Source organism: Nocardia sp. NPDC006044 (genome assembly GCF_042871115.1).
GTDB lineage: Bacteria > Actinomycetota > Actinomycetes > Mycobacteriales > Mycobacteriaceae > Nocardia.
The window spans coordinates 3541724-3596702 of the sequence record NZ_JBIAID010000001.1 but is presented as its reverse complement, the minus strand read 5'-3'; the positions used below and the strand labels follow the sequence as shown (position 1 = coordinate 3596702).

55 protein-coding genes and 1 riboswitch (2 of these 56 cut by a window edge) are annotated in these 54979 nt (G+C 68.0%); of the genes, 20 read left to right on the top strand and 35 right to left on the bottom strand.

Annotated elements, in window-relative coordinates; all coding sequences use genetic code 11:
* The 8 genes from ACFYO1_RS16390 to ACFYO1_RS16355 form a co-directional block, all read right to left on the bottom strand.
* On the bottom strand, window positions 1-1432 hold the 5' portion of the coding sequence (locus ACFYO1_RS16390; RefSeq protein ID WP_387231237.1) for an ABC transporter permease. Its footprint begins 305 nt before the window's first position; 1432 of the gene's 1737 nt are visible here — the first part of the coding sequence; the start codon lies at window positions 1430-1432; its stop codon lies beyond the left edge, outside the window.
* Entirely contained in the window at window positions 1429-2145 is a 717-nt protein-coding gene (locus tag ACFYO1_RS16385) for an MgtC/SapB family protein (protein WP_387231236.1), read from the bottom strand. Before ACFYO1_RS16385 ends, ACFYO1_RS16390 begins: the two co-directional genes overlap by 4 nt.
* A 262-nt stretch (window positions 2146-2407) precedes the next feature.
* Window positions 2408-2578: riboswitch (M-box (ykoK) riboswitch) on the bottom strand.
* A gap of 119 nt (window positions 2579-2697) precedes the next feature.
* Window positions 2698-3327 carry a TetR/AcrR family transcriptional regulator gene (locus ACFYO1_RS16380; protein WP_387231235.1) on the bottom strand — a complete coding sequence of 210 codons (630 nt, stop codon included), beginning with the start codon at window positions 3325-3327 and terminating at the stop codon, window positions 2698-2700.
* 83 nt (window positions 3328-3410) lie between these two features.
* Complete coding sequence (locus ACFYO1_RS16375) at window positions 3411-3818, bottom strand: hypothetical protein (protein WP_387231233.1); 408 nt, start codon at window positions 3816-3818, stop codon at window positions 3411-3413.
* A 109-nt stretch (window positions 3819-3927) separates the two neighbouring features.
* A complete protein-coding gene (locus tag ACFYO1_RS16370; protein WP_387231231.1) occupies window positions 3928-5253 on the bottom strand; it encodes a pyridoxal-phosphate dependent enzyme in 1326 nt (441 codons plus the stop codon).
* Window positions 5253-6719 carry an alanine racemase gene (locus ACFYO1_RS16365; protein ID WP_387231229.1) on the bottom strand — a complete coding sequence of 489 codons (1467 nt, stop codon included), beginning with the start codon at window positions 6717-6719 and terminating at the stop codon, window positions 5253-5255. The genes ACFYO1_RS16370 and ACFYO1_RS16365 overlap by 1 nt, the downstream gene beginning before the upstream one ends.
* Window positions 6716-8005 (bottom strand): heavy-metal-associated domain-containing protein, encoded by a 1290-nt coding sequence (locus ACFYO1_RS16360; protein WP_387231227.1) that lies wholly within the window; start codon window positions 8003-8005, stop codon window positions 6716-6718. The genes ACFYO1_RS16365 and ACFYO1_RS16360 overlap by 4 nt, the downstream gene beginning before the upstream one ends.
* Window positions 8002-9288: an aminotransferase class V-fold PLP-dependent enzyme gene (locus tag ACFYO1_RS16355; RefSeq protein ID WP_387231225.1), complete on the bottom strand. Its 1287-nt coding sequence runs from the start codon at window positions 9286-9288 to the stop codon at window positions 8002-8004. The genes ACFYO1_RS16360 and ACFYO1_RS16355 overlap by 4 nt, the downstream gene beginning before the upstream one ends.
* Before the next feature lie 123 nt (window positions 9289-9411).
* Here ACFYO1_RS16355 and ACFYO1_RS16350 point away from each other — a divergent pair, with 123 nt between their 5' ends.
* Window positions 9412-9834 carry a pyridoxamine 5'-phosphate oxidase family protein gene (locus tag ACFYO1_RS16350; protein WP_387231223.1) on the top strand — a complete coding sequence of 141 codons (423 nt, stop codon included), beginning with the start codon at window positions 9412-9414 and terminating at the stop codon, window positions 9832-9834.
* 19 nt (window positions 9835-9853) lie between these two features.
* Here ACFYO1_RS16350 and ACFYO1_RS16345 read toward each other — a convergent pair whose 3' ends face one another.
* The 4 genes from ACFYO1_RS16345 to ACFYO1_RS16330 form a co-directional block, all read right to left on the bottom strand.
* Entirely contained in the window at window positions 9854-10288 is a 435-nt protein-coding gene (locus ACFYO1_RS16345) for a CBS domain-containing protein (RefSeq protein WP_150401599.1), read from the bottom strand.
* 89 nt (window positions 10289-10377) lie between these two features.
* Window positions 10378-11640, bottom strand: coding sequence for a PucR family transcriptional regulator (locus ACFYO1_RS16340; protein ID WP_387231221.1), 1263 nt, complete (start codon window positions 11638-11640; stop codon window positions 10378-10380).
* A 238-nt stretch (window positions 11641-11878) separates the two neighbouring features.
* Complete coding sequence (locus ACFYO1_RS16335; RefSeq protein ID WP_378719236.1) at window positions 11879-12109, bottom strand: hypothetical protein; 231 nt, start codon at window positions 12107-12109, stop codon at window positions 11879-11881.
* A 210-nt stretch (window positions 12110-12319) separates the two neighbouring features.
* Entirely contained in the window at window positions 12320-13120 is an 801-nt protein-coding gene (locus ACFYO1_RS16330; protein WP_387231219.1) for an SAM-dependent methyltransferase, read from the bottom strand.
* Between the two features lie 322 nt (window positions 13121-13442).
* Between ACFYO1_RS16330 and ACFYO1_RS16325 the strand changes: the two genes are divergently transcribed.
* Complete coding sequence (locus ACFYO1_RS16325; RefSeq protein ID WP_387231217.1) at window positions 13443-13664, top strand: DUF397 domain-containing protein; 222 nt, start codon at window positions 13443-13445, stop codon at window positions 13662-13664.
* A gap of 89 nt (window positions 13665-13753) precedes the next feature.
* Window positions 13754-14647 carry a helix-turn-helix domain-containing protein gene (locus ACFYO1_RS16320; protein ID WP_387231215.1) on the top strand — a complete coding sequence of 298 codons (894 nt, stop codon included), beginning with the start codon at window positions 13754-13756 and terminating at the stop codon, window positions 14645-14647.
* 949 nt (window positions 14648-15596) lie between these two features.
* Here ACFYO1_RS16320 and ACFYO1_RS16315 read toward each other — a convergent pair.
* The 4 genes from ACFYO1_RS16315 to ACFYO1_RS16300 form a co-directional block, all read right to left on the bottom strand.
* Window positions 15597-15824 (bottom strand): hypothetical protein, encoded by a 228-nt coding sequence (locus tag ACFYO1_RS16315; protein WP_223884972.1) that lies wholly within the window; start codon window positions 15822-15824, stop codon window positions 15597-15599.
* 296 nt (window positions 15825-16120) lie between these two features.
* Window positions 16121-16420: a putative quinol monooxygenase gene (locus tag ACFYO1_RS16310; protein WP_150401592.1), complete on the bottom strand. Its 300-nt coding sequence runs from the start codon at window positions 16418-16420 to the stop codon at window positions 16121-16123.
* A gap of 30 nt (window positions 16421-16450) precedes the next feature.
* On the bottom strand, window positions 16451-17146 hold the full coding sequence (locus ACFYO1_RS16305) for an SDR family oxidoreductase (protein ID WP_387231213.1): 696 nt from the start codon (window positions 17144-17146) through the stop codon (window positions 16451-16453).
* Window positions 17147-17181: 35 nt separating this feature from the next.
* Window positions 17182-17694, bottom strand: a complete 513-nt coding sequence (locus ACFYO1_RS16300; protein ID WP_387231211.1) for a DUF2599 domain-containing protein — start codon at window positions 17692-17694, stop codon at window positions 17182-17184.
* 213 nt (window positions 17695-17907) lie between these two features.
* On the opposite strand from ACFYO1_RS16300, the gene ACFYO1_RS16295 reads away from it, so the two are divergent.
* Window positions 17908-19032 (top strand): lipase family protein, encoded by a 1125-nt coding sequence (locus ACFYO1_RS16295; protein WP_387231895.1) that lies wholly within the window; start codon window positions 17908-17910, stop codon window positions 19030-19032.
* 107 nt (window positions 19033-19139) lie between these two features.
* Here ACFYO1_RS16295 and ACFYO1_RS16290 read toward each other — a convergent pair whose 3' ends face one another.
* Entirely contained in the window at window positions 19140-19382 is a 243-nt protein-coding gene (locus ACFYO1_RS16290) for a hypothetical protein (RefSeq protein WP_150401590.1), read from the bottom strand.
* Window positions 19383-19661: 279 nt separating this feature from the next.
* On the opposite strand from ACFYO1_RS16290, the gene ACFYO1_RS16285 reads away from it, so the two are divergent.
* The 6 genes from ACFYO1_RS16285 to ACFYO1_RS16260 all read left to right on the top strand — a co-directional run bounded on the left by ACFYO1_RS16285 (window position 19662) and on the right by ACFYO1_RS16260 (window position 26421).
* Window positions 19662-20906 carry a lipase family protein gene (locus ACFYO1_RS16285; RefSeq protein ID WP_387231210.1) on the top strand — a complete coding sequence of 415 codons (1245 nt, stop codon included), beginning with the start codon at window positions 19662-19664 and terminating at the stop codon, window positions 20904-20906.
* Between the two features lie 224 nt (window positions 20907-21130).
* Window positions 21131-22570: a lipase family protein gene (locus ACFYO1_RS16280; protein WP_387231208.1), complete on the top strand. Its 1440-nt coding sequence runs from the start codon at window positions 21131-21133 to the stop codon at window positions 22568-22570.
* A 213-nt stretch (window positions 22571-22783) separates the two neighbouring features.
* The gene (locus tag ACFYO1_RS16275) at window positions 22784-23851 is read left to right on the top strand and encodes a fused (3R)-hydroxyacyl-ACP dehydratase subunits HadA/HadB (protein WP_387231206.1); all 1068 of its coding nucleotides are present in this window, start codon (window positions 22784-22786) and stop codon (window positions 23849-23851) included.
* A 226-nt stretch (window positions 23852-24077) separates the two neighbouring features.
* Complete coding sequence (locus ACFYO1_RS16270; protein ID WP_387231204.1) at window positions 24078-25025, top strand: helix-turn-helix domain-containing protein; 948 nt, start codon at window positions 24078-24080, stop codon at window positions 25023-25025.
* 170 nt (window positions 25026-25195) lie between these two features.
* The gene (locus ACFYO1_RS16265; protein WP_387231202.1) at window positions 25196-25840 is read left to right on the top strand and encodes a TetR/AcrR family transcriptional regulator; all 645 of its coding nucleotides are present in this window, start codon (window positions 25196-25198) and stop codon (window positions 25838-25840) included.
* Window positions 25837-26421, top strand: coding sequence for a hypothetical protein (locus ACFYO1_RS16260; RefSeq protein ID WP_387231200.1), 585 nt, complete (start codon window positions 25837-25839; stop codon window positions 26419-26421). Before ACFYO1_RS16265 ends, ACFYO1_RS16260 begins: the two co-directional genes overlap by 4 nt.
* A 206-nt stretch (window positions 26422-26627) precedes the next feature.
* Here ACFYO1_RS16260 and ACFYO1_RS16255 read toward each other — a convergent pair whose 3' ends face one another.
* The gene (locus ACFYO1_RS16255) at window positions 26628-28175 is read right to left on the bottom strand and encodes an acyl-CoA carboxylase subunit beta (protein WP_387231198.1); all 1548 of its coding nucleotides are present in this window, start codon (window positions 28173-28175) and stop codon (window positions 26628-26630) included.
* Window positions 28176-28711: 536 nt separating this feature from the next.
* Between ACFYO1_RS16255 and ACFYO1_RS16250 the strand changes: the two genes are divergently transcribed.
* Genes ACFYO1_RS16250 through ACFYO1_RS16235 form a run of 4 tightly spaced genes read left to right on the top strand, consistent with a single transcriptional unit; the run spans window position 28712 to window position 32793 of the window.
* Window positions 28712-29683: a transcriptional regulator gene (locus ACFYO1_RS16250; protein WP_387231196.1), complete on the top strand. Its 972-nt coding sequence runs from the start codon at window positions 28712-28714 to the stop codon at window positions 29681-29683.
* Window positions 29684-29742: 59 nt separating this feature from the next.
* Window positions 29743-30693: an acyl-ACP desaturase gene (locus ACFYO1_RS16245; protein WP_387231195.1), complete on the top strand. Its 951-nt coding sequence runs from the start codon at window positions 29743-29745 to the stop codon at window positions 30691-30693.
* Window positions 30690-31724 (top strand): alpha/beta hydrolase, encoded by a 1035-nt coding sequence (locus tag ACFYO1_RS16240; RefSeq protein WP_387231193.1) that lies wholly within the window; start codon window positions 30690-30692, stop codon window positions 31722-31724. The genes ACFYO1_RS16245 and ACFYO1_RS16240 overlap by 4 nt, the downstream gene beginning before the upstream one ends.
* 49 nt (window positions 31725-31773) lie before the next feature.
* Window positions 31774-32793 carry an LLM class flavin-dependent oxidoreductase gene (locus tag ACFYO1_RS16235; RefSeq protein WP_387231192.1) on the top strand — a complete coding sequence of 340 codons (1020 nt, stop codon included), beginning with the start codon at window positions 31774-31776 and terminating at the stop codon, window positions 32791-32793.
* Here ACFYO1_RS16235 and ACFYO1_RS16230 read toward each other — a convergent pair whose 3' ends face one another.
* Both ACFYO1_RS16230 and ACFYO1_RS16225 read right to left on the bottom strand, forming a co-directional pair.
* Window positions 32794-33825 (bottom strand): fused (3R)-hydroxyacyl-ACP dehydratase subunits HadA/HadB, encoded by a 1032-nt coding sequence (locus tag ACFYO1_RS16230; protein WP_387231190.1) that lies wholly within the window; start codon window positions 33823-33825, stop codon window positions 32794-32796.
* Window positions 33826-33837: 12 nt separating this feature from the next.
* Window positions 33838-34482 (bottom strand): YdcF family protein, encoded by a 645-nt coding sequence (locus ACFYO1_RS16225; protein WP_387231188.1) that lies wholly within the window; start codon window positions 34480-34482, stop codon window positions 33838-33840.
* Between the two features lie 397 nt (window positions 34483-34879).
* On the opposite strand from ACFYO1_RS16225, the gene ACFYO1_RS16220 reads away from it, so the two are divergent.
* A complete protein-coding gene (locus ACFYO1_RS16220) occupies window positions 34880-36085 on the top strand; it encodes an esterase/lipase family protein (RefSeq protein ID WP_387231186.1) in 1206 nt (401 codons plus the stop codon).
* 315 nt (window positions 36086-36400) lie between these two features.
* A complete protein-coding gene (locus ACFYO1_RS16215; protein ID WP_387231184.1) occupies window positions 36401-37522 on the top strand; it encodes an esterase/lipase family protein in 1122 nt (373 codons plus the stop codon).
* Here ACFYO1_RS16215 and ACFYO1_RS16210 read toward each other — a convergent pair.
* The 5 genes from ACFYO1_RS16210 to ACFYO1_RS16190 all read right to left on the bottom strand — a co-directional run bounded on the left by ACFYO1_RS16210 (window position 37415) and on the right by ACFYO1_RS16190 (window position 41600).
* A complete protein-coding gene (locus ACFYO1_RS16210) occupies window positions 37415-37963 on the bottom strand; it encodes a hypothetical protein (RefSeq protein WP_387231183.1) in 549 nt (182 codons plus the stop codon). The two genes, ACFYO1_RS16215 and ACFYO1_RS16210, sit on opposite strands and share 108 nt — an antisense overlap.
* Before the next feature lie 271 nt (window positions 37964-38234).
* Window positions 38235-38516, bottom strand: coding sequence for a LuxR C-terminal-related transcriptional regulator (locus ACFYO1_RS16205; protein ID WP_387231181.1), 282 nt, complete (start codon window positions 38514-38516; stop codon window positions 38235-38237).
* A 125-nt stretch (window positions 38517-38641) separates the two neighbouring features.
* A complete protein-coding gene (locus ACFYO1_RS16200; protein ID WP_387231893.1) occupies window positions 38642-39721 on the bottom strand; it encodes a hypothetical protein in 1080 nt (359 codons plus the stop codon).
* Window positions 39721-40908: an ATP-binding protein gene (locus ACFYO1_RS16195; RefSeq protein WP_387231179.1), complete on the bottom strand. Its 1188-nt coding sequence runs from the start codon at window positions 40906-40908 to the stop codon at window positions 39721-39723. The genes ACFYO1_RS16200 and ACFYO1_RS16195 overlap by 1 nt, the downstream gene beginning before the upstream one ends.
* On the bottom strand, window positions 40905-41600 hold the full coding sequence (locus ACFYO1_RS16190) for a response regulator transcription factor (RefSeq protein WP_387231891.1): 696 nt from the start codon (window positions 41598-41600) through the stop codon (window positions 40905-40907). Before ACFYO1_RS16190 ends, ACFYO1_RS16195 begins: the two co-directional genes overlap by 4 nt.
* Window positions 41601-42107: 507 nt before the next feature.
* Between ACFYO1_RS16190 and ACFYO1_RS16185 the strand changes: the two genes are divergently transcribed.
* The gene (locus tag ACFYO1_RS16185; RefSeq protein ID WP_387231177.1) at window positions 42108-42734 is read left to right on the top strand and encodes a 4Fe-4S cluster-binding domain-containing protein; all 627 of its coding nucleotides are present in this window, start codon (window positions 42108-42110) and stop codon (window positions 42732-42734) included.
* On the opposite strand, the gene ACFYO1_RS16180 is transcribed toward ACFYO1_RS16185, so the two are convergent.
* A complete protein-coding gene (locus ACFYO1_RS16180) occupies window positions 42652-43872 on the bottom strand; it encodes a PucR family transcriptional regulator (RefSeq protein ID WP_387231175.1) in 1221 nt (406 codons plus the stop codon). The genes ACFYO1_RS16185 and ACFYO1_RS16180 overlap by 83 nt on opposite strands.
* A 339-nt stretch (window positions 43873-44211) precedes the next feature.
* On the opposite strand from ACFYO1_RS16180, the gene ACFYO1_RS16175 reads away from it, so the two are divergent.
* Window positions 44212-44688, top strand: a complete 477-nt coding sequence (locus ACFYO1_RS16175; RefSeq protein WP_387231173.1) for an HAD-IIIC family phosphatase — start codon at window positions 44212-44214, stop codon at window positions 44686-44688.
* Window positions 44689-44734: 46 nt separating this feature from the next.
* On the opposite strand, the gene ACFYO1_RS16170 is transcribed toward ACFYO1_RS16175, so the two are convergent.
* Window positions 44735-45610 (bottom strand): sigma-70 family RNA polymerase sigma factor, encoded by an 876-nt coding sequence (locus ACFYO1_RS16170; RefSeq protein WP_387231171.1) that lies wholly within the window; start codon window positions 45608-45610, stop codon window positions 44735-44737.
* A gap of 106 nt (window positions 45611-45716) precedes the next feature.
* Here ACFYO1_RS16170 and ACFYO1_RS16165 point away from each other — a divergent pair, with 106 nt between their 5' ends.
* Window positions 45717-46064, top strand: a complete 348-nt coding sequence (locus ACFYO1_RS16165; RefSeq protein ID WP_387231169.1) for a DoxX family protein — start codon at window positions 45717-45719, stop codon at window positions 46062-46064.
* Window position 46065: 1 nt separating this feature from the next.
* Here the strand turns inward: ACFYO1_RS16165 and ACFYO1_RS16160 are convergent, their stop codons facing one another.
* Window positions 46066-47652, bottom strand: a complete 1587-nt coding sequence (locus tag ACFYO1_RS16160; protein WP_387231168.1) for a GMC family oxidoreductase — start codon at window positions 47650-47652, stop codon at window positions 46066-46068.
* Between the two features lie 216 nt (window positions 47653-47868).
* Here ACFYO1_RS16160 and ACFYO1_RS16155 point away from each other — a divergent pair, with 216 nt between their 5' ends.
* Window positions 47869-48312, top strand: a complete 444-nt coding sequence (locus ACFYO1_RS16155; protein WP_387231166.1) for a nuclear transport factor 2 family protein — start codon at window positions 47869-47871, stop codon at window positions 48310-48312.
* Here ACFYO1_RS16155 and ACFYO1_RS16150 read toward each other — a convergent pair.
* From ACFYO1_RS16150 to ACFYO1_RS16120, 7 genes are all read right to left on the bottom strand, one after another.
* On the bottom strand, window positions 48261-49277 hold the full coding sequence (locus tag ACFYO1_RS16150; protein WP_387231164.1) for a GlxA family transcriptional regulator: 1017 nt from the start codon (window positions 49275-49277) through the stop codon (window positions 48261-48263). The genes ACFYO1_RS16155 and ACFYO1_RS16150 overlap by 52 nt on opposite strands.
* Before the next feature lie 195 nt (window positions 49278-49472).
* Complete coding sequence (locus ACFYO1_RS16145; protein ID WP_387231162.1) at window positions 49473-50051, bottom strand: TetR/AcrR family transcriptional regulator; 579 nt, start codon at window positions 50049-50051, stop codon at window positions 49473-49475.
* Between the two features lie 28 nt (window positions 50052-50079).
* Window positions 50080-51549, bottom strand: a complete 1470-nt coding sequence (locus ACFYO1_RS16140) for an FAD-dependent oxidoreductase (RefSeq protein ID WP_387231160.1) — start codon at window positions 51547-51549, stop codon at window positions 50080-50082.
* 12 nt (window positions 51550-51561) lie between these two features.
* Complete coding sequence (locus ACFYO1_RS16135; RefSeq protein ID WP_387231159.1) at window positions 51562-51966, bottom strand: carboxymuconolactone decarboxylase family protein; 405 nt, start codon at window positions 51964-51966, stop codon at window positions 51562-51564.
* A complete protein-coding gene (locus ACFYO1_RS16130) occupies window positions 51963-52832 on the bottom strand; it encodes an NAD(P)-dependent oxidoreductase (protein WP_387231158.1) in 870 nt (289 codons plus the stop codon). Before ACFYO1_RS16130 ends, ACFYO1_RS16135 begins: the two co-directional genes overlap by 4 nt.
* Window positions 52829-53578, bottom strand: a complete 750-nt coding sequence (locus tag ACFYO1_RS16125; RefSeq protein ID WP_387231156.1) for an SDR family oxidoreductase — start codon at window positions 53576-53578, stop codon at window positions 52829-52831. Before ACFYO1_RS16125 ends, ACFYO1_RS16130 begins: the two co-directional genes overlap by 4 nt.
* 14 nt (window positions 53579-53592) lie before the next feature.
* Window positions 53593-54979, bottom strand: the 3' portion of a protein-coding gene (locus ACFYO1_RS16120) for an aldehyde dehydrogenase (RefSeq protein ID WP_387231155.1). The gene runs 83 nt beyond the window's last position; 1387 of the gene's 1470 nt are visible here — the last part of the coding sequence; its start codon lies beyond the right edge, outside the window; it ends in the stop codon at window positions 53593-53595.

Here is a 54979-nt window from a genome sequence, read left to right as displayed (position 1 = left end):
GCAGGTTGGCGGCGGCCTCGCGCAGATCGGTGGGCACCGCGCTCGCGCCGGCGATGACGTTGAACAGGATGTACCACTGCGCGCCGAGCGCCATCAGGATGGTGCCCGCCCAGTTCAAACTGGCTCCGCTCCATACCAGTACGGCGGTGATGAACGGGAACAGGAAGTTCGCCGGGAAGCTGGCCAGCACCTGCACCACCGGCTGCGCGAGCCGGGACACCTTAGGGTTCAACCCGATCCACACGCCGATGGGCACCCACACGAGGGTGGCGAACACCAGCAACACCACCACGCGCAGCAGGGTCAGGAACCCGAGCCCGAACGCGTGCCCGACTTCGCCGAAGCCCGCGGTGGATTCGATGTAGCCGACCACCCGATACGCGCCGTAGGCGACCGCCGCCGCGACCACCGCGGCGAACACCAGATCGCCCGCGCGACGCCGGACCGGCGACGCATGCAGCGGATACTCAGCCAGTCCGAATACGCTCATCACCCGATCCAGCGGCGACACGAACGGACCGAACACCTTGCCGAGCAGCAGCGGAATGTGCGAGCGCCGCAACAGATTCAGCACCACACTGCGCGGCGCGTCGGCCGCCCCGGTGTCCTCCACCCGGAACCGCTCCGCCCACGCGGTGAGCGGCCGCCAGAACAGGAAGTTCACCCCGACGACCATGACGACCATTACGCCGATCGCGATGAACACCTTGCCGAGATCGCCGTCCCCGGTGGCGGTCGCGACATAGGAGCCGATGCCCGGCAGCGCGTATTCGTGGTTGTTCACGCTGATCGCCTCGGACGCGACCAGGAAGAACCATCCACCGCCGAAGCTCATCATCCCGTTCCAGACCAGCGGGATCATGCCGCTCGGCACGTCGACGCGCCAAAACCGTTGCCAGCGCGACAGTCTCAGGTTGCGCGCGGCCTCGTCCAGTTCGCGCGGCTGCGCGGCCAGGCTGTGGTAGAAGGCGAACGCCATGTTCCACGCCTGCGAGGTGAAAATCGCGAAGACGGAGGCACTTTCGAGCCCGAGCTGCGAGCCGGGGAACAGTGCGATGAACCCGGCGACGGTGATCGACAGGAAGCCGAGGATCGGCACCGATTGCAGGATGTCGAGCAGCGGCAGCAACACGGTGCGGGCCCGCCGCAGCCGCGCCGCCGCGGTCGCGTAGACGAAGGTGAACAGGATGGACAATCCGAGCGCGGCGAACATCCGCAGCAGCGAACGGGCCGCGTAGTAGGGCAGCTGATCCGGGTCGGTCGACACCGTGGCCGGCGCGCCGGCCTGATCGAACGGCACGTTCGCGCTCGCCGAGACGCGCACGACCAGCCAGATCAGCACCGCCGCGCCGACGAACACGACGACGTCGGCGAATCGATTGCGCGGCCGATCGAGCGCGCTGCCGACGGGGTAGGAACGAAGCAGTGTCATGCCTGCGGGCCCTTCACATCCGAGGTGGCGATGTGCCAGCCGACGCTGGTCACCGACGGTTCCAGGCTGAGCCGGCTCACCGCCGACTCCATCTGGCGATCGTCGCGCTGGTCGCCGAACAGTTCGGCGCGCACCTCGACCCGGCCCGGCGTGCCGGTGTTCGCGCTGGAGATGGAGACCAGCTGAAAGTCCGTGCGGGTCAAGGCTTGTACGAGCAGGGCGCGCACGTGCGCCTCGTTGTCGTCGTTGGTCACGGCGGCGAACGAGTAGGACGCGGGCTGCTCGTGCCCGGCTTCGGGCTGTTTGTCCACGGCCCGTCCGGCGGCGCGCAGCGCGACGTTGACGCCGACCACCGCGACCGTGCCCGCCGCCGCGGTGCTGAACATTCCGGCGCCGGCCAGCGCCCCGACCGCTGCCGCGCACCACAGGGTGGCCGCGGTGTTGAGGCCGCGCACGTTGAGGCCGTCGCGGATGATCACGCCCGCGCCGAGGAAGCCGATGCCGGAGACGATCTGCGCGGCGACCCGGGTCGGGTCGGCGTCGCCGCCGGAGAAGCCGTGGGCCGACAGCAGCACGAACAGGGTCGCCCCGGCGGCGACGAGCGCGTTGGTGCGCAGGCCCGCCATCCGGGCCCGGTATTGCCGCTCGAAGCCGATGGCCGCGCCGAAGCCGACTCCGGCGAGCAGCCGCAGGATCATTTCCACTGTCGTCATGACCGCACTCCCTGAACAATCGTCAGCGCACCGTCGAAAACAGCAGGTTACGGGGTAAATCCCGAAATGAGATCGGCTGTTGAGGTGTCGCCGGGTGAATACTTGGCAAACTGGGGATACGGATAATTACCGCCGGGCATCCGGCTCACCTCCTCGGTCCATCGGCGCACGGCAAATACCGCACGGTACGTCTGTGATCGTTGCAGAGCGCAGCAGTGGAATCCGGCGCTGGGTCTTCTCTGTCGAAAGAAAACGCCGGTAAAGCACTTCTCCTCGTAAGACCTTTGGCACTTCACGGCGTAAACCCGGGGAGCCGGGAGCCAATCGGGATCACCCCTTAAGCCGGGGAGATCTGTCCTGACCCGGGGCGTCTCTCGACGTTCGGGGTCGCTGGCCTGTTTCCGTGAAGGAGCCTCAGCGAACGATCGGCACCTTGCGCTGGCAAGTAAACACCCGAACGGAAGCATTGGCAACCCGGATGTGATCGCGGTCGCATCCGGCACCGAATTCCGTTGTGTCCGAGCCCGGTTGGAGCGCCCTGCGCGCGGCGGGTCAGGACTTGTACAGCGAGCGGTACGCGGTGATCACCGCGACGCAGTGGTCGATGATCTCGTCGCGGGTGGCGCGCAGCGAGCCGTTGAGCCACGCGGAGAACATGCCCGCGTTGCCGCTGGCCATGGTGACCGCGGCCAGCCTGCGCTTGACCGGATCGTCGATGTGGGAGAACAGGTGATCCTGCATGAGCCGGGTGAACACCGGCATCACCGAGATGGTGGTCTGGCCGAGGCCGGTGCTGGAGTACGGCTCGACCAGGAACAGCCGGGATTTGCGCGGATCGTCCAGCACCTTGTCCACCAGGATGCGGGCCAGTTCGCGGTCGCGGGTCGGCTCGTCGGTCGCGGCGAAGGCGGTCATCGGTTGCAGGAACTCCTCGGCGACCTGCCGGTAGAGCACGTCCAGTAGCTCGTCGCGGCTGGTGAAGCTCTCGTAGAAGTACCGGTCGGTGAGGTTGGCCCGGCGGCAGACCGCGCGCATGGTGACCCCGCTGGCGCCCGCCTCGCCGATCAGATCCAGCGCGGCCTCGAGTAGCGCGGTGCGGCGGGCCTCCCTGCGCTCGGTGAGGGTCGTGCCGCCCCAGATCCGTGGGCCCGCGTCGTCGTCTGCTTCCTGGCCTGATTGCACCGCACCAGACTAGTGCCTGGTCGGCGACGAGCCCGGCGACCTGCTGATCGCCGGGCTCGGTGCGCGTCGCGGTTGGTTGCCGCTCAGGGCAATACGAGGCAGATGGGTCCGAGCGGGACCCCGTTGCCGACGGTCGCGGTGGTCGAGACGTGCGCGCCGGAATTGTGCACGGCGAAAACGGTGTGATTGCCGACGGCCAGCGGCGTCCACTTCGCGGTGACGGTGCCGGAGGCCGGGACGGTGATCCAGCCGCCGGGGTCGAAGACGCCGGTGGCGTCGAAGAAGCCGACGACGTCGCCGGGGGTGGCGGTGGCCGTCGCGATGTAGGAGCAGGACGTGCCGAACGCGGTGGAACTGCCGAAGCTGAGGCCTGGCGCCACTCCGACGGCGGTGACCGCGGCCGGTGCGGCGGGTGCGGTGAGCACCAGCGCCCCGGTGATGGCACCGAAGGAGGTCAGTGTGGCAGCGACGGTTTTCTTCGACCGGTACATGATGAATCATCTCTCTCGGGCGTGGACAGCGCTGGGTTGCGCGCTTGCCGAGTAGTCTCCGCGCGACGCGAAAGTGACACGCGCGGAATTGGCGGATGGCCCGCGCGCGTCACCCGCCACTTTCCAGCGGCAGCCCGGCATCCCGCCAGGCAACGATGCCGCCGGCCAGGCTGCTCGCGTCGTAACCGGCCTGTTTGGCCCGGGTGGCGAAGCGCAGCGACAGCTCGCCCACCGGGCAGACGAACACCAGCGGTCGCGAGCGCGGGAACGGGACGCCGTGCGCGAACATGTCGTCGAGTTGGTCGTCGCGGATGTTGAGCGCACCGGGCACGTGCCCGATCCGGTAGGCCATCGAGCCGCGGGTGTCCACGATGGTCGGCTTGCCGGTGCGGTCGAGCTCGGCCAGCTCGGCGGGGGAAAGGGCCGGGGTGGCGGCCTGTTCCGTGGCGGTCGGCGACGGGCGGTGCGCTGCGCGATCGAAAAGTTCAGGCCTGCGCTTCTTGATGTAGGACAGATAGGGTTCCAGCCGGTCGCAGACGATGAAGACGGCGACGATCGGCCCGTCCGTACGATCCGGAATCTCTGCTGCGGCAAGGGTTTCCAGCGCCGCCGCGTAGCTGGCTCCGCTGGTCGGCCCGGCCAGGATGCCGTAACCGGTGGCCAGGCGCAGCGTCGCGTCCACCGCGGTGCCCGCCTCGACGGTCACGATGTCGTCGTAGAAGTCCGCTTGGAACAGGCCGACGTCCCACATCTCGCTCTCCGAGCGGATCCCGGGGATGAAGTCGGCCCGGTCGGAAACCACGGCGACGGTGCGCAATTCGGGATTGTGCTTGCGCAGATAGGTAGCGGTGCCCCTGGTCGAACCGGTGGTGCCGAGCCCGCCGATCAAGTAGTCGACCCGGTTGATGCCGTCGGCGGCCAGGTCCTCGTGGATCTCCCGGCCGGTGCCGTGATGGTGCGCCTCGATGTTCTTCTCGTTGGTGTATTGCGACGCGTGATAGTAGGCGTCCGGTTGCTGCGCCATGGTCGCCTCGATCACCGAGTAGACGTCGTTCGGCGTGGTCGGGTCGGGGCATTCGGACAGCCCGGGCAGCTCGACGATCTCGGTGCCGAGCAGCTGCAGGAGATCTCGCACCTCGGTGACCTTGATCCGGTTGGTCACCGCGCGTAGTCCGATGCCGTGCAGCGCGCCGAGTATGCGCAACGCCTTCGCGGTGTTGCCACTGGACGCCTCGATGAACGTCTGCCCGCCGGCCGCGATGGCGTCGAGTTCGTCGCGGATCATGCCCCACGCCACCCGGTCCTTCACAGAGCCGAACGGGTTGCAGGACTCCAGCTTCGCGTACAGCTCGACGTTCGGCAGACCGTGCACCGCGGGGTCGAGTCGGAGCAGGGGAGTGTTGCCGATGAGTTCGGTGATGTGGTCGTAGCGCATCAGGACGCCCCGGTGGGTATGCGCCGCGGTGCGGCGTGGTGCTGGATCGACAGGTCCGGTGCGTACTCGGCGTCCGGGCACACCTGGAAGCCGTTGCCGCGCTGCGCGACCGCGAGTTTGATCGGCGGCGGCCGCATGGAGGCCGTCGCCGCGGACAGATCCATGTGGTAGGCGGCCGTGTTCGGGAACACCACCAGATCGCCGGGGCTCGGCCGATTCGGCAGCCACACTTTGTGATTGGTGATCAGGTCACGCTCCAGGCAGAGTCGTCCGGCGAAATACACACCGGCAAAGTGAGTTCCGGTCGTGTCCCGCCGTGGCAGCACGATCGGATCGACCATCACCTCCTGATCGGCCGGCGTCACCGAGTCGCGGCTCAGGTCGAGGTTGACCAGCACGGTGCCGTCGGCGAGCTCCTTGACGAAGTCGACCGTCGCCACCGTCACCCCCGCGTGATCGACCAGCGCCTTACCTGGTTCCAGCCACAGCTCGAGCAGGTTGTCCGAGATCACCTCGGCGACGGTCCGCCCGCCGTGCCGCTCCAGCGGCGCGGTGCACAGGTCCTCGAGCATCCTGGTCGGCGCGATCGTGTTGGCGTACTTGTGGAATATCGGGATCCCGTGCACCGCACCGCCGGCGACGTGATAGCCGAAGGTATTGCTGCCCCAGCTCATCGGCTCGCCCCGGCCGAGCAGCGATTCACGCAGCGCGTGCACGTAGGCGTCGAACCGATCGGCGTCGGCGGTGAACACCTGGCGATACCCGCCGCCGATATCCAGCACCGACGGCGTCAGCCCGTGACCGTAGGCCCGCTCGACCAGTGCCAGGCACGCGTCGATCGCGCGAATCCGTTCCCCCGTGTCGCCGGAGTCGAGGTGAAACGCGAACCCGAGGAACGTGATTCGGTCGCGATGCGCCCGCAGTAGCTCGAAGGCACGCTCGATGTGACCGAGCGGGACGCCGAATCGGCTCACCTGCGCCGCATCGAATCCCGAAACACGCAGCAGCACCGGGACTTCGGTGCGATCGCCGGCCAACTCCGGAATGCGCGCCAACTCCCACAGGTTGTCGACGTTGATCGTGACCCCGCGCTCGATCAGATCCCGAAGGAACGCCTCACCTTTCGGCCCGGTCACCTCGATCCGCGCGGTCCCGAACCCGGCGGCGACCGCGCTCGCCACCTCTTGGGGCGAGGCGGCGTCGAGGGCGATCCCGGCCCGCGCGGCGGTCCGCACGAACGCCAGGGACTGATTCGCCTTGTGCGCGTAGCAGATTCGATACCGGCTCAGCAACCGATCGAGCACCGATCGGAACTGCGCGAGGTTCTCCGCGTACACCTGCGGGAACACCAGGTGCACCGGCGAACCGAACCGGTCCAGCGCCGCCGCCACGGCGCCCGGCGAATCGAGGAAGGCGCGCACCAGCGGATCGAGCTTCGCGGGCAGCGCCGGAATCGCTGCCGTCATACCGCGGTTTCCGACGGCTGGGCGGCCGGCGCGTCCTCCGTGGCGATCTCCGGCCGCTCGGCGACCGGGTTGTAACCGCCGTCCCGGATGGCCTCGAAGGCCCTGGCCCGGTTGCGCGGACTGCGGAACTCGGCGACCACCCGCTTGCTGAGCAGGTCGATCTCGACCACCCGGATGTCCATCGACTCCAGCACCCCGCCGATCGTGCGGACACAGTGCTTGCAGGTCATATCCGGCACGTAGAACACCTGATCCTCGGCGGTGGCCGCCCGATCGGCGGTGGCGTCGTCCAGTTCGGCACTCACTTCCACGAGGTCGCAGCGCCCGGCGACCTGGGTGAACACCGCGACGAACTGGTCGACCACCACCGGCAGGATGCTGTAATGCCCGCCGCCGAGGTGATGCGGCATCGCGGCCAGGCAGGCGGGCCTGGTCCCGGCCGGCAGCAGCGCGTACTGGCGGGAGATGAGGTCGAGGTCGTCGTGATACTTGGCCAGCGCCTCCGCGATGCTGAGCCCCTCGACATGGGTCGCCCGGCGCATCACCGTGTGCGCGTCGGAAATCGTGGCGTCCTTCATCGCGCGCAGTGTCGCCACCGTCTCGGCGGAGTAGCGCACCGTGCCGTCGGGCTGCGCGATGAGCGTCACCGGAATCATCCCGCGCCGGTAGGTCGACGCCTGCAATTCCCAGTACCAGCGTGTGGCGACGGCCGAGAAGAGGCCGGATTCACGCATGCCCAAGGCGAATTCGGCCGCGCCGCGATACGGGGTCTGCCGGGCCAGCAGTGCGTGCTGGGCCAGCGCCCGGCCGGCCGCCTCGATGCCGACGCGGAAGATGTCCATCGGCTCGTGATCGGTGGTGGTGCCGTCCAGCATCGCGTGCTCGCGCGGACCCAACGCGGAAATGCGTTCGGCGAACGCGGTATTCGCGCTGAGCGCATGCCACAGCGCGAGCACGGTCTCGCGCATGGCGATCGGGATCAGCGGGCCGAGGCCGTCGGCGCGATAGTGACCGGTGTTGGGGATGCCGTCGCTGTCGGTCCAGGTGATCCGGTGCGTGGCGCTGGTGACCTGATAGGGCCGGCAGGGCCGCATGAACCGTTCCAGGTAGAGCCGCTGCGAGTAGGTGAGGTGACTGTTCGGCTCGGTATGCAGTGCGGTGCAGGTGAATTCGAACCTGCGCCGGTCGGGGACGGGCACCGGCGCCGCGAACAGACCCGGCTGCGCCAGCCCGGCGAGCACCCGGGACGCGGCCCGCCGGTCGTAGCGCGGGGTGTCCATGGTCATCTGACCTCCTCGGCAATCGTCGTGACGCACTGGGTGAATCGGTCGATCTCGTCGGCGGTGTTGTAGATGTGCGTGCTGACCCGCACCGAGTCCTCGGCCTCGGCGAGCCGTCCGCCGACCGCGCCGTCCTGGATCGCGACCGTGCAGTGCAGGCCGGTGCGAACCAGGAAACCCAGTTCGCTCAACACGAATCCGAGGTCGGTGGCGGAGATGCCGTCGAGGGTGAAGGAGGTGATGCCGTAGCCGACCGCGCTCGGCGCGTACGCGGGCCCGGGCAGGAAGTCGAGTCCGCGGATCGGGCGCAGGCCGTCGATGAGGCGCAGGGTCAGCTCGCGATTGTGCTCCTCGATGGCGCCGATATCGAAGGACTCCAGCACTTCCAGCGCGCTGCCGAGCGCGAGGATGCCGGGAATATTGTGCGTGCCGCCCTCGAGCAGCGCGGGCATCGCCCCCGGAATCAGTCCGGCCTCGCTCACCAGCACCCCCGAGTTGCCGCCGGGCAGGAATGGCACCAGACTAGCGTGGACTCGCCTGTGGCAGTACAGGATTCCGGTTCCCGGCGCGCCGAACATCTTGTGCGCGGCGAAGATCGCGAAGTCCGCGCCGAGTTCGGTCACGTCGACCGGCACGTGCCCGCCGCTCTGGCTACAGTCGAAGCACAGCAGGATCGCCGGGTCGAGCCGGCCGCGCAGGGGCGCGAGGGTGGTCAGGCCGCCGTAGACGTGATGCAGATGGCTGGCGGTGATCAAGCGGGTGCGCGGGGTGACCTTGGCGAGGATGTCGGCGGTGTCCGCCTCGCCGTCGCCGGTCACCCGGTAGGGGACCAGCTCGATCCGGCGCCCGAACCGGGCCAGCAGGCCGCGCAGGTGATGCCAGGGGTGCACGTTGGACGCGTGATCGGCTGGGCTGTACAGGATTTCGTCGCCGTCCGCCAGCGCGGCCAGGCCCCAGGACAGGGTGACGGCATTGAGCGCCGCGGTCGCACCACCGGTGAAGACCACCTCGTCCGGGTGCTGCGCGCCGATGAACGCCGCGGTGCGCTCGCGGATCCGGTTCAGCCGGGTGGTGAGGCCGGTGGCCCACGGGTAGGTGCCGCGTCCGGCATTGGCGGTTCGTGAGCTGTGATAACGATGGATGGTCTCGATGACCGGCAGCGGCTTCTGCGTGGTCGCGGCGCTGTCCAGATAGATTTCGGTGGATTCGGCGAGTGCGGGGAAGAGTTTTCGAATGTCCGCCGGGGCCTGCGTGCGCGAAAAATCCGCCCTCGAGGCATGGGATCGCAACGTGACGCTCCCTCCGCAAAACCCGTTCACAAGGTGCGTTGGACGCCACCCACGATACGCACTTTTACCGGCCTCTTCGAAGGTTATCGAGGGCAACGGCTTTCACCCACTAGGGTGGAGGCCATGGCATTGACCTTGAAAGAGCGTCAAGAGTTCCTCGCGCAGCCGCACGTCGCGGCGTTGTCCGTGGCCGGTGGCACCGGCCGGGGGCCACTATCGGTGCCCATCTGGTACCAGTACGAGCCAGGATCCGAGCCGTGGGTGACGACCGGGGCCGAATCGCGGAAACTGCGATTGATCAAGGAGTCCGGGCGTTTCACTTTGCTGGTGCAGCGCACCGAACCGACCACTCGGTACGTATCGGTCGAGGGCCCGGTATCGAGGATCGTCCCACTGACCGACGAACTGCATATGGAAATGGTCAAGCGTTATCTGACCGGGGATGCCGTCGACAATTACCTGAAGCAGGCAGCCGGATTCGGCGACCAGGTCGCGGTGTACCTGCGACCCGAGCACTGGCTGTCGGCAGACCTCGGCAGCGCCTAGCGCCACCTGGCCGCCGAGCTCAGTACTTGCCCTGTAGGTACTCGACGAGGTGCTGACGCTCGGTGGCCAGCTCGGAGATCGCGCTCTTCACCACATCGCCGATGCTGACGATGCCGATCAACCGACCCTGATCGACCACCGGCAGGTGCCGAATCCGGTGCTCGGTCATCGTGTTTCGCAGTCCGTCGACCCGGTCGTCGGGCGCGCAGGTGCGCACGTCGGTGGTCATGATCTCCGAAACCGGGGTGTCGAGCAGCTCCGCTCCGCGCGCGTGCAGGTTGCGCACGACGTCGCGTTCGGAGATTATGCCGACGATCCCTTCCCCGTCACGTGACACGACAACCGCGCCGATATTGTGTTCGGCCAGTGTGGCCAGCAAGCTTCGAATTGTCGTGTCGGGCGCGATCGTGGCGACGTCGCTACCTTTTCTGCGCAATATCTCGGCTATTCGCATACTTTCACCATCCAGTGTCCGCGGCAGTTTCAGGATCCCAAGGTTGTGCCCTGGTGACCAGCACGAATCCGTTACGGGTCACGCGACGGTCACAGCCGGCGGGTGACGCTGTTATCCAGATCGCGGGCGAGCAGGGCGATGGCGGCCTGCGAGATCCCGGCCGAGGTGGCCAGGTCGATGGTGGTGAGCTGGGCGATGCGGCGCAGCCGATAGTCGACGGTATTCGGGTGAACGTACAGCTGACGCGCGGTGAGCTGGCGATTCATGTCGTTGCCGAGGTAGGCGCGCATGGTCTCGAACAGTTCCGCGTGGGCCTCGAGCGGATCGAGGATGGTGGCGATCCGCCGGGTGGCCGGCCCGCCACGGGTCAGCTGATACTCCACGGCCAAATCGGCCATTTCGTAGAGGCCAGGGGGCTTGCCACCGACGCGCACCAGATTGAGCAATTCGTGTGCCTGGTCGGCGGATTCGGGCACCTCGTCGGTGTCGCTCGCGACCAGCGTCGCGGTGAGCGGCACCTCGGCGGCCTCGGCCAGCTGGGCCAGGGTCTCGGCGGTCATGGCGGCCTCCCCGCTGTCGCCGACCGGGATCAGCATCGTGCCGCCCTTGGTGCTGAGCAGCGCCAGCGCGCGGGAGGCGAACACGGTGGCGAGCGCGGATTGCAGTCGGCGTAGCTTGCGGCGGGCCGCGACGTTCGCGTCGACCCGGGAATCGCGTTCGTCCGGATGTTCCGAAAGCGACAGTGCGACTACCTGATACGCGTCCGCGATCGGGATGCCTGCCTGCCGGGCGAGGGCGGAACTGCCGCGGCCGCTCAGCAGCGCCGAGGCGAGGGTTTGGGCGGCGGTCTGGTGTTCCTTGGCGACGAGATGCTGTTCGTCGACGTAGGCGTCGGCCACGGCGGCGGTGACGGCTTCCAGCAGTTCCAGCATCAGATCGGTGGCGACCAGCAGTTGGTCCACATCGCCGGCCCTGGCGGGCGCGGTGACCAGGCCGAACGCGATGCGCACCCCTTCGTGGTAACCACGCAGAATTGTGCTGAGCGGCACGCCTTCTCGGGCCCACTGGGCGGCGGCCTCCCGGACCTCGCCGAATTGTTCATCGCCGGGAACGGTGCGCCGGTCGAACATTTCGGCGACCAAACCCAGGCAGCTGCGGGTGAGTTTGGTGACGTCCCCGCGCAATTGTTCGCCGGGCAGGGTGCGGCATGGCGCCATGCAGGTGGCGAAATAACCCACCATCCGGGAGGCCACCCGGTCGGTGTTCTGCAACGGCACCGAAGCCGGCTGGCCACCGATTTCGAGTGCCGTGTCGGAGGAATCAGCGGGAAGATGCAGCGCGGAGAAGGTCATTCGGGTCGCTCCATTGCCACGTCGGGCGTAATAGAACGGTGCCCGAATCGTTCGGCTCACTATACGAAAGGGTTCTGCGCCGGGGGAGTTATCGGCGAGATCGATGGGAGCCTACGGCATTATCGGGTGACCTATTCGTGACATCGCAGGGTACCGGGACGGCGCCGCGACTCCGCGTTATGCTGCATGGAATGTTCGGCAGGTGCGAACATCGATGCGAGCCAACGGATTCGAGCGACTACTCGTCGTCGAGACCGGCGGAGAGGTAGGCGGCCGCGGCCAGCCACTGCCTGCACTGCGGGCCGTGGACCTCGTGGGCGGACAGGATGTCACGCGCCTGCCGATAGGTGAGGCCGGGTGGTTCGACAGAGCAGTCGGATACCGGGACCGGAGCGGGACATTGCCGCAAAGTCTCGACGCCGGTGCCGATGACGGCAACCCGGCGGGGAGTCCGGAATGGCTGGCTCATTCGACCGCCCCTCGCGTGTGGCGTGTGGGGAGTTGCTGTGTAGGCGCCGCCGGCTCGAATCTCCCTGCGTACCTCCCCGATATGGGTCCGAGTCTATGCTGCCGTCGCTTACAGATGCAAGTACATTTGCACTCACGGCGCGGATGAACTCGGGCCGAAATCGAGCGGAACAGCGGTCGTCACCGACCGCCGCCGCACTCCGCGGCCGGGCTATGGCTTGCGAGCTACTCCGCAGTAGGCCGAGATCGGCCTGGTCAGGGCCTTCTCGTCGGAATCGTTGCGCCACTGCGTGAGTGAAACGAACCCTGGTGCGACGAGTTCCAGCTCGTCGAAGACGCCGCGGATCTCGTCCTTGGATCGCGGGGTGTACGGCGCGCCGCCGGTGTCGGAGTAGTTCTGGCAGAGCTTCACGTAGTCGGCGCTGTCGTCGGTGCCGTCCCACATGGCGAGGTAGCTGCCCGATGGCACGGCGGCCATGATCGTTCGCACGACACGCAGCAGGTCCGCATACGACGCGGCGTGTCCGAGTACTCCCATGAACATCACGCCGGTCGGCCGGTCGAAGTTCAAGACGTTCTGCGCGTCGGCGACGATGAGCTCGGGATCGTTGTAGTCGGCCTCTATATAGGTGGTCACACCTTCGCGAGACGTGTTGGTCAACAGGGCCCTTGACTGAACGAGCACCATCGGGTCGTGGTCGACATAGACGACCTTCGTCTCCGGCGCGATCGCCTGGGCGACCTCGTGGGTGTTCTGCATGGTCGGCAGTCCGGTGCCGATGTCGAGGAACTGGCGCAGGCCGGCCTCGCCGGCGAGGTAGCGGACCGCGCGGATCAGGAACTGCCGCGACTGCCCGGCCATGGTGACGATCTCGGGATCGATCTCGATGCCCGCGTCACCCGCGATCCGGTCGATCTCGTAGTAATCGTTACCGCCCATCCAGTAGTTCCAGATGCGCGCCGAGTGCGGAATGTCGGTCCGGATCACGGGGCTGTTGTCCGCTTCGGGCATGGGGGAGGCTCCTCTGGAACGCCGATGCGGGCCTGCGTCGGCGGTGCGCACCGGGGGTTGTCGCGAATGACTGATTCATCCGATCTGCCTTGGGACAGTACAAGATTCAACGCTCCAGGATGGTCGTGATCACCTGCTGACCAGTCGGTTCGTTGGGCGAAACGCTCGCGCCTCACATCGCGGACCAGATGGTCCGAATTAGTAGGCGCGCGGTGGCGAACTTCGTGCTATCGTCCAAACTGTTGGTGCAAATGCAAGAACGTTTGAGCGTGCATCTGCACGAACTGATTGGCACAGTTGGCACAACCGAGGAGTGGGGAACATGTCGGAAACATCCACCAACAAGGTCACCGGCGCATGGCGCAAGAGCACGTTCAGCAACCCGAGCGGGAACTGCGTCGAGGTCGCCGAGGCGACCAACGGCCAGGTCGCCATGCGGAACTCGCGCGATCCCGAGGGCGGGGTGCTCTTCTACACCCGGCCGGAAATCGATGCGTTCGTGCGCGGCGCGAAGGCCGGGGAGTTCGACTATCTGACGAGTTGAGCGGTAACATAAGCGATCGGTGCGGTGTGTTTCGCGACAGGTGGTTGTGACACACTGTGGGCAACCCCCGAGTATCGGAGACGAACTCAATGATCGCTGAACCCGACGACGCTGGTCAGGTGCATCCCGTTGTCGCGGAACGTGGTCCGACAGTGCTTCGTATCGCACTGGGTGGCCAGTTGCGCAGGCTGCGGGAGGCCAGAGGCATCACTCGAGAGGCGGCAGGCGACGCCATTCGTGGGTCGCACGCCAAGATCAGTCGTCTCGAGTTGGGCCGCACCGGTTTCAAGGAACGCGATATCCGGGACTTGCTGTCGCTATACGGTGTCGACGACGTCGAAGAGCGGGAGCGGTTCCTCGATCTGGCCAGGCAGGCAAACGAACCCGGGTGGTGGCATCGCTACAGCGATCTGCTGCCACAGTGGTTCGGCACCTACCTCGGTCTCGAACAGGCGGCGAGCAAGATTCGCACCTATGAGGCGCATCTTGTTCCCGGACTACTGCAAACACCCGAATACGCCAGGGCGGTAGTGGCACTCGGGTACGAGGATGCCGACACCGATCGGCGGGTCCAGGTCCGACAGCGCAGGCAAGAAATCCTGCATCGATCGGATCCGCCGATTGTGTGGGCCGTGATCGATGAAGCCGCGCTGCATCGGCCGGTCGGCGGGCCTCGGGTGCATCGCGAGCAGATGGAGCACCTGATCAAGCTCGCCGAAATGCCCAACGTCACCGTTCAGGTGTTGCCGTATTCGGCGGGTGAGCACGCCGCCGCGGGCAGCTCGTTCAGCATTCTCCGGTTCGCCGAGTCCGAACTGCCGGACATCGTGTACCTCGAACATCTCACCAGCGCACTATATTTGGATCGGCGGCAAGACCTCGCGCTGTACCTGTCGGTGATGGATCGATTGAGCGTGCAGGCCGAGCGGCCGGAGAAGTCGATCGAGATCCTCGGGAAGTACGCCGAGGGTTACGGCTACTGATCGCCCGCGGGGGATCATGCAGGAATCAGGGACCGCGCGTGAGCCGGCAAGCGTCACGAAGCCGGTGGTGGTCTGGGCCGAGTGCTGTTCCGCGCCGGGAGGTTCGAGGAATCCCGGCCGCTGTACGCGAATCTGCGCAGCCAAATCCCTCTACCGACGCGTCACGTGACGCGTCACGTGCTGGGTGATATCTCCTGGGCGATCGGCCACCGAGAATGCGCCCCCCACGTTCACGGTGCACCGGGCGGCAGGGCACATGCGATGTAGACCGATTCGGCGGGGAGGCCACTGTGACGCCACACGATCATCTCGCCTCGATCTCGTGGAGCGCTCCATCGCCGGCGGCATGGCAGGTGATGCGGATGGCTGAGCGCCGGGATCCGGCAGGGGATAGGCGATCGGCGCGTCGGATCAATCCGCGACGGGCAACGCGTCGGACCATTTCGCTACGGGCGCAGTGTGATTCGCTACGCGCGCAGGGCGCTTTGCGAACGGCGCAGGGCAACTCGGCATCGGCGTTGATCGGCTTGACACGCGCGCAAGAGAATTCGGCACCAGCGCGGTCTGATCCGACGTGGACCCGGTTTAATTCTCCGGCGGCGCTGTGTGATTCGATCCGCAGTGATTCGATCCGCAGCGTTTCGACCCGCGGTGTTTCGACCCGCGGTGTTTCGACCCGCGGTGTTTCGACCCGCGGTGTTTCGACTCGCGCGCCGCGCGCATCGACGCCGGTGCAGCCGGATTCGCTGCGGGCGCAGTGCAATTCAACGCGGGGACGTCACCAGGTATCACGTGCGCCGACGGGCGGCCCGATCCGGTTCCATGCCTCAATGCCTTGTGCCGCAAACCCCGCGCCTGAGGGTAGATCATCGCCAGTGGAGCTGATTGGCTCAGCGCTTGCGGCACAAGGCAATTCGGCCTTCATCGGACATCGGGATGCCCGGAAGTCTCACTGCCTGATGAAGCTGGAGGCTATCCGCCAGAACGTCGACGGCTGCATGGTATGGAAGTCCCAGTCGTCGACCACGTCGTGCGCCGTGGTCACGATCCGATCGATATCGAAATCGTGCCGGGTCGCCGCACCCTTGGACTCGACGGCATCGATGACGAACGCGACGGCGGTTTCCCGCGAGTACGCGGTGTTCCTTTGGCCGCTACGGGCCGACGGTGTGCTCATTTTTGTACCGTTCGCTGGTTTGTCGACCAGTGTGGCGGCGGCTATTCCGAGCCGAGCGCCGGAAAGTGGTTGGTTCATTCGAACGCCCCTGACGTTTGGCGGCGGCGGACCCACGGCGACTGCGGCCTTCGGCTCGACCATCCGGCCTCCCCTGGTTGTCCCCTGTAAAGCGTTGCGCGACTGAGTTTAGGTCGCTGCACCTTTCATATGCAAGTACATCTGCACGATCGATTTGCAAGCGCACGTGCGGGATTCGGCGTCTGTATGTTTGCTGACACCGTGTACCAATAAGACGATCAGTTCACAAAAAGAACGTCTGTGCTGTAGTGAATCTGGGTACCCGGTTCGACATATCGGTCGGCGGCCGCCCGCATCGCCAGGAAATGGTCGGTGAACCGATGCGCCTCGGCCGCTTCGTCATCGGTATATAGCTGGTAGAGGAAGAATCGATGCGGGTCGAGGCGGTCGGCGCAGACATCGAAACGCAGACAACCCGGCTCGTCCCGCAGTGCGGACACGGCGCTGCGCGAGATGGCGTCGAGGAAGTCGGCACGCGATCCCTCCCGGATCTTCATGGACACGATGCGGCTGAACAAGGTTGCTCACTCCTAACGAGAAGGTGAACGTCAATCGGCAAGGGGGGCGGCATCGGCCGAAGTTGCCCGGTCGGCAAGTGTCGCGACGGCGTGGTCGATCGACGTGTCGCCGGCGACGAGCTCGAGTGTCGTGCGCGCGGTGTGCGCCGCGGGCAGAAGCTCGGCGATGACGGCGGCGACGTCGGCCCTGGCGATATCGCCGCGCCCGACCGGCGGTGCGGCGAGCGTGACCAGGCCGGTACCCGCGGTATCGACCAGCCGGCCGGGCCGCAGGATCGTCCACTCCAGCGCGCGCTTGCGCAGATCGTCCTCCGCCTGCGTCTTGGCATCTATATAGGCGGCCCAGATGTCGTCGCTCCCGGGTGCGGGAGGTTGACCGGCGCCCATCGTGGAGATCTGCACGAAACGCCGCACGCCAGCCCGTTCGGCGGTGTCGGCCAATCGGACGGAGCCGTCCCGGTCGACAGTGTACTTCCGTTCGGCAGTGCTGCCCGGCCCGGCGCCCGCCGCGAAAACCGCTGCGTCCGAACCGGCTACGGCGGCGAGCAACTCGTCCGCGCCGGACCGTTCCAGGTCGAGGATGGCAGGTTCGGCGCCGGTCGCGGTCACATCAGCGGCGTGGTCCGGGTTGCGGATGAGCGACACCACCTGGTCGCCGCGCCGGGTGAGCGCCTCGGCGAGCAGCAGGGCGATCTTGCCGTGTCCGCCTGCGATGACAATGCGCATGGGGTCGTCCTTTCGATCGGGGATGGGTCGGATATTCAGCGTTCGGGGCCGCCCGGGTTGCAGCGCGCGTCGACGGTGGCCTGATAGCCGACCGCCGGGCGCCAGGGCTCGAGATTCCAGCTCGGCTTGTCCGGTTCTACCAGCCGGGCCCATACCCAGTGGCAGATGAACTGATCACGCATACCGGGTGTGTCCGCGTCGGGCGCTTGCCCGAGCACCTCCTGCCAGGCGCGCTCGTCGGTGCCGGGGGTCGTGGTGCGGCGACCGGCCGTGGTGGGGTAGACGAGCAGTCGCGTGCCGTCGATGGCCTCGGTCCAGTCGGTGTGATCGATGAGCGGCAGTCCCGCATAGGGATCCACGGTGGGCGTGCTGGTCGGCTTCGGCGGTGGCGTCGCGGAAACCGTTGTCGTGACCGGGGATACGGCGGTGGCGTGGTCGGACGCGCAGCCCGTCGGCACCACCACGGCGCACAGCAGGATGGCCGTTCGGGCGTGGAATACGACGTCGGCCCGCCGCGGTAGGCGAAACGGCCGGTTCTGGTGCCGCACTCCGGCTCCTTTCAGGTCATGCGCGGGTCGTGGACAACCCGGCCCTGCCCTTCGAGCCTAGCGACCGGCCGGTACCGTCGACAGTTCCCCGGCCCGGTCTCGTGCTCGGGCAACCCCGCGGTAACGACCCGGCGAACAGCGTGCGGCCCCCGCATAGGCCACCGATTGTGGTGGCTTGCCCGGCGGTGCCGGGGTGGGGATAGTCGTTCGATGATGTGTACACGGATCATGGCGGGGGTCGCCGGGGTCGTGATCTCGGTGGGCGTCGCGCTGGCGCCGCAGGCGATGGCGAGTGCGGGTGAGGCGCCGGGAACGGTGACCGATCAGGTAGAACTGACCGGTCGGTTCCGAGTCGAGGGTGCGGAGACCGCGCAGCGGCTGACCTATTGGTCGCGCGGACCACGCGGACCCATGCAGAGCACCGGCGTTGTCTACGTGCCGCCGGGTCCGCCACCGCCGGGCGGCTGGCCGATCGTCGCCTACGCGCATGGCACCACCGGCATCGCCGATCAATGCGCGTTCACCTTGGAACCCCGCGTCTACTACTTGGATTCGCTGTACCCGGAGCTGTTGCGCGCCGGCTACGCGGTGGTGATCTCGGACTATGTCGGGCTCGGCACACCCGGCACGCATCCCTATCTCGACGGGCCCTCGCAGGCCCGCAGCGTGATCGACGGCGTCCGGGCGGCACGGGCGATCGCACCGGCGCTGGGCACCGAGTGGGTGGTGCTCGGGCAATCGCAAGGCGCGCAAGCGGCCTTGTTCACCGCGTACCTCGGCCCGGCCGACGCGCCGGAACTCCAGCTGCGCGGCGCGGCCGCCACCGGCCCGCCGTCGAACCTCGAGCTGCTGATTCCGCTTGCCGGACCGTGGATTCCGCGCCTGCCGCTGGAGAAGACCCCCGCCTACGTCGCCATGCTGCTGGCCGGATTGCGGGCCAGCGCACCGGAACTCGACGTGGACAGCTACCTGACCCCGATCGGCCAGGAGGCGCTTCGCGTAGTCGAGACCGAGTGCATCACCGAGGCCAATGCCCGCCTGGCCGATGTGGCGATCGGCGCGATGCTGGCCAAGCCGCTCGATGATCCGGCGCTGTGGTCGGCGGCCAGGACGATGATGCGCATTCCGACCGCCGGCTATACGATTCCGCTGTTCGTCGGTCAGGGTCTGACGGATATGGAAGTGCCGCCGCCGCTGACCGCGAAACTGCTTGCCGAGCTGAGCCTGTCGGGCGCCGATCTCGAAACCCATCTCTACCCCGGCGATCACCTCGGCGCCGCACGAGCGGCGCTGCCGGATGCCGTGGCGTTCCTGCATCGAGTCCTGGCGCCCGCCTAGGCGAGCAGGTCTGCCGGAATTGCGTTCGGTGCCAACCGGCATGGTCTGCCAATGTGCGGGAGGTGCCGGTAATCGGCCACTTTCGGGGTGCGCCTGCCGAAATCCGCTCAGTGCCAGAGCGATCGGCAGGGGAGGCGGCGCAATCCCGGGCGCAGCCTGCCGTCCACCGTGACGGTGAGCCCGGCGTGCACCGCGGCGGAGGTGAACTCCCACGCCTCCGTGCTGCTGGCCGCGTACTCGAGGATCATCGCGTCGTCGGGGGTCGGGCCGTCGAAGTAGACGGTGACGCGCCGCGTCGGAATCTCATCGATGTCTTCGCGGTACGCGAGTTTGCGCGCAGTGCCATCCATGCCACCGTCTCCTTCCGGACCGGGCGCGGCAACCGCGCCGGTATGGGTGAAAGGTAGAGCCGCGGCATGGACCAGAACATGTTCCGTCTCGTTGGCTGGACATGTCACAGGACGGCGTGGCGGCGGTCGGGCTGTGTCACGAGCGAATGCGCATAACCGTCACAGACTGGTCGCTCCACACTTGTGAGATCTCAACACGATCCCCGCGCTATCTGCCGCTCGCTGCCGAAATTGTCGAGGATGACTCACAACGTTGGACCATTCGAGAGGCACCTATCGATGAGTCAGGCCCTACGTTCGATGGGCAGGGGAGCGACCCGCACACGATTGACCCGCGCGTTCGGCGCGATGGCGGCCGGGCTGGCGCTCGTCGCCGCGCTGGCCGGACCGGGCCACGGCGCGCCCCTCTATCCCGCACCGGACCCCGATCCCTTCTACGCGACACCGGCGGACATCGCGGACAAGCAACCCGGCGATGTGCTGGCGACCCGCGTGATGGCGCCGCTGCCGATCTTCCCGGACACCACGGTCACCGTCGTCCGCTTCCGCTCCACCAGTTCGGAGAACAAGCCGATCGCGGCGACCACCACGGTGCTCACCCCGCGGTCGCACGCCAAAGACGGCCCGCTGCTGTCGTTTCAGCACATCATCAACGGACTGGGCGCCGAGTGCTCGGTGTCCAAGGTCCTCTACACCGCCGACCCCAACCTGATCGTGCGTGAGGCGCCGGGCTGGAATGTGCTGCTGCAACGCGGCTGGACGGTCGCGCTGCCCGATCACCTCGGACCGAACTTCGCCTACGGCGCTGCGAAACTGGGCGGCCAGATCACCCTGGACGGCATCCGTGCGGTGCAGCGAGTGGCCGAATTGCAGGTGCGGCAGAGTCCGGTGGCGATGGTCGGCTATTCCGGCGGCGGCATGGCCACCGCGTGGGCGGCCGCGCTCGCGCCGAAGTACGCGCCCGAACTGAACATCGCGGGCGCGGCCATGGGCGGCGTGCCGATGAACCTGGTGAAGATGCTGGAGTCGCTCGGCCTCAGCTCACACCCGGTGTTCGGGCTCGCGCTGGCCGCCGGCCTCGGCCTAGAACGCGAGTATCCCGACCGTTTTCCGCTCAGCGAGCAGCTCAACGATCGCGGTCTCGCGGCGCGGGCGCAGATGGCCAACAGCTGCACCAACGACATCCTCTCCGCGGGCGCCGGGCACGGCGCGCTCGATTTCGCGAAGACCACGTCGATGATCAACGACAACACCGCGCGCGGCGTGGTGGAGGAGAACAGCCTCGAGCTCTACGACGGCGTACCGAAAACGCCGGTCTTCGAATGGCATTCGCCGATCGACGGGCTGATCCCGGTGGACGCCGTGGTGAACACCGACAAGCGCTGGTGTGCAGCGGGTGCAAAGGTGCAGACCGAGCAGATTCCGGTTCCCGATCACCTGACCGCGGCGGTGCTCGGCATCCCGGACGCGCTGAACTGGCTCGACGGTCGCTTCAGAGGAGATCCGGCACCCAGTAACTGCTGAACCGCGGAACCAACCGAGCCGAACTGATTCGCGACCAGCGACATTCGGCTCGGTTGTTGCGGTTCGGCCACGTGTCACACACAACTCGGTCGTTTCAGCGCGGTGTTGCGGGCACGGCGGGTTAGCCTGACTGTCTGGTACAACCAGGGGGCATTCTCGGGGACGGAAGCCGCATTTCCCTGGCCGCCAGGCGAACCCGACATCCGCACCCGAAGGCGTGTGCCATGAGATGCTTGCCTGCCATTGCCGTGGCACTGCTGATCGTCTGCCCGACAGTGACCGGGCAGGCGGCCGCCGAGCCGTTGCCCGCGCCACCCGGCCTGCCGGCCCTCCCGGATTTGCCCCCGCTGCCACAGTTTCCGAGCCTGTTCCCGCCGCCGGACGGCGGCTCGCTGCTGCCCGGCGTACAGAATCTCATCGATCAGGTCATTCCGCCGCCGCCGCTCGCGTCGGCGCCGGAACCGGGACCGCCGGTGTGGGAGGCGACCAGTCTGTCGCCGCCGCTGGTCGCGCTGCGCGATGCGTCGTTGCCGGGCAACGTCGGTGATCCGATCTTCGATGCCTGGCCATTCGATCTGGCGGGGTACGCCGAGGGGCAGGTCATCGAGTCACGTGACGTCACCGCGACCACCGCTCCGCTCATGCTGCTGCCGATTCAACGCGCGCAACTGCTGAAATATCGCACCACCGACGCGCACGGCGCTCCCTCCTTCGCCACCGCCACCCTGGTGGTTCCGGCCGCGGCCTGGCCGGGTCCGGGTCCGCGCCCGGTCGTGGTCAACAATCTGCCGATCGATGCGCTGGGCCGTAGCTGCACGCCGGGATATACGCTGTCGCACGGCCTCAACCCCGACACCAGCGCCACCGATTTCGTCCCGCCCACCACCTATGTCGCCGCGCTGCGCGGATACGCGGTGCTCATCCCGGACCATGAGGGCCCGTGGATGGCCTACGCCGAACCGGTCGTCGCGGGGCACGCGGTGCTCGACTCGATCCGCGCGGTGCGCGGCCTGCTGCCGGAGGAGTTCGGCGCGAGCAAATTCGGCATGGCCGGATATTCCGGAGGCGCGATCGCCACGCACGGCGCGGTGAAGCTGATCGATGGTTACGCACCGGAATTGGCGGAGGTCATCGTCGGTGCCGCGCTGGGCGGCGTACCCGCGGACTACGAGATCTTGTCCCGCAGCATGAACGGCAACCTCGCCTCGGCGGTCTTCATGGCGGCGGTGTTCGGCATCGGCCGGGAGCGACCCGAGATCCTGGCCAGGATGAACAACCTGGCGCAGTGGGTGGTCACCTCGCCCGCGAAGAACTTCTGCGGCAGCACCTACGGATTGATCGGCGTGCTCATGCTGCCGATCGACATCGCCGCGAACATTCCCGATCCGCTGCATTCCGGGATCGCCGACGATATCTATCGGGTGACCAAGATGGCGGATATGAAATCCGGCACGCCGCTGTATATCTACAACGGCGAGCAGGAATTCTGGATTCCGGCCGAAGGCGCCCGCAATCTTTATCTCGAGCAGTGCAGACTCGGCGTGTCTGCGGTCTATCGCAGTGTGCCGGGGGAGCACGTCATCGCGGCCGCGCTTGGATATCCAGAAGCAATGCTCTGGTTGGATCAACGCATCCAGGGTGTGTCCGCACCGAATGAATGCTGACGATTTGCCATCGCTCGGGTGCGTCGTCAAGGCCGCTGCGGAATAGGTGTTAGCGTTTCCCGCGTTTGCCGCGATCTACCACGGACGAACCCCTGTACCCGATGTCGGCTGGGCCGGGTCCGGACCGACTGCCCCCGCGATGCGACCTCGTCGTGTTTCGGTATTGTGGGCCGGTCCGGGCGAGCTCGACGCCAGGATTCGCGAAAGAGGCACATGAACGACATCACGACCACCGCGTCCGAACAAGCACTGGCACTGGTGGGACGGCATTACCGGATGACCGAGCACTACGAGGTAGGGCGCGAGAAGATCCGCGAGTTCGCCCGCGCGGTGCACGACAGACATCCGGCGCACTGGCACGAGGACGCCGCTGCCGAGTTGGGCTACGACGGTCTGATCGCGCCGCTGACCTTCACCTCGATCGTGCTGATGCTGATGCAGCGCAACATGTTCGAGTCGGTGCTCACCGCCTACGACATCGGTCAGGTGTTGCAGACCGAACAGTCGATCCAGGTGCATCGGCCGGTGCTGGCCGGGGATCAGCTGCACTGCGTCTCCTACATCGAGTCGTTCCGGCAGTTCGGCGACAAAGACTTCATGGTGACCAAGAACGTGCTCACCAACCAGCACAAGGAACTGTTGCAGACCGCGACCTCCACCGCGGTCGCGCAGACCGGCGTGGAAATCGCCAAGGAGCTGGTGACCGCGGTCGACGGCGTGATCATGACCGGCCAGTCCGGCGCCGACCGCAACGACGCGGCGGCCCAGCGCGCGGCCGCCGGCGCGGCGGCGGGGGTGGTCGAGTGCTTCGACGAGCCCGCGCAGGCCGACCCGCTCGACCGGCAGCGCGCCCCGCAAACCGTCATGAGCTTCGACGATCTTTCGGTCGGCCTGGAACTTCCGGTGCGCTCGATGCCGCTGTCCCGCGGCGATCTGGTGAATTACGCCGGGGTGTCCGGTGATTCGAACCCGATCCACTTCAGCGATGTGGTCGCGCGCAGCGCCGGGCTGCCCGACGTCGTCGCGCACGGGCTGCTCACCATGGGCCTCGGCGCCGGCTACCTGACCTCGTGGCTGGGCGATCCGGTGGCCGTCACCAACTACGGCGTGCGGTTCGCCGGGTTCGCGCCGGTCGCGGCCACCAGGGCCAGCGAGATCGAGTTCCGCGGCAAGGTTAAGTCGCTGGATCCCGAGCGGCGCACGGCCACGGTGTCGCTCACGGCGACGTGTGACGGCCGGAAGTTGTTCGGGCGCGCGACGGCGGATATCGCGCTGCGCTGAGTCGATGCGCTGAGCCACTGCGCTGAGTCGCCGCGGTGTCGAATCGCCTCGCCGCGCCGAGCGGTTGCGCGGAGAAGTTGCGCCGATCTCGGTCCGCGTGCCGTTCTCGACTGGCGTCGCGGCCCGGGAATCCGCGTTCTGGGCGGCCGGTGGACTCGCGGTCCGGCACCGGCACAGGGTCTTTCGTCAGTAGAAACAAGTAACCCCGGCATGGCAGACTCGGGGAATGCGTCCTTCGGAGGTGCGAAAGCCGGCTGATTCCCCGCCGTTCGGCGGGGTGAGACCGGCGGGCGGGCCGACCGTGCTCCGGATGATGCTCGGCAGCAGGCTGCGCAAGCTCCGCGAGGGCTGCGGGCTGACCCGCGAGGACGCGGGCGAGGCGATTCGCGGCTCGGAATCCAAGATCAGCAGGCTGGAGCTCGGCCGCACCGGGTTCCGGGTGCGCGACCTGGTCGATCTGCTCGACCTCTACCAGGTCACCGATCCGACCGAACGCGAGGAATACCTGGAACTGGCCCGGCAGGGCAATGCCTCGGGCTGGTGGCATCGCGACAACGACTGGCTGCCCAAGTGGTACGACACGTACCTCGGCCTGGAACAGGCGGCGACGCTGGTCCGCGCCTACGAGCCGAGGGCCGTGCCGGAGTTGCTGCAAACCCCGGAATACGCCCGCGCCCTGCTGTCGCTGGCGCATTCGGGCGAGCCGCAGCAGGCCATCGAACGGCGGGTCGCGCTGCGGGTGCGGCGCCAGGAGATCCTCGACCGCCCGAATCCGCCGCAGCTGTGGGTGGTCGTCGAGGAAGCGGCGCTGTCGCGGCCGATCGGCGGCTCCGCGGTGTGGAACGACCAGATCGACCACCTGTTGCGGGTCGTCGCCAAGAACAACGTCATCGTCCAGGTGCTGGCCGATCACGTGGGCGGGCCCGCGCTGGCCGACGGCGCGTTCACCATTCTGCGCTTCGCCGAGGCCGACCTGCCCGACATCGTCTACCTACAGCAGCTCACCAGCGCGCTGTACCTGGACAAGCAGGGCGACCTGGACGCGTATCGGGCTGTGGCGAACCAGCTTTCGGTGCACGCCGCGCCGCCGGAGTACACCGTCTCGCTGTTGCAGGCGCTGCGCCGCCGCCAGCCGCGGATCCTCGATCAGCCGTCGAGCATCCGCCGCGCCTGAACCCGCGGCCACCTTCATGATTCGGCTCGGCCGAATTGGGCATCTGATAACCAGGCAAACGTTGTAGCGCGCTCGGCGGGAAGCCGGCCCACTCCGTCGAGACCCCGAAACGCGCCGACCCGGGCCCGAAGTATTGTCCCATTGGGACAATAAGGTGGTAGAGTGACGCTATGAGCGACGATGGTGTCGATCTCGATGGCCGTCGGCTGCGGACCAGGCGCAGCCGGGAAGCGTTGTCGCGCGCGGCCTTCGACCTGCTCACCGAGCGGGGGCTCGGGGCGGTCGCCGTCGAGGACATCGCGGTGCGGGCCGGCGTCACCCGGCGCACCTTCAGTCGCCACTTCACCTCCATCGCCGAGGCCATCCTCGGCGACGTCGATCAAGACGTGCACCTGTTCAACGAGGCTCTCTGCCGCCGTCCGCCGCACGAATCGCCGCTGCTCGCCTATCGCAACGCCGTGCACGACTGGTTCGCCGTCGAATACGGCGGCGAGCGCGCCGCGCTGCTGGCCCGGCGGTGGACGCTGTTCCAGCTCTTCGAAGACGAACCCGATCTGTTCGCCGGATATCAGCGCATCCGCATCGAAGGTCAGCGAGAATCGGTGCGGATCATCGCCGCCCGGCTCGGCGTCGACCCGGAGCGGGACGTGCGCCCGGCCACCGCGGTGGCCGCCGGGGCGGGCCTGCTCATCTCGGCGTTGCAGACCTGGGCCGCCGGCGACGATCCGAGCGCCCTGCCCGAGCTCATCGAGGAATACTTCGCCACACTCGTCGCACTCACCACCGAATTCCGGACCGAGGAGTCACCGTCATGACCACAGGGTCGGTGAATATGTATCGCAGGACGTGCCGCCGCGTCGGGCTGGACCGAAACCCGATGCGCCGCAAGGAAGATCGCGTGCAGACCATGGTCGCCGCGACGCTGGCGCTGGTGTTCCTGATAATCGTCCCGGTGCTGGTGCTGACCGTCGGCGTCAGCGTGTATCACACGGAAACCGCTGTGGTGCAGGCCAAGACGGCGCAGCTGCACCAGGTCGAGGCGACGGTGACCGAGACCGGCAAGGCGCCGTTGTACGCGCCGATCATGCCGGCCAAGGTGCAGTGGAAAGACGCCGACGGCGTGGTGCACACCGAGGACTACCAATCGACCGCCCTCGTGCAACCGGGCCAATCCGTGACTATCTGGCTGAACGGCGCGAACAAGATTGTCGAACCGCCCTCGGGCAGCCAGGCGCTCAGCAAGGCCGTCCTGCTCACCGGCGGCGCGCTGCTCGGCGCGATGATCGTGGTGGCGGGCAGCTATCTGGTCCTGCGCCGCAGCCTGGACCGGCGGCGCCTGCGGATGTGGGAAATGGAATGGGCCACAGCGGATTTGCGCTGGGGCAGCCGCAGCTGACCGAGAGTGCGGCGTGCCCGCCGGACGAGGGTAGGGTACAGGCTCGGCGGGCACGTCGCGTGTCCGAGTCGTGGCGAACGACGGCCGGGCACGCTCTAGAACCTATGCCACCGCGCCCGAAGCCGTTCGGCGCGAACGCGATCACCGTAAACCCCACGACCCGATGCCCGGTTGCGTTGTGACCCAACACAACCGGGTGTGCGCGTTCAGACCGGCAGCAGGCTGTGCTTGCGCGGATTCGGCTTGGCCGTGTCCTTCTCGCGCAGCAACCGCAGCGCCTTGCGGATCTCCAGCCGGGTCTGCGACGGCTCGATGACCGCGTCGATGTAGCCGCGCTCGGCGGCGATCCACGGGGTGGCCATGGTGGCGTTGTAGAAGTCGATCATCTGCTGCCGCACCGCGGCCCGCTGGTCGACCGGGGCGGCCTCGAGCTGCCTGCGGCCGACGATGCCGACCATGCTCTCCGCGCCCATCACCGCGATCCGCGCGGTCGGCCAGGCCAGGCTGATGTCGGCGCCGAGCTGTTTGCAGCCCATCACCGCGTAGCCACCGCCATAGGCCTTGCGGGTCACGACCGTCACGATCGGCACGGTGGCCTCGATCACCGCGCGGAAGAAGCGCCCGCCGCGCTTGATCACGCCGTTGCGCTCCTCCTCGATGCCCGGCAGCACGCCCGGCGTGTCGACCACGAAGACGATCGGCAGCCCGTACGCGTCGCAGAGCCGGATGAAGTGGGTCGCCTTATCCGAGGCCTGCGCGTCGAGCGCGCCGCCGAGCGCCTGCGGCTGGTTGGCGACCACGCCGACGCTGCGGCCGTCGACCCGGGCGAAACCGGTGATCAGGTTCTGCGCGGTGCCGGCGCCCAGCTCGTGGAAGTCACCGTCGTCGAAGATCCGGAGCAGGATCTGGTGCATGTCGTAGCCGACCTTGTCCGAATCCGGGATGATCGAATTCAGTTCGAGGTCATGGCTGGTCACCTCCGGCTCCAGGCCGGGATTCACCACCGGGGGCTGTTCCAGGCAGCTGGACGGCAGGTAGCTCAGGTAGTTGCGCACCCAGTCGAACGCGGCCTGCTCGTCGGGCGCGACGTGGTGCACCGTGCCGTTGCGGGTCAGCGCCGCGGCGCCGCCGAGGTCCTCCGCGCTCACGTCGGCGCCGGTCACCTCCTTGGTGACCTCCGGCCCGGTGACGAACATGTACGACTTCTCGGTGGCGACCAGGACGTCCATGTTCACCGGCCCGTATACCGAACCGGCCGCGCACTTGCCGAGCATGACGGCCACCTGGGGCACATACCCGGACATGTCGCCCTGGCGCCGGCACATCAGCGCATACCAGGCCAGCGAGGTGACCGCGTCCTGGATGCGGGCGCCGCCGGAGTCGTTGATCGCGATCACCGGGCAGGCGTTCTCGTAGGCGAACTCCATGGCGGCGGCGACCTTGCGACCGAACATCTCGCCGACCGAGCCGCCGTGCACGGTCTGGTCGTGCGCGATCACCACGACGGGCCGGTTGTCGATGCGGCCGCGGCCGGTGACCACGCCGTCGCCGTACATCGCGCCCGGCTGCGCGGACTGGCGCATCAGCGCGCCGATCTCGACGAAGCTGCCCGGATCGAGCAGCGCGCGCACCCGTTGCCGAGCGCTCGGTATCCCCTTGGCTTTGCGCTTCGCGATGCCGGTTTCGCCGGCGGGTTCCTCAGCAAGCTCCAGGATCCCCCGTAGCTCTTCCAGCTTGTCTCGCGTACCGCTCATGTGTGGTGTTATGCCCTTCGAAAACTGTGCAGCGTCGCCGTACGGGGGCGCAGCGCTCGATGTTATCTCTGGTGAGAGTTACTGCACAGTTGTTCGTCACATCCGATGGGAGAGCTCACAGGTTCGACTCGGGTGCCGATGGCCCTGCGACACCCGGCACGGCCTGCGCAGGGCGTGATGTTTGTGCGACTTACCAGTCGGTGCGTGGCGCGCCGATGACCGTTCCCGAGGATCGCCGAGATGTCTGTCCGGCGGCCGGAGCATGGCGTTAGGGTGACCACGACGCAGCGCCGGAATGCGCGGTCGGCGCTGCGTCACACATTATTCGGGGGCGTCGTTGGCGGCGCAGCGGGAAAACGCCGTGCGCGATGAACGGAACGGCTGCCGGAATTCTTGGCGTCCAGCACAGTTGACATGGCGAAAATCACTCCGGTGCTTGTGATTTCGCCCAATGCGGCAACGGATGGCTGATGACTTACCTGATTTCGGGAACGTATCCCGATTCGATCACGATCCGCCGTTAACCTTCGATAGTCATGACGGCTATGCGGGTTGGTTCGAGTTCCGAGAGTCTGGCGTCGAAACTGCTCGACTACCTGACGCCCCGAGCGGGCGGTGAGCTGTCCGGCGAGGTCGCGACGACCACGCGGGATTGCATGGCGGCGGCCGTCGAATCGCTCGCGCCGCGCGCCGGGCGCCGGGTAGCCGAGCCGACCGAAATCGCCGGTGCCGCAATGCGCTGGGCACGCGAGGGGATCGCCCTGGAAACCGTGCTCGCCGCCTATCACGACGAACTCCGCTCCGGCCTGGAATTCGTTGCGGCACATACCGAAGACGATGACGGCGTGGCCGCCGCTCAGCTGATTCTGCGGGTGCTGGAAATGGTGACGGTGACCGCCTCCACCGCCTATGTCGACGAACATCGTTTGGTCGCAAGGGAACACCAGACCGCGGCGCAGACGATGGTGTCCGCGCTGCTCGGCGGGCACGCGGTCGGTGACCTGGTACAGCAGACCGGGATCGCCGTCGCGCCCGCGTATCAGGTGGTGGCGCTGAGCATTCCGGCCCATCCCGACGAACGAAGACCCGGCGCCGGCCCCGCGGCCGCCCGGCGCAAGTTGCGCAGAGTGCAAGCCGCACTGGCCGATCCGCTCGGTTCGCGGGCATTGTCGCTGCTGTCCGCGGCGGGTGGGACGGTGCTGGTACCGGCCGATATCCGGCCCGCCAGGGTGGGCGCGCCGTCGATGACCGCCGACGTCCTGACCGTGCTGACCGAGGCCGCGCAGGTGCCGCTGACCGCGGTGGTGGCCACCGGCCCCACCGCGCGCATCCCAGAGCTCGCCGCCCGCACCCACGACCTGCTCGACCGCATCCGCGCCGCGGGCCGGGCACCCGGCCTGTACCGGGTGGCCGAACCGCAGGAGGCGACCGATTGTGATCCGGCCCAGCAAGTCCGGATACCGGTCGTCACCTCGACCAATGATCACGAAATCGGGCGTTCCGCTTGATCTTTCCGGCCTAGTGTCGAATTTCGCCGCGCTGCCCGCGCCGAGCATAAGGAGCACGAGTGACGACCGCGTTGACCGATACCGATATTCTCCGCGAACTGGAACCCGTCGCCGAACGATTGCTCAACGAGCATCTGCGCAAAGCCAAAGCGTGGAACCCGCACGACTATGTGCCCTGGGACGACGGCCGCAATTTCGCCGCGCTGGGCGGAATAGATTGGGAGCCCGGTCAATCGAAACTCACCGAGGTGGCCCGGACCGCGATGGTGACCAACCTGCTCACCGAGGACAACCTGCCGTCCTATCACCGCGAGATCTCGGAATCGTTCTCCCTGGACGGCGTCTGGGGTACCTGGGTGGGGCGCTGGACCGCCGAGGAGAACCGGCACGCCATCGTCATGCGCGACTATCTGGTGGTCACCCGCGCGGTCGATCCGGTGCTGCTGGAACAGGCCAGGATGGCGCATATGACCACCGGAATCGCGAAACCGGTGAAGGGGCCCCAATTTCTGCGCTCGGTCGCCTATGTGACATTGCAGGAATTGGCCACCAGAATCAGTCATCGGAACACCGGAACCGCCTGCGCCGAACCCATCGCCGAGCGTATGCTCCAACGGATCGCCGCCGACGAGAACCTGCACATGATCTTTTATCGCAACATCAGCGCCGCCGCTCTCGACCTGATGCCGAACGAGACGCTTCGTGCCATCACCGACATCGTCACGCGCTTCCAGATGCCCGGCCTCACGCAGCCGAACTTCCGCCGCAACGCGGTGGTACTGGCCAAGCACGGCATCTACGACCTACGCCAGCACCTGGACGTCGTGGTGCGCCCGGTGCTGCGGGCGTGGAACGTGTTCGAACGCACCGACCTGTCCGGCGAGGGCGAACGGGCCCGCGACGAACTCGGCGCCTACCTCGACGAATTGGCCGTGAAGGCAACCCGATTCGAGGAACAGCGAGATCGAGTGGCGGCCCGGCAGGCGGAACGGACCGCCGCCGCGCGATGAGATACCGAGGGACGTTCAGCACGGCGGCGATGGCGGTCATCGCCGCGACGGTCGCGGTGCCCGCGGTCGCGGACACCCCCGGCGTGCCGAGCGCGCCACCGCCCGCCGTCGACCCGGCCATGACCCGGACCGGGCTTATCTCGGTCGACAGCGCCGGCCCGCACCGCGACCACCTGAAGATCGCGTCGGCGGCCATGCGCCGGGTCATCGAGGTCGACGTGCTGCGCGGCACCGGCACCGGCCCGCGCCCGACGCTGTATTTGCTCGACGGGGTCGACGGCGAAACCACCTCGGGCTGGCTGAGCAAGGGCGGCGCCGCGGAGTTCTTCGCGGACAAGCCCGTCGACGTGGTGCTGACCAGCGGCGGCACCGGCAGCATGTACAGCGACTGGGACCGCCACGACGCCGCCCTCGGCCTCAACCGCTGGGAAACCTTTCTCACCGAGGAACTTCCGCCGATCGTGGAGTCGCTGCTGAAGTCCAGCGGCCGCCGCGCCATCGCCGGCGTCTCGATGGGCGCGCAGGCGGCGATGATGCTGGCGCAGCGACACCCGGGGCGCTACCGGGCGGTGGCCGGTCTGAGCGGCTGCTACTCCACCGCGGACCCGCTCGGCCACGCGGTCACCACGATCACCGTCGCCTCCCGCGGCGGCAACGTCGAGAACCTCTGGGGCCCACCGACTTCCCCGGAGTGGGCCGAACACGACAGCCTGCTCGGCGCGGCGGAACTGCGCGGCACCGCGATCTACCTCTCCGCCGCGACCGGCGTGCCGACCGGCGCCGACCTGGTCGCCATCGCGCAGTCGCCGACCATCGTCGAGGCCCTGCGCGTGGCCGGCGGCGGCGCGGCGCTGGAGGCCGGCGCGCGCTCGTGCACCGAGCGGTTCGCCGGACGGCTGCGCGAGCTGAACATCCCCGCCACCGTGGAATACGACGCCGCGGGCATGCACACCTGGCCCGACTTCGAGGCGGAACTGCCCCGCGCCTGGGACGTGCTGTCGAAGGTGCTGGAACTGCCGTCGCCGAAGTGACCGTCGGCGCAGCGCGGAATCACCGGCCGCTCGTCGCGTTGACACAGATATGACCTCGGCACTTCCCTCCGTCCGGTTCTCCATCCTGGACCGCTCCCGCGTCCGGCGCGGCCAGAGCCATCCCGCGGCGTTGCGCGACACCGTCGAGTTCGCGCGCCTGGCCGAGGAGTGGGGTTATCACCGGTTCTGGGTGTCCGAGCACCACAGCGTGCCCGGTGTGGCCGGTTCCGCGCCGACCGTGCTCGCCGCGGCCGCCGCGGCGGCGACCGACCGCATCCGGATCGGCACCGGCGGGGTCATGCTGCCCAACCATCAGCCGCTGATCGTCGCCGAACAATTCGGCGTGCTGGAATCGCTGTATCCGGGCCGGATCGACATGGGCCTCGGCCGATCCGTCGGATTCACCGACGGCGTGCGCCGCGCACTTGGGCACGACAAACGCGACGCCGAGGACTTCGACGCCCAGCTGACCGAGTTGCTCGACTACTTCGCCCACGGCCGCGACGGCGTGCACGGCTGGCCCGCCGAGGGGCTGCGGATCCCGGCGTTCCTGCTGGCCACCGACTCGGGCGCGGAGCGGGCCGCCCGATTCGGGCTCCCGTTGGTGATCGCCGCGGTAGGCGGGCCGGATCGGATGGTGGCGGCGATCGAGCGCTACCGGGCCGAGTTCCAGGCCACCCCGTGGGGCGCCGAGCCCTACGTCATGGTGTCGGGCTCGGTCGTCATCGCCGATACCACCGCGCAGGCGCACCGCCTCCTGCTGCCGGAGGCGTGGTCGAACGCCTACTCGCGCACCCGCGGCGAATTCCCGGCCCTGATACCGCCCGCCGAGATCGAGGCGCTGATTATGACCGATCGGGAGCGCCGGATCTTCGAGGAAGCATTGCGCGGTCACGTGCACGGCACCGAGGACGAGGTCGCCGAGCAACTGGAGCGACTGATCACCCAGACCGGCGCCGACGAAATCCTGGTGCACACCAGCACTTACGATCGCGCGGCCCGGTTGGAGTCCCATCGCCGGCTGGCGCGGCTGGTGGGCCTGCTCAGCTCCGAGGGCGCCGCGGTCTAGTCAATCGTCAAGGGGGAAGCGGACTTCCGCCGCGGCATAGCCGAAGAGCCTGCGCCCGTCGGAGCGCGCGTCGATCGCGATGGTGGCACGCCGGCGGCGCGGGTCGATCGAGGTCACCCGGCCGGTGAACTCGATCGCGCTCGTCGCGAACGGCGGAATCCGCAGATAGTGCGTGTAATGCGCGAACTGGGCGCGAAACCTGGTGACCGCGGCCGGATCGCCCAGCCAGGAACTCAGGAACGACGCCGCCATGCCGAGTTTCAGCATGCCGGGCGCGACCGCCGACGGCAGTCCGCTCGCGGTCGCGTCATCGCAGCCGACCGGATCGAGGTCGCCGACCACGGCCGCGTAATTCGCCAGGTCACCGCGGGAGAGCCGCACGGTCCGGGAGGGCAGTTCCGTGCCTACCGTCAGCTCATCGAAACCGGCTGTGGTGCAGGGTATTCGGTAGTTGTCCGGCGGCACGATCCGATCCGCGCTCGCCACCGTCAGCTGCCCGGACCCGGCGGGGGAGTAGCCCCGCATGGCGATCTCGCGCACGGTCTCGGCCAATCGCGGATCGGCGAGCCCGGTCCGGGCGAGCAGGGCGGTCGAGCCGGTCTGCACCGGCTCGCCGTGCTGATCGACCAGCACGCTCTTGATCGACAGCACGTCGTAGTCCGCGAAATGCCGGAATGATTCGAAATAGATATCGCAGGTCAGCCGGTCGCCCGCGACCAGAGGACGGCCGAGGTCGAGAACTTGGTCGGCATGCAGAATTCGCGACGATCGATAGCCGGTGAGTACCGTATCCAGTATTTCCCGCTGCACCCGGCTCAGGATGATGGCGGAAAAGGTGGCGGGCGCGACCAAGCCGGGGAAACCGAGATCGGCCGCGGCGTCCGCGCTCCAATGCGCCGGGTGATAATCCTGCACGGCGCGGGCGAATTCCCGGATCTTGCTCCGGCTCACGTCGTACGGAGTCGTCGAACGATAACGGCGATCGACCAATGCCTGAACCTGCCCGGCGGCATTCATTGAGATATCGCGCATGATTTGCTCCTTTTACGAACCTGGGCCGAATTGCCACGTGAGGCGCGGCACCTGATCGGGCGTGACCGCGCCGACCACCTGGACGCCGGCCGCGGTGAAGGTGCCGACGGCGCGGTCGATATGGTCGGCCGAGGTGACCACCACGGCGTCGCGCGCGCCGATCGCGCGCATGATCCGCGCGGAGCGGACGGCGTTCTGCACGGTCGAGTCCGCGTCCGGCTCCAGGTGGATTCGCTCGGGTGGAATACCGTGCTGGACAAACCAATCCGCCATCGCCCCGGCCTCGGTGATCCCGTTGTGCGGATTGCCGCCGGTGACGATGATCGGCGACGCGGGCGCGAGCAGGGCCTGCACGAATCCGGCGTGCAGGCGCTCGACCAACTCCGGGCGCATGCTGCCGTCGGGCAGCAGGCCGTAGCCGAGCACCACGATCGCGGTCGCCGGACCGTGCAGTGCGGGAAGGGGTTGCGGCGCCGGCGGAACCAGGCTGCGCAGGACATCCGGCAACGCGAGGTCGGCCGAGCCGGTGCTGTCGGCGACGGCGGTGGGCAGGTGCACCAGGGCGGCCGCGACGGCGACGGCGCCGAACAGGGTGCGGGCGGTGCGTCGTACCGTGCACGCGGTGCCGCGGTAGTTCGAGCGGACGGAGGCGAACATGGCGGTCTCCCAGGGTTTGCCACCGGCTTCGCGCCGACGGCTGGAAAAGATTCACCCATGGTCGGTCGCCGCGCCTATTCGCTCCATGATTCCGGCACTTATCTGGATACCTCACCGTCCCGCCCGGCCGCCGCTTAGAGAAAGGCACGTGCCCTTGTGTGCTGCGGTAAGCAGCCCATCGATTGCACTGTGACTATTCCTCACCGAAGTGTTTTCCGGGGGCGGACTGTGCCGTTTAACTAACCGCGACAGCGGGTTTGGTGAGCTGTCCAGGAACCGCGACGTCCGGTGGGTTGCCGGTCGGTTCGGTTTTAGCGTTGGCGCAGTTTCGGTGTCGTCGACCGGCATACCTCGGCGCCGCTACTCGAATTCTGTGCTCGACGTAGGAAGGCATGCAATGAAACGAAGTACCTTCGGCCGTTCATCGCTGACGGCGGCGGTGATCACGGGTGTCTCGGTGCTGGTCATGGGGATCGCCGGGGTCGGTGCGAGTGCCGAGCCCGCCGCGCAATCGACGGAGCAGGAACTCGCCGACTACATCGCGGCGGGCCGCCCGGCGGCGCCGGTCGCGGACTCCGGCAGTGCGTCCGGCTCCGCGTGCACCTCCGGCAGCGGCGCCGGCTCGGGCAACGGCTCGGGCAACTGCTTCGGCGGCTCCGGCAGCAGCTCCGGGCTGTCCGGTGGATATGCCAGCGACACAGTCGGTTACGGCCCGCCCGCCACCGCGTTCCTGGCCGCGTTCGGGTACAGCCTGTTCAATCCCGACGCCGCGCCGCCGGGCACCAACGACTGGAACTGCAAGCCGACCGCCGAGCATCCGCGGCCGGTGGTGCTGGTGCACGGCACCTGGAGCAACGCCTACGACGCGTTCGCGTTCATGAGCCAGCCGATCAAGGACGCCGGGTTCTGCACGTTCACCTTCAACTACGGCCGCTCGAATCTGGTCCAGGGCGGCGGTCTCGGTTCGGTGCTGCCCGGGGTGAACGGCACCGGCTACATCCAGGACTCGTCCAAGCAACTGGCCACCTTCGTCGACCGGGTGCTGGCCGCCACCGGCACCGGTGAGGTGGACATCGTCGCGCACTCCCAGGGCGGCTCGATGTCCAACTGGTACACCAAGTTCGACGGCGGCGCGGCCAAGGTGAAGAACCTGATCACCCTCGGCGCCACCCACCACGGCACGTCGTTGGACGGCATCGGCGCGCTCGGCCGGGCGATCAACAACTTCGGCATCGACATCCTCGGCTTCATCGAGATCTTCGTCGGCCACGCGGGCATTCAGCAGACCATCGGATCGGATTTCGTCAACCAGCTCAATGCCAACGGCGACACCATCTCCGGTGTCGACTACACGGTCATCGGCACCAGGTACGACGAGGTCACCAACCCTTATGACCTGACCTTCCTGAAGCAGGGGCCCGGCGCGACCGTGCAGAACATCACCCTCCAGGAGGGCTGTGAGCAGGACGTTTCCGATCACCTCACGATGATGTACTCGCCGCGCGCCCTGTCCATCGCGCTGCGCGCGCTGGACCCGGTGGGCCATCCGAACCTGGCCTGCACCTTCAATCCCTGGGTGATCGGCGGGGGCGGCGGACTGTAACCTCCCGAAGAACGTGCATCGCGCCGGAGCTGGTGGAACCCTAACCCGCACAGCCTGTTCCGTCGCGATGCGCTACCGTCACGGCGCTCGCGGGCACGGACCGGGACCTCAACCCCGCCCCCGGTCCGGTACCCCTTGTCCGTGACGACAGTGCCCATCGGACGGCGACCGCACGCGCCGACCGGTGGGCACTGTGCTGTTCCGGCCAGCGACTTTTCACCGAGGCTGGAAGAGGTTTACCGCAGCTGGACGAGATTTACGCGGCATTGGCGCCGTGGTTATATCCGCTCCATGACTCGCTGTTTGCCTGTATCGATGCAACGACAGACCTCCAGCCGATCACCGATCCTGGCCGTCCTGCTGGCCGTCACGGCACTCGTGCTCGGCGGCGCGGGCCCGGCCGCGCACGCCGCACCGCGGGACGCGACGATCGAACAGCGCATCGCCGACCGCATCGACCCGCGCGGCCGGGGCACGGCCATCACCGACTACGGCTTCAGCGCCGGCCTGTCCGGCGGATTCGCCAGCGACACAGTGGGTTCAGGTCCCGCGCAGCCGTCCTGGCTGTCCGCGTTCGGCTACGGGCTGGTGAACCCGGACGCCGCGCCACCGGGCGCCAACGATTGGAACTGCAGGCCGAACGCCGCGCATCCACGCCCCGTGGTGCTGCTGCACGGCACCTGGATGAACGCCTACAACAGCTTCGCGTTCATGAGCCGGCCGATCCAGGACGCGGGTTTCTGCACCTTCGCCTTCAACTACGGCCGCGCCGACCCGGCGCAAGGCGGTGGGCTCCCGCCGCTGCTGCCCGGCGTGATGGGCACCGGCAACATCGAGGACTCGGCCGCGCAGCTGTCCACCTTCGTCGACCGGGTACTGGCGGCCACCGGTGCGCCGGCCGTGGACATCATCGGCTACTCGCAGGGCGGCGCAATGGCCAACTGGTACACCAAGTTCGACGGCGGTGCGGACAAGGTACGCAACCTGATCACGTTCGGCGCAACGCATCACGGCACCACCATCGACGGCATCGCCGCATTGGGCCGCGCCATCAACACCATCGGCATCGACGCGGTCGGCACCAGCTCGATCGTGGTCGGTCACGCGGTCGCCGAGCAGACCGTCGGCTCGGACTTCGTCAATCGGCTCAATGCCGGCGGCGACACCATCCCCGGCATCGACTACACGATCGTCGGCACCCGCTACGACGAGATCATGACCCCCTACAACCTGACCTTCCTGCGGCCCGCCGGAGGCGCGTCGGTGCAGAACATCACCCTCCAGGACGGCTGCGAACTCGACCTCTCCGATCACCAGACGCTGATGTACTCACCGCGCGCTCTCTCCATCGCCCTGCGCGCCCTCGATCCGGCCGGCCACCCCGACCTCGCCTGCACCTTCAATCCGTGGCTGATCGGCGGCGGCGGGCACCTGTAGCCCGGCCTCGGCGGCGCACACGTATCCGGCCGACAGGCTGGTGGTGATGCCGGTCGCGATGAGCGCCGCCGACGTCTTGGTCGACAGATACTCCGCCCAGGTCCGTTCCTGCGCCAGGGTGATCTCGGATTGAGTTGTCGCGCAGTGGAACTGCGCGCAGGCGACGTCGTCGTCCAGGGTGAAGATCACGTCCACCGCGACGGTCCGGTGCAGCGCGGCGGTGATCGCCGCGACCGGTCTGCGCGCGACGACGTGCTTGGCGCGCACCGTCGCCAGGGGCAGATCGCGCACCCGCGGCGTGCTGATGCCGACAACGTTGCCGTGCCGCCAGCGGCGCGCCGAAGGTCCCCCCGACTGTCCGGCCGCCTCGTGCACCGCCAGGATGAGCGCCGCTAGCTCCGCGGCCGAAACAGTCACCTCATACGTTTGCCGTCGATTCACGATCCGTCCCCACACCTTCCGCATGCGGTCTTCTAGCCCGAGAAGATCGTGGGCGCAACAGATCTGCACGTCGACGCGGTGCCGGCCGTCGTCGTGGTCGTTTTCGTCCGCGAACCCTGACGATGTCACGATTCGGCATCGTTGTCTGTCGGTCAATCGTCCGACAGCACAACCGGTGGCAGCGGATCGCGCTCGACGCGCATCGGTCGTTCGAATGATGTCGGCGTGACTATCGCGGTGTTAGCGTCGGAGCTGGAGAAGAGCAGCGCGGCTACAACTCGTCCAGCTCGACCACGCCGTCCTGCAGCGCCCGCGCCACCAGCGCGGCCTTGGTGTTGGCCGCCCGGCCGACGGCGGCGTACTTCCCGCGAATGCGGGTGATATGCGTGTTGACCGTGCCGATCGAGAGGTAGAGCTGTTTTCCCACTTGGGTTTTCGAGTCGCACTTGACCCAGGCGACCAGGACTTCGAGTTCCCGCGTCGACAAGTGCGGGTCGCGCCACACCCCGATCCGGTTCGGGTGTGATCGGGGATCCGGAACGATGGAGGTCATCAGTTTTCCCGCTTCATGCAGTGTCCGTCGGTTCCGGTGCCGCACCTCCCCGAAGGTTGCAGACCAATAACCGATGTGCCCACTGAATATATGATCCGTTTTCGCTTCTGGGAATTCCCCAGCTCTCAGCCCGCAGGTCTGGGGTCTTGCTTCGCTTCGCGAACTAGTTGCCGGTCGTCCAGGTCCGACCGGACCGCCCCGGTCGACTCGACCTCGACCCGCAGTTCACCGTTGTCCCGCAACAGAATCGACGCCAGGGTACTGCGTCCGGGCGGCAGTATTCGAGCGGTGACGGTGCCGCCGTCGGCGTAGTCGAGCGCGTCGCGCAGCACGGTGCGGACCTGTTGCCGAAGCTCCGGGTCGACCTCGTCGAGGCCGCCGCCGTCGTCCAGCACGACGGTGACTCCGCGTTGCCGCGCACACCGTGCCGCGGCGCCGACCGAGTCGTCGATCATCACACCGCCCAGGATCTCGTCGCGCAACTCGGCCTCGACGAGCCGGCATTCCGCCTGCTCCTGCGCGGTGAGCGCGCGGCCGGACGCGATGATCTCCAGCAGCGGCCGCGCGGCGCTGTCCAGCCGGGCGACCCGCTCGTCGCGCTCCTGCTGGGCGGCCTGCGCGGCGGCCTCGGCGGCGGCCCGCTCGGTGTCCTGCTGGCGCAGCGCGAGTATCGAATGCGCCATCGGGCGAACGACTCTGGCGAAGAAGGTGGCCATGAGCAGCGGGGTCAGGTTGATGAAGGAGAAGCCGACGCCGGTGAGCCAGCCCTGACCGGTGTGCAGGGTCCACGCCGCGCAGACGACGATCTGCCCGAGCACGCCGGTCCACGCCCAGACCGGAGCGCCGCGCACGCACAGGAAGTTCAGGAACGCCGACGCCGCGCCGAGGAACCAGATCTGCGTCGAGTTGGCCATCGGCACCGGCAGTTGCCAGATGGCCAGCGCGGCGGCGAGCGGGGCCGCCGCGGCGGCCGGCACGGCGAACCGGGCGGGCAGCGGATCGCCCGGCGCGCGCAGCACGGCGGTGCCCGCGGCCAGGATGAGGACCACCGCGACCGCGGTGAACCGGATGTCGCGGATGCCGTCGTCGGCGGCGAACGCCTCCGAGGTGATGGCGACGGCGAACAACGCGCACAGCAGCCACGCCGCCGTGGTTCGCATGCCGAGGATGTCGCGGACGTCGTCGCGCACGGCGCGGTTGGCCATCACGACGCCATCCACCCGGTGCTGACCCGGCAGCCGCGACCCGGCGCGGCGTCGATGGCCGACCAGCCGCCCGGCAGCTCGGCAAGCCGGTCGATGATGCTGGCGCGCAAGCCGATCCGGTCCGGCGGGACCAGCGCGGGATCGAAGCCGACCCCGTCGTCGACGACATCGACCCGCACCGATTCGGCGTCGGCGGTCACCAGGACCGCGCAGGCCGCCGCCCGCGCGGGTGAACCGGCGTGCCGCTGCCAGTTGCGCAGCGCCTCGCCGACCGCGGCGGCCAGCGCGTTCGCCACATCGCTCGGCACCGTGAGCGCGACGCCGGCCACCTGGTCGGTGTGCAGCTGGACCGAGTCGTCGACCTCGGCCGCGGTCGCGCGGATGCTCGCGACCACCTGATCGAGATCGAGGTTGTCCTGGGCCGGGCGTCCGGCGCGCAGCCGCTCGAGGTCGCGCAGGGTGATGTCGGCATGATGGGTCAGCACAGCGGAGTTGGGTGCGCGCGAGGCCTCGAGCAGCGTCGCGATCACCCAGTCGTGCGCGAGGGCGTCGAAGCGTTTGCGTTCGAAACGGCGCGCCTCGGCGGCGGCGGCCGCGGTGGCCTTCGCGCGCACCATGTGCGAGGTCTGATCGAGCGTGCGCCCGACCTGGACGAGCACCACGCACGCCGCGCAGGGCAGCGCCGAATAGGCTACGGCGAACAGGAAATCCGGCACGATCGGGTTGTGCGCGTCCGGCCCGCGGGCGTGCGCGGCAGCGATCTGGTCGAGCGCCGCGGCGAGGACGAGATAGCCGAACGGAACGCGCCGCCAGAAGAGCGCGAGCGCCACCGCGGGCAGCCCGGGAATCCAGGTGATCCACAACGATTGCTCCGGCGGCACCACGGCGTCGACCCGCACGATCAGCCAGCTGATCGCGGCGAACAGGTAGCCGAACGCGAAAACCACTACCGCGCAACGCATCAGGTCGAAGCGCCAGCCCAGCGCCGCGACCGCGATGAACGCGGCGGGCAGGTAGATCACGATGATCGCCGACGGCGTCCACCAGGACGCGGCCAGTGACGACTGGGTCAGCGCGGTCGGCACGGTCAGGGCGGCGTAGAACAGGCCACCCGATCCGACGAAAAGGCCTGCGCCACGGACGAGGCGGGCTTCGGCACTGCGCCGGGGCGCCGCCGATTCGATCATCGGGGCCGTGGGTCGCCGCCGATGAAGCCGTCCCGCTTGGCCTCGCGGTAGAGGTCCACCCGGGACCGGACCGGTCGTCCCGCCTCGGCGTAGCGCCGCCGGATCCGGCTGAGGTAGTCGTTGACCGTGTGCTCGGACAGGCCGAGCTTGTGCGCCACCGAGGCGGCGGTCTCGCCGTTCGCGTAGTGCTCCAGCACATCTCGCTGCCGCGGGGGCAGGTCGATGTTGGTCAGCGCCGGATCGCTGTCGATGGCCGAGGCCCAGGCCATGGTCGCGACCTGCCGGCCGGAGGCGGCCGCGCGGATCATCGCGGTGGTGCGCTCGGCCGGGTCGCTCTTCAACGCGACGCCGAGTACGCCGGCCCGGGCGGCGGACCGGATCAGGTCGCGCCAGTCGCCGGTGGTGTAGACGAGGACGGGGATGTCCAGGTCGTGCAGCATCTCGACGTTCGCCCGCGGACTGGAGCCGTCGGGCAGGCGCAGGTCGAGCACGGCGAGGTCGAGATCGGTTGCCTGCTTGAGCAGTTCGGGCACCGTGGGCGCGATCGCGACGACGGTCAGGTCCGGCTGGTCGGACAGGATCGCGGCCAGGCCGACCGCGACCGCCTGGTGGTCTTCGACGATGCCGATCCGGCGCACCGTGCCCGGCGTCGCGTACGGGCCGGGCAGGTCGGTGACGGCCACCCCCGCCATAGTGAGCAGTCTCCGGATCACCATGAATGGAATTAAATCACTCGGTCCCTGAGGTGCCAAGTCGGGTGGTTCACTTATTCGCTTTGCGCACCGTTGCTGCCTCGATCGAATGGTGATCGAATGGCGGGCGAGTATCGGAATTCGTACGGCGTAAGCTGATATCGACCGGTCGGTTCCATGACTGGAGGCCCGAATCCGCTTGTGCCAGTGGTGATCAGCGACCGGCTCCGGTGCCGCAACGCCACCGTTCGTACTGTTCGAAACTTCACGGCGGCCAATTATGCATTGTCCCGCGAAATATGGTATCCACTGACCTGGTCGTTATTTCACAGAATTTCTGCCAATTACCCATTTTGACTTCGCCTACGCGGGAATGGTTCTCGCCGAAATCCTCGATCATGGAGTGATGTCGAGTGTTCGGCGGACAGACAGCAGGCATCGGCACCACGAGGCTCACCAGGTGAGGACGCGGGGCGCTCCGCTGACCCGCGGCAAGACTCAGGAGAGATGAACGTGCACTCCAGTCGGCATCCGGACCGGGCAACGATGCTGTTGTCGCACCTGCGTTTTCCGGTCGGGAACATCGGATACGGAATTCGGGCGGGCATTTGGCTGCCGGGCTGCCGGGTCTTCTGTCGCGCCTGCCTCGCCGGAAACACCTGGGTGTTCGACGAATCCACCCGGTGCGGCGTCGAGGCGATACTCGACTGGCTGCGGGAGTTGCCCGCCGACCAGCTCGACGGCGTGACGATCTCGGGCAGCGAACCGACGGGCCACCCGCTGGCGCTGCGGGCGTTGCTCGACGGAATCAACTGCTGGCGTGCGGACTTGACCCGTCCCGCCGACATCCTGCTGTACACCGGCCGCCCGGCAGCCGTGCTGGTCGAGCAGTTCCCGTGGCTCGGGGGGTCGGTGGACGCGCTGGTCGCCGAGCATCCGCTCGCGTCCGAGGGCAGCTGCCCCACGCTGCGCGGGGTGGCGAACCGGGAGGTGGTCACCAGCTCGCCGCTCGGCGCGCGCCGCTACGCCACAGTGGGATTCGAGCGCGACCTCATGTCGTCCGATAGCTGCGTGCGACCAGCGCCGATCGCAGATACCACAGCCCCGACGGTTGGGACGGGTCGAAGCCGGTGAGCTGACCGATCCGTTTGAGCCGGTAGTCCACGGTGTTGGTGTGCACGTGCAGGACCCGCGCGGTGCGCTGGCGATTGAGGTTGTTGGCGATGTGGCGCTGCAGCGTCTCCAGGAGTTCCGGGTGCTCGTCGAGCGGGTCGAGCAGCTGTCCGAGGTACTCGCGGCCGGGGCCGGGGCGGGTGAGCTGGTATTCGAGCGCGAGTTCGTCGAAGCGGTACAGGCCGGGCACCGCCTCCAGCCGCTGCACCATGTCGAGCAGCTCGTGGGCCTGGTCGGCGGCGTTGGGGATCTGCTCGGGGGTGCCGTCGATCATGGTCGCGGTGATGCCGACCTGCGCGGCGTGCGACAGCTGGATGACCAGGGCGTCGTAGCCCGCGTTGTCGAAGGTGCCCGCGGGGATGAGGATGGTGCCGCCGTCGACGCTCAGCAGCGACAACGCGCTGTCGCCGCAGCGGGTGGCGAGTTCGGCCTGCACCCGTCTGAGCTTGCGGCGCGCGACGACCTGACTGTCCAGCATCGGATTGTGCTCCTCCCGATGCGGCGGAATCGCCACGGCGAGCACGGCATAGGAGGTCGCGATGGCGATCCCGCATTCGCGCGCCATGGTGGAGGTGCTGTGCCCGCCGAGTAGCGCCGAGGTCAGCGTGTGCACGGCGGTGTGGTGCTCGCTGACCACCGCGCGCAGTTCCCGGATGTAGGCGACCGAGACCGCGGAGCTGATCATGTCCAGCATCTCCAGCACCATCTTGGCGCCGTCGACCAGGCTGTCGTAATCCTTGATCGAGGCGTCCGAGATCACCAGGTCCAGGCCCATTTTGAAGCCCTCGTGGATGGAGTGGTGGATGGTGTCGATCGGCACGCCCTCGCGCGCCCAGCCCGACGCCGCGTCCTGGAGGCGCTGCAACTTCTCCGGAATGTCCTGGCCGTCCAGCATGCTGACCGCGAACTCGAGGCAGACCCTGGTGATGGTGGTGACGTCGCCGGAGATCGCGTCGGCGGGCAGCGTGCCGCAGGGGATGACGTTTTCGACGAAGTGCCCGACCATCTGCCGCGATAGCGCGCGAACGTCCTTGAGCGGGGACGACATCGGCCGGCCCGCGAGAGTCAGGCTCTGGCGCGCTGAGTTGTCGATCGACATTGACGACTTCCTTCCGCCCCCGGAAATAGCTGTGCGGCGCATTCACACTAAACGGTCGATACCGGCTGCGGATCGATTCGGCGGGTTCTCTGACGGCCATCAGAGACTGGTCGGTTGGTGGTTGTGTTGCGTCACAGCATGTGTGCGCTGAATCCGGTACCGCCGGTTCTGTCGGTTGCCGGGAGTGTGGCGAGCCCGTTGGGTAGGATCGCTGCGCCGGGCTTGTCCCAGGAACCAGGGGCTTGCCGGGCGTGTGCCGCGCCGGAGAAGGTGGGCTGTACCCATCTGCCGCGCGCACGCCAGGGAAGGCAGAGACGACGCGATAGGGGGCTAGGACACATGAGACCGGCTCTGAGATGTCTTGTCTGGGAACTGGACAACACATTGTGGGACGGCGCGGTGAGCGACCGCACCAGCGGCGCGCCGCGGCCCACCGCGCTGCGCACGCTACGACTGCTCAGTGAGCGGGGCATCTGGCATGCCGTCGCCAGTCGCGGTGATCGCGAGTGGACGCTGGACAAGCTCTACCGGCACGGCGTGTACGAGATGTTCTCCGCCCTCGAAATCGGCTGGGGGCCGAAGTCTTCGGCGATCAGCCGGATCGGGCTCACGCTCGGCCTGACCCTGGACACCATCGGCTTCATCGACGACGAACCGGTCGAGCGCGCCGAGGTGCTGCGCGCGCTGCCCAAGGTCCGCTGCTATGCGGCGCGCAATGTGGACGTGCTGCCCGCGATGCCCGACTTCCGCCCGGTCCTGCGCACCGGCCCCAACCCGACGCCGCCGGTCGGGTTCGCTCGGGTGCCCGCGCTGTAGCGTCCGCGTGGTGCGGTGTCGCCCAACGCTATCGGGGCTGGCGCTGTCAAGGCAGTACCGCCAGATCCAGCTCGCGCAGGCGGGCCGGATCGGCGATCACCTCGTAGCCCGCGACCTTACCGTCGCGCACCGTAACCGCAAGGGCCAGCAGCAGTGTGCCGCGCGGAGCGACGACGATGCCGACCGCGCCGTCGACCAGCGCCAGTGCCGCCACCCGCGAACGACGTTGCAGGAGCACGGTTTCCTTCGCCACCTCGGCGGCGCCCCGCACCACCGCCGCCAGGCCCGCCGGCAGCGCGGCGGGGTCGGCGACCCGGATCACGTCGGGAGCCAGCACGGCGAGCAAAGCGGTGAGATCGCCGCCCCGAGCCGCGGTCAGGAACGCCGCCACCACCCGCCGTTGCTCGGCGAGTTCGGTTGCCGTCGCGGTTGATTCGCCCCGCACCCGCCGGCGCGCGCGGCTGGCCAGCTTCTTCGTGGTCGGCGTGGTCCGCCCGACGATCGGCGCGATCTGCTCGAACGGCAGCGCGAACAGATCGTGCAGCACGAACGCCACCCGCTCGTCCGGGCCGAGCGTGCCGAGCACCACCAGCAGGGCCCGGCCGACCGAATCGATCAGCACCGCCTCGTGTTCGGGGTCGCTGTCGTAGGCGGTGTCACCGAGTTCGGCGAGCAGGTCGAGGGGGTCCTCGCGGCGGGCGGCGCGCGAGCGCAGCATGTCCAGGCAGATCCGGGACACGACCGTGGTCAGCCAGCCGGCCAGATTGTCCAGCTCGTCGACGTTCTGCCGGGCCAGCCGGAACCAGGCCTCCTGCACGGCATCGTCGGCCTCGCCGGCCGACCCCAGCATCCGGTACGCGACCCCGCGCAGGTGGGTCCGATGCGCTTCGAAACGCCGCGCCAGCAGGTCCTGAGCGGGCATCGGTCACCTTTCCGTTCGGTCATCCGTCACACGGTCGACCGAGCAGGCGCCGGTCTGCCCTCACGATCGCAGACCGGTTGCCGCACACAACAGGAGGGTGCTACCCATGTCCATCGCTTACGTCATCGTCACTATCGCCGCGGCGGCTGCCACGCTGATCGCGTCCGGCATCGACGTGTTTCGCGCGCCCTGGGTGCGCGACAACATGCGCGGCTACGGCCTCCCGGACTGGACGCTGTATCCGCTGGCGGTGATCAAGGCGGTCGGCGCCGCCGGCCTGCTCGTCGGACTCGCCGTCCCGCCACTGGGATTGGCCGCCGCGATCTGCCTGGTCCTCTACTTCGTCGGCGCGATTCTCACCATCCTCCGCGCCCATGGGTACGGCGACCTGGCCTATCCCATGCCCTACCTGGCCTTGGCCGCCGCGTCGCTGGTGTTGTTCGTCGCGTCCTGACCTATCCGTTCTGGATGAACTTGGCCGCCTGCTCGCCGATGAACACGGCGGGCGCGTGGGTGTGGCCGCGGATGAGCAGCGGCATCACCGACGCGTCGGCTACTCGAAGACCCTGCACCCCACGCACTTCCAGGTGCGGTGTGACCACGCTGGCCACGTCGGTGCCCATCCGGCAGGTGCCGACCGGGTGATACAGCGTGTGCGAGTAACCGTTCAGGGTGAGTTCGAGGGTGGCTTCCAGGTCAGCCGGGGCCTGTGGCGGGTAGATGATCGGTCCCAGTACGGCTTTCATCGCCGGGGCGGCGGCGATGTCGGTGCAGGTGCGCAGGCCGGACATGAGCGCGGCGCGGTCGAGGCCCGCGCTGTCGGACAGGTAGCGCGGGTCGATCAGCGGCTTGGCGGCTGGATCGGCGGAGGCCAGGGTGATCCGGCCGCGGCTGTGCGGGCGCAGCAGCACGGTGGCCAGGATGACGCCGTGCTCGGTCGGATCGACCAGCCCCTCGTAGTAGAAAGGCGCTGGGGCGAAGATCATTTCGAGGTCGGGCAGGTCCAGATCGGGGTGGCTGCGCACGAATCCGTATGCCTCGCCGACGTTCGAGGTGAGCATGCCGCGATGCCGGAGCAGATAGTCGAGCAGCTGGCGCGGCTTCTCGGCGGCGAACAACGAGTCCCCGGCCACGCCGTAGCCGACGCCGGTGACCAGATGGTCCTGGAGGTTCGCGCCCACCTCGGGCGCGTGCCGCAGCGCGCGAATTCCCTGACGCGCCAGCTCGTCCCGGTCGCCGATGCCCGACAGCATCAGCAGCTGCGGGCTGTTGATGGCGCCGCCGCACAGCACCACCTCGCGGCGCGCGGTGACCGTGTGCGGACCGCCGCCCTGGTGGTATTCGACGCCGACCGCGCGGGTGCCGTCGAACAGCACGCGGGTGGCCGGCGCCTCGCTGCGGATGGTCAGGTTCGGCCGGCGCAGCGCGGGGCGCAGGTAGCCGTCCGCGGTGCTCCAGCGCTTGCCACCGTGCTGGGTGACCATGGTTTCGCTGAAGCCCTCGGGCTCCGGGCGATTCGGCGGTTCGACCTCGAACCCCGCCTCCCGCACCGCGGTCAGGTACGCGGCGGTCAGCGACCGGGGACTGCGTTGGCGGGAAATATGCAAAGGCCCGTTGGCGCCCTCGTCCGGATACTGTGCGTCCTCGACGTTTTCGATCCGCCGGAACTGCTCCACCGCGGCCGCGAAACCCCATTCGTCCCCGGCCAGCAACGCCCACTCGTCGTAGTCGGCGCGGAAGCCGCGTACCCACATCATCGCGTTCATCGACGACGAGCCGCCGAACATCTTGCCCCGCGGCCAATAGATCTGCCGGTTCTTCAGTTCCGGCTGCGGTTCGGTCAGATAGTCCCAATCCACTTCGGAGCGAAAGAGTTTCGCGAATCCGGCGGGAATGTGGGCGAATTTGTTCTTGTCCGCCGGCCCGGCCTCCAGCAACACGACCGAGGTATTCGGATCGGCACTGAGCCGATTGGCCAGCACCGCGCCCGCGGATCCGGCGCCGACGATCACGTAGTCCGCGATAAGCCCACCTGGTTGCACTATCCACTCCGATCTGCGCTGCCTACGGCAAAGATACGAGCAAGGGGTGGGCCGGGGTTCGATTTCGGCGCATCGGGAGAGAAGTCACCGAGTGTGGCGGTAGGGGAGCAGATAGAGTAGTGAGGTGCGTGAGGACAGTCACAAAACGATCGATCGGTCGTATTGATTGATAGTCTCAGTAGAGACCATGCGGTTCCCTTTGATCGAGAGGCTGTGATGGACAGGTACGACGACGAGCGCGAACGCAAGATCGGGATGATCGAGCGGTTCTACGAATTCGTCTCGACGGCGCAGTATGAGAAGATGTACGAGTTGTGCACCGACGATGTGCGGATGTCGATTCCGTACCAGCTGCCGGGCTTCCCGAATCAGGGCGAGGGCAAGGACAATCTGCGGCAATTGAACGGGGCGATGGACAATTACTCGTCCACCGCGCAAACCGTGGTGAACGTCGAACCCATGCTGAACCCCGACAGTTTCCTGGTCGAGGTCAAGGGCGACATGGTCGTCCGGGAAACCGGCAGGCCGTACCGCAACGACTATCTCAATGTCTTCCGCTTCCGCGACGGCAAGATCTGCGAATGGGTCAGTTACCACGACCCGGTGCGTCAGCTGGTCGCCTTCGGCTTCACCGAATTGCCGATTCCCGCCGAATCCTGATCGTCGCTCGCCGCGTACGCCACCCGGAAACGCGACGGCGACGTGCCGTAGCGATCGACGAACGCCTGCCGCAGCGTTTCGGCCGAACCGAATCCGCACCGGGCGGCGATCCCGGCGATCGGCAGCCGCGTGCCGGCCAGCAGCTGAGCCGCGGCCTCGGTGCGGGATCGGCGGACGAAGCGACCCGGTGTCTGTCCGAGTTCGGCGGCGAACAACCGGGTGAGATGCCGTTCGCTGACCCCGATTTCGGCCGCCAGGACGCCGGCCGACAGTTCCTGGTCGAGGTGGCTGTTGATGTAGGCGACCGCGCGCCGGACCAGGTCGTGGTCGGCGGGCGGCGGCGCGACGAACATGCTCATCTGCGCCTGATTGCCCGGGCGATGCAGATAGGTGACCTGTGCCCGCGCGATCTGCCGGGCGATCTCGCCGCCGTGATCGTCCTCGATGAACGCCAGCGCGAGATCGAAGGCACTGGTCACGCCCGCGGCCGTAGTCACGTTCTGCTGGCGGATGTAGATCGGGCCGGCGTCGACGGTGACCGCCGGATAGCGGGCCGCGAGCCCGTCCGCGAAGATCCAGTGCGTGGTGATCCGCTTGCCGTCGAGTAGTCCTGCGGCGGCGAGGATTTCGGCGCCGGTGCAGACCGAGGCGAGCCGGGTGCTGGTGGCGGCGAGGCGGCGGATGTGGCCGACCGTGCGGGCGCTGTCCGCGGCGATCCGGCTGCCGAACCCGCCGACCACGATCAGGGTGTCGATCGGTCCGGTGAGGCGTTCGAGGCAGGCTTCGCCGCGCAGCACGAGCCCCGACTGGGTGCTGATGTCGTGCCCACCGGGAGTGGCCAGCCGCACCCGGTACTGCGGATCGGCGCCGAGCCGGTTCGCCACGTCCATGCAGCTGGATACCGCGGAGATCTCGACCAGCTCGCTGTCGTGGTAGCCGACGATGACGACTTCGTGCGCGCGCACCCGTCCAGGGTACGTCGAACGACCGGCTTCCCAAGATTTCGGACATCATCGGGCGGCGGCGTTGTCCTGCGGTCGGTGGCGGGGGACGGTGGGACTTCGCGCATCACCGTGCGGACCTCATGGTGCCGCGCTGGTACGCGGAGTTCTGCGCGGTGGTCGACGTGCTGGTCGCGGCGGCGCTGGTGCTGGATGTCGTCAGCTGAGGATGAGCAGCGCGGATTTCTCGATGCGGTCGGCGATTTCGGAGTAGGACGCGTAGCCCATGCCGGCGCGGACCAGGGCGCCCGCGTAGAGCAATTCGAGTGACTCGACCACCTCGGGATCGGCGTTCTCGCCGAGCGCCCGGATGAGCCGCTTGCGGATCTCGGCGCCGATGCGGCCGCGCAGGTGCACCACGTCGGGGTCACGGCCGAGCAGGGCGCTGGTCACGGCGCCGGAGAGTTCCTGTTCGTCGGCGACGAGCAGCGCGATGGTGCGCAGCTCGGCGACCACCCGGACCGTCGGGTCCTGGTCGTCGCTGGCCGGGGACGGGGTGGAAACCAAACGGCGCCAGAAGATCTCGGCGACCAGGTGTTCCTTGGAGGAGAAGTAGGTGTAGGCGGTGGCCGCCCCGACGCCGGCCGCGGCGGCGACCATCCGGATGGTCATGCCCGCGAACCCTTCGCGGGCAAGCACTTCCACCGCCGACCTGGTCAGCTTGTCGACGGTGTCGGCCTGTTTCCCGGACAGCCTGCGGCGGGTCGCCTCGAGAATCACGGAATCGGGTTCGGACATGTGTCTGGATACTACTCTCGCGGGCGGTTCAGTTCTTCGCGGCGGCGAGGCCGGCCCGGCGGCCGTAGAAACTGCCGTCGCCCAGGGACGCGCCGCTCACGTACCCGCCGGCGCAGAGTCCGGAGGTGCAGCGCCCGGCGGCGAACAGGCCGGGGATCGGCTCGCCGGAGACGTGCAGCACCCGGGAGTCCAGATCGGTGCGCAGCCCGCCGAGCGTGAAACCCGCGGTGAATCCGCGCATGTCGAACGCGGCCAGCGAACCCCGCAGGGGCCGAACCCATTCCGGCTTCTTGCCGAGCAGTGGGTCCTTGCCGTCGGCGGCGTGCAGGTTGTAGCAGTCGACGGTGGCCTGTAGCGCCAGCGTGGGCAGGCCCATGTCGGCCTCGAGTTCGGCCACCGATTCGGCCGCCCAGGTCGGCGGCTGCCGGAAGAACGGAGTGGAGGTCTCGGTGGCGAGTCCGGCCTCGTAGGACGCCTCGTCGATGACCAGGAACGCCTGGTTCTCCTGCTGGATCAGCGTCGCCTGACCGATCCGGCCGGGGTAGGTGTCCTCGGCGATGAACCGCTGGCCGCGCCCGTTCACCAGGATGCCGCGCGCCATCAGCTGCGGGTCGCCGAAGAAGGCCACCTCGGTCGCGTCCATGTGCGCCAGCTCCGCGCCGAGCGCCTGCGCGACCCGGATGCCGATGCCGTCGTGTTCCTCGATCGCGGCGGCCGGCCTGCCGATCAGGCGCGGTGCGTAGCCCTCGATCATCTGCTGGTGATAGGCGAAGCTGCCGGTGGCCAGGACCAGGCCGCGGTCGGCGCGGATCGCTACCTCCTTGCCGTAGCGCCTGGCCAGCACGCCGACGACGCGATCGTCGTCGTCCACGATCAGCCGCCCGAGCCGCAGATCGTATTCGACCCGGACGCCGAGCGATTCGGCGGTTTCGGCCAGCGGTTTCATCAGCATGTAGCCGCCGCTCTTGCGGCCGATCTTCTTGTCCGCCATCTGCGGAACATGGCCGCGCGGAGCGGGTTTCGCGATCGCGTTGAACGGTGCGGCATTCTCCCCGCCGGAGTACATCAGGCCCTCGTCGTGCGGCGGTTCCCAGCCGGGCTCGCCCCAGAAGGCCTCGCGGAACGGCACGCCGTTGGCGACGAGCCAGTTGTAGTGTTCGACGCTGCCGCGGGCGTAGTCGGCGATCTTGGCCTTGTCCACGCCGGGGCCCAGGGCCGCCAGCAGGAACGTCTCCATGTTCTCCGGAGTGTCCTCGAAGCCGAGCGCCTGCTGCAGCGGGGTGCCGCCGCCGAGGTAGATGAACCCGCCCGCCATCGCGGCCGCGCCGCCCCAGCCGCCGGTGCGTTCCAGGATCAGCACGTCGGCGCCCGCGCGGGCGGCCTCGATCGCCGCGCAGACCCCGGCGATGCCGTAACCGGCGACGACGACGTCGGCCTGCTGGTCCCACTCGGTGACGCTGCTCGCGCGCAACGGTCGAAGGGTGTTGGCATCAGACATGTTTCGGGTCCTTCACTCGGTGCGTTCGGCTTGCTGCTGACGGGCGGCCTTCTTCTGTTGCGCCACAATGGTGCCCACCAGGAGGTCGAGTTTGGTGCCGTTCGGCCAACCTACGTAATGGCAGAGGAACACCGCGATCTCGTGCAGCTGCTCTTCGGTCAGTTCCTCGTTGCGCAGCGCGGCGCCGATCTGGATGCCCGCGGTGTCGATCGCGCCCTGGGCGGTGAGCGCGCCGAGCAGGATCAGCCGGCGGTCGCGGATGGACAGCGCGGGGCGCGACCAGATATCGGCGAACAGATGATCGGCGGTGACGGCGAAGTGGCTGCCCGGATAGTCCTGGAACTCGGTGCCGTACACCTCGGCCATCTTGGCCAGGCCGCGCGCACGCACGGAATCGGCGGAACCGTTGTCGGTCATGAGGTTTGCCTTTCGGAGGCGCCGACGCCGAGCCCGGGGCCGAGGCGGTCGAGGGCGAGTTCGGCGAGGGGGAGCGAGAGGTCGAGCCGGCGGGCAAGGTCGAGAGCGAGGCTCAGGTCCTTCTCACCGAGGTCGCGCACGTGCTGGAAGATGGGCAGCCAGAAGTCGCCCGCCTCGATGGGAGCGGCGCTGTCGCGCAGCATGATCGCGCCGGGGCCGCCCGTGACGGCGTCGGAATGCCGGACGACCTTGCCAAGCACGGTGATATCGATTCCGGCGGCCTCGGCCAGGCGCAGCGCCTCGGTGACGGCGGTGAAGGAGACGAAGTGGACCAGGTTGCGCGCCAGCTTCATCCGGGTTCCGGCACCGACGGGGCCGGCGTGCACGATCAGGTCGGCGAAGCAGCCGAACGGTGCTCGCACCCGCGCGAACGCTGCCTCGCTGCCACCGACCATGACCGCGAGCGTGCCTTTCGCCGCGCCCGGTCGGCCGCCACTCACCGGTGCGTCCACGAATTCGACCCCGTGCGTGGCGCATTCACCGGCCAACTCCTCGGCGGTCTGATCGCTGATGGTCGAATGCACCGCCACCACGGTTCCCGGTGCGGCACTACGCAATATCCCCTCGGGGCCGGTGACCACGTCGCGCACCTGTGCGTCGTCCACCACTGCCACCGAGATGATCGAGGCCCGGTCGGCAACCTCGGCTGGTGTGGCGTCGGAATCGGCGCCGGCCTCGGTGTACGGCCGAACCGCCTCGGCCCGCACATCACAAACGATGAGTCCGCCCGGCCAATCGAGCAGTCGTTTGGCCATCGGCGCACCCATGGAGCCGAGTCCGATGAAGCCGATCTTGGTGTCGGTCATGCTCGGAACACCTGTCCGCCATCGACATTGAAGATCTGGCCGGTGACCCAGCCGGCCTCGTCGGACAGGAGGTACAGGCAGGCGCCGACGAGGTCGGCGGGGGTGCCCATTCGCTTGAGCGGCAGGCGGTTCACCATGTCTTCGACGATGGCCGCGGGGGTCACCGTCTTGGTCGCGTCGGTGTCGATGGGGCCGGGGGCGATGGCGTTGATCCGGATGTTCGAGCCGCCGAGCTCGAACGCCAGCTGCTGGGTCAAGCCGTTGACGCCGACCTTGGCCAGGCCGTAAAAGCTGGAGTAAGTCCATGCGGCGGTGGAGGATTGGTTGACGATCGAGCCACCCGCCTTGCGCATGTGCGGCCAGACCGCGCGGGTCATGTTCAGCGCGCCGTCCATGTTCACGCTCATGAACGTCTTGTAGTAGTCCCACGGCACGGTGAGCAGCAGGTTGAGCTTCATCTCGCCGTAGATGGCGGCGTTGTTGACCAGATGATCGATGCCGCCGAACTCGGCGACCGTCAATTCGGCCAGGGCGGCGGCGGATTCGGGCTCGGCGACGTCGACCTGGCCGAACAGCGCGGTGCCGCCGTTGGCGGTGATCTTCTCCACGATCGCCCGGCCGCCCTCGGCATTCTTATCGGCGACAACGACTTTCGCGCCCTCGGCGGCCAGCGCCGCGGCATAGGCGGCCCCGATGCCCTGGGCGGCGCCGGTGACGATGACGGATCTTCCCGCGAAACGGGCCATGGACTGTGCTCCTCTTATCCAGCGGTCGCGATCAGCTTGGTTTCCAGGTATTCCTCGAACCCGGCGACGCCCATCTCCCGGCCGATACCGGACTGCTTGTATCCGCCGAACGGCGCGTCGGCGGAATACCAGACGCCGCCGTTGACGCTGAGCGTCCCGGTGCGAACGCCGTTGGTGACGTGGCGGATTCGGTCCGGGTCGGTGCCCCAGACCGACCCGGACAGGCCGTAGGGGGAGTCGTTGGCCAGCCGGATGGCGTCGTCGTCCCCGTCGTAGGGGATGACGACGAGGACCGGGCCGAAGATCTCCTCCTGGGCGACGGTCGCGGTGTTGGGCACATCGGCGATCAGGGTGGGTTCGATGAAGAAGCCCCGCTCCTGGTTCTTCGGGCGGCCGCCGCCGACCACGATGCGCCCGCCTTCCGAGCGGGCGATATCCAGGTAGCGCTCGACGCGGGCGCGCTGCCGCTCGGAGATGAGCGGCCCGCACACCGTGCGCGACTCGGCCGGATTCCCCGGCTGTATCCCGGCCATGGTGGCGGCCGCGGCCTGCACCGCCTCGTCGTAGGCGGCGCGCGGCACGAGCAGCCGGGTGGTGATCGCGCAGCCTTGCCCGGCGTGCACGCACACCGAAAATGCCGCCACCGCACAGGCGGCCGCGATATTCGCGTCGTCGAGCACGATGAACGCCGACTTGCCACCCAGTTCGAGGAACGCCTTCTTGAGTGTCGTTGCGGCGCCGCGCATCACCGCGCGTCCGGTCTGGGTCGAGCCGGTGAAGCTGATCAAGTCGACCAGCGGATGCTCGGTGAGCTGGGCGCCGAGCCCGTGGTCGGCGGAGGTCACGATGTTCACCACGCCGGCCGGGATATCGGTCTGCTCGGCGAGGATCGCGCCGACCGCCGCCGCACACCACGGGGTGTCCGGAGCGGGCTTGAGCACCACCGTGTTTCCGGCCGCCAGCGCGGGACCGAGCTTGGCGAAGGTGATCTGGTGCGGGAAATTCCACGGGGTGATCGCGCCGACCACGCCGACCGGCTCGCGGCGCAGCACCCTGCGCGTCTTGATGCCCATCGGTTGCGCTGTGCCGAGATCGGTTTCCCAGCTGTAGGTTTCGGCCAGCGACGCGGAGTAGGCGAGGTCGGCGACCGGACCCTCCAGCTGCGGGCCGCGGGTGAACATGGCGGGCGCGCCCGCCTCGGCGATGGTCAGCTCGCGGAGTTCCTCGATGTGCGAATGCAGCGCGGTGCGCAGTTGTTCGAGGCAGTGCGCGCGGAAGGCGGGGTCGCGGGACCAGCCGGTCTCGTCGAAGGCGGTGCGGGCGGCGGTGACCGCGGCGTCCAGGTCGGCGGCGTTCGCGTTCGCGGCCTGACCGAGCACCTCCTCGGTCGCCGGATTGATC

What these genes read in the sequence shown, in the direction of transcription:
- ACFYO1_RS16385 (WP_387231236.1), bottom strand. Translation starts at nt 2,145, where the DNA reads ATGACGACAGTGGAAATGATCCTGCGGCTGCTCGCCGGAGTCGGCTTC.
- ACFYO1_RS16375 (WP_387231233.1), bottom strand. Translation starts at nt 3,818, where the DNA reads ATGTACCGGTCGAAGAAAACCGTCGCTGCCACACTGACCTCCTTCGGT.
- ACFYO1_RS16370 (WP_387231231.1), bottom strand. Translation starts at nt 5,253, where the DNA reads ATGCGCTACGACCACATCACCGAACTCATCGGCAACACTCCCCTGCTC.
- ACFYO1_RS16365 (WP_387231229.1), bottom strand. Translation starts at nt 6,719, where the DNA reads ATGACGGCAGCGATTCCGGCGCTGCCCGCGAAGCTCGATCCGCTGGTG.
- ACFYO1_RS16360 (WP_387231227.1), bottom strand. Translation starts at nt 8,005, where the DNA reads ATGACCATGGACACCCCGCGCTACGACCGGCGGGCCGCGTCCCGGGTG.
- ACFYO1_RS16350 (WP_387231223.1), top strand. Translation starts at nt 9,412, where the DNA reads ATGGCATTGACCTTGAAAGAGCGTCAAGAGTTCCTCGCGCAGCCGCAC.
- ACFYO1_RS16345 (WP_150401599.1), bottom strand. Translation starts at nt 10,288, where the DNA reads ATGCGAATAGCCGAGATATTGCGCAGAAAAGGTAGCGACGTCGCCACG.
- ACFYO1_RS16340 (WP_387231221.1), bottom strand. Translation starts at nt 11,640, where the DNA reads ATGACCTTCTCCGCGCTGCATCTTCCCGCTGATTCCTCCGACACGGCA.
- ACFYO1_RS16335 (WP_378719236.1), bottom strand. Translation starts at nt 12,109, where the DNA reads ATGAGCCAGCCATTCCGGACTCCCCGCCGGGTTGCCGTCATCGGCACC.
- ACFYO1_RS16330 (WP_387231219.1), bottom strand. Translation starts at nt 13,120, where the DNA reads ATGCCCGAAGCGGACAACAGCCCCGTGATCCGGACCGACATTCCGCAC.
- ACFYO1_RS16325 (WP_387231217.1), top strand. Translation starts at nt 13,443, where the DNA reads ATGTCGGAAACATCCACCAACAAGGTCACCGGCGCATGGCGCAAGAGC.
- ACFYO1_RS16320 (WP_387231215.1), top strand. Translation starts at nt 13,754, where the DNA reads ATGATCGCTGAACCCGACGACGCTGGTCAGGTGCATCCCGTTGTCGCG.
- ACFYO1_RS16315 (WP_223884972.1), bottom strand. Translation starts at nt 15,824, where the DNA reads ATGAGCACACCGTCGGCCCGTAGCGGCCAAAGGAACACCGCGTACTCG.
- ACFYO1_RS16305 (WP_387231213.1), bottom strand. Translation starts at nt 17,146, where the DNA reads ATGCGCATTGTCATCGCAGGCGGACACGGCAAGATCGCCCTGCTGCTC.
- ACFYO1_RS16295 (WP_387231895.1), top strand. Translation starts at nt 17,908, where the DNA reads ATGTGTACACGGATCATGGCGGGGGTCGCCGGGGTCGTGATCTCGGTG.
- ACFYO1_RS16290 (WP_150401590.1), bottom strand. Translation starts at nt 19,382, where the DNA reads ATGGATGGCACTGCGCGCAAACTCGCGTACCGCGAAGACATCGATGAG.
- ACFYO1_RS16285 (WP_387231210.1), top strand. Translation starts at nt 19,662, where the DNA reads ATGAGTCAGGCCCTACGTTCGATGGGCAGGGGAGCGACCCGCACACGA.
- ACFYO1_RS16280 (WP_387231208.1), top strand. Translation starts at nt 21,131, where the DNA reads ATGAGATGCTTGCCTGCCATTGCCGTGGCACTGCTGATCGTCTGCCCG.
- ACFYO1_RS16275 (WP_387231206.1), top strand. Translation starts at nt 22,784, where the DNA reads ATGAACGACATCACGACCACCGCGTCCGAACAAGCACTGGCACTGGTG.
- ACFYO1_RS16270 (WP_387231204.1), top strand. Translation starts at nt 24,078, where the DNA reads ATGCGTCCTTCGGAGGTGCGAAAGCCGGCTGATTCCCCGCCGTTCGGC.
- ACFYO1_RS16265 (WP_387231202.1), top strand. Translation starts at nt 25,196, where the DNA reads ATGAGCGACGATGGTGTCGATCTCGATGGCCGTCGGCTGCGGACCAGG.
- ACFYO1_RS16260 (WP_387231200.1), top strand. Translation starts at nt 25,837, where the DNA reads ATGACCACAGGGTCGGTGAATATGTATCGCAGGACGTGCCGCCGCGTC.
- ACFYO1_RS16255 (WP_387231198.1), bottom strand. Translation starts at nt 28,175, where the DNA reads ATGAGCGGTACGCGAGACAAGCTGGAAGAGCTACGGGGGATCCTGGAG.
- ACFYO1_RS16250 (WP_387231196.1), top strand. Translation starts at nt 28,712, where the DNA reads ATGACGGCTATGCGGGTTGGTTCGAGTTCCGAGAGTCTGGCGTCGAAA.
- ACFYO1_RS16240 (WP_387231193.1), top strand. Translation starts at nt 30,690, where the DNA reads ATGAGATACCGAGGGACGTTCAGCACGGCGGCGATGGCGGTCATCGCC.
- ACFYO1_RS16235 (WP_387231192.1), top strand. Translation starts at nt 31,774, where the DNA reads ATGACCTCGGCACTTCCCTCCGTCCGGTTCTCCATCCTGGACCGCTCC.
- ACFYO1_RS16230 (WP_387231190.1), bottom strand. Translation starts at nt 33,825, where the DNA reads ATGCGCGATATCTCAATGAATGCCGCCGGGCAGGTTCAGGCATTGGTC.
- ACFYO1_RS16225 (WP_387231188.1), bottom strand. Translation starts at nt 34,482, where the DNA reads ATGTTCGCCTCCGTCCGCTCGAACTACCGCGGCACCGCGTGCACGGTA.
- ACFYO1_RS16220 (WP_387231186.1), top strand. Translation starts at nt 34,880, where the DNA reads ATGAAACGAAGTACCTTCGGCCGTTCATCGCTGACGGCGGCGGTGATC.
- ACFYO1_RS16215 (WP_387231184.1), top strand. Translation starts at nt 36,401, where the DNA reads ATGCAACGACAGACCTCCAGCCGATCACCGATCCTGGCCGTCCTGCTG.
- ACFYO1_RS16205 (WP_387231181.1), bottom strand. Translation starts at nt 38,516, where the DNA reads ATGACCTCCATCGTTCCGGATCCCCGATCACACCCGAACCGGATCGGG.
- ACFYO1_RS16200 (WP_387231893.1), bottom strand. Translation starts at nt 39,721, where the DNA reads ATGGCCAACCGCGCCGTGCGCGACGACGTCCGCGACATCCTCGGCATG.
- ACFYO1_RS16195 (WP_387231179.1), bottom strand. Translation starts at nt 40,908, where the DNA reads ATGATCGAATCGGCGGCGCCCCGGCGCAGTGCCGAAGCCCGCCTCGTC.
- ACFYO1_RS16190 (WP_387231891.1), bottom strand. Translation starts at nt 41,600, where the DNA reads ATGGCGGGGGTGGCCGTCACCGACCTGCCCGGCCCGTACGCGACGCCG.
- ACFYO1_RS16185 (WP_387231177.1), top strand. Translation starts at nt 42,108, where the DNA reads ATGAACGTGCACTCCAGTCGGCATCCGGACCGGGCAACGATGCTGTTG.
- ACFYO1_RS16180 (WP_387231175.1), bottom strand. Translation starts at nt 43,872, where the DNA reads ATGTCGATCGACAACTCAGCGCGCCAGAGCCTGACTCTCGCGGGCCGG.
- ACFYO1_RS16175 (WP_387231173.1), top strand. Translation starts at nt 44,212, where the DNA reads ATGAGACCGGCTCTGAGATGTCTTGTCTGGGAACTGGACAACACATTG.
- ACFYO1_RS16170 (WP_387231171.1), bottom strand. Translation starts at nt 45,610, where the DNA reads ATGCCCGCTCAGGACCTGCTGGCGCGGCGTTTCGAAGCGCATCGGACC.
- ACFYO1_RS16165 (WP_387231169.1), top strand. Translation starts at nt 45,717, where the DNA reads ATGTCCATCGCTTACGTCATCGTCACTATCGCCGCGGCGGCTGCCACG.
- ACFYO1_RS16155 (WP_387231166.1), top strand. Translation starts at nt 47,869, where the DNA reads ATGGACAGGTACGACGACGAGCGCGAACGCAAGATCGGGATGATCGAG.
- ACFYO1_RS16145 (WP_387231162.1), bottom strand. Translation starts at nt 50,051, where the DNA reads ATGTCCGAACCCGATTCCGTGATTCTCGAGGCGACCCGCCGCAGGCTG.
- ACFYO1_RS16140 (WP_387231160.1), bottom strand. Translation starts at nt 51,549, where the DNA reads ATGTCTGATGCCAACACCCTTCGACCGTTGCGCGCGAGCAGCGTCACC.
- ACFYO1_RS16135 (WP_387231159.1), bottom strand. Translation starts at nt 51,966, where the DNA reads ATGACCGACAACGGTTCCGCCGATTCCGTGCGTGCGCGCGGCCTGGCC.
- ACFYO1_RS16130 (WP_387231158.1), bottom strand. Translation starts at nt 52,832, where the DNA reads ATGACCGACACCAAGATCGGCTTCATCGGACTCGGCTCCATGGGTGCG.
- ACFYO1_RS16125 (WP_387231156.1), bottom strand. Translation starts at nt 53,578, where the DNA reads ATGGCCCGTTTCGCGGGAAGATCCGTCATCGTCACCGGCGCCGCCCAG.